Source organism: Haloferax sp. KTX1, assembly GCF_902410085.1.
Lineage (GTDB): Archaea > Halobacteriota > Halobacteria > Halobacteriales > Haloferacaceae > Haloferax > Haloferax massiliensis.
This window is the reverse complement of sequence record NZ_CABPRH010000001.1, coordinates 712,814-766,893: the sequence shown is the minus strand read 5'-3', so window position 1 is coordinate 766,893 and position 54,080 is coordinate 712,814. Positions and strand designations below refer to the sequence as shown.

Here is a 54,080-nt window from a genome sequence, read left to right as displayed (position 1 = left end):
CGAACCGCGCCCCGCCGTCTTCTCCGGTCGTCGCCGTCACCGCCCAGCCGTGCGCGTCGGCGACGCCGGCGACGATGGCGAGACCGAGGCCGGTCCCCCGCGCGTCGGTGCTGTAGCCCGACTCGAAAACGCGCTCCTGTTCTTCCGGCGGGATGCCGGGACCGTCGTCCTCGACGAAGAAGCCGTCTTCGAGCGGGCCGACGCGGACGTTGACGCCCGGCGTCCCCCCGTCGGCGTCGGCTATCGCCCGACGGCCTCCCGCGTCTGCCGCGCTCTTGTCGGCGGCGGTAGACGACCTCTCCGTCGGAACGCCGCGGCCCGCGGTATCGTCGGGGGACTCTCGGCTGCCCGTCGAGCCGCGCTCGACCGCGTCACCGGCCGGGGGCCGGTTGCCCGTGGACCCGTGTTCCACGGGGTCACCAGACGCGGTCTGGTTGCCTGTTGAACCGTGTTCGACTGCGTTCCGAAACAGGTTCTCGAAGACGGCGGTGAGTCGGCCCCTGTCGGCGAGCAGTTCCGCGTCGGCCTCGACGGTGAGTCCCGACGCCCCGAGGCTGGTGTTCGTCACCGCGTCGGCGGCCACGGTGGCGAGGCTGACGGGTTCGACGTCGCCGACCGACTCGCCGACGCGGGCGAGCTGGAGCACGTCCTGAATGAGCGCCTCCATTCGGTCGTGGGCGTCGGCGACCGTCGAGAGGTGGTCGGTCCCGTGACCCTCGCGGGCGAGTTCGAGCCGCATCTGGGCGACGTTCAGCGGGTTGCGGAGATCGTGGGTGACGACCGACGCGAACTGGTCGAGCCGCTCGTTGCGGCTGCGCAGGTCCGCCTCGCGGGCGTCGCGGTGGGTCGACCACCGGGCCGCGCCGACCGCGAGCGCGACCGACCCGACGAGGAGCGCCCCGTCCTCGAAGACGAGCGTGACCGCCTCGGGCTGGGCGACGACCTCGTCGACCGCGTCGGTGACGGCGTAGACGGCGAACAGCGCGGTCCCGACGTACAGCGGCCGCCAGACCGCCTGCACGTCGCGGACGCTCCCGATGACGAACGCGCCGACGAGGGGAATCGGGACCAAGAGGAGTTCGACGGCGAACCGGAGCCACCGGACCTCGGGGCTGTCGGGGAAGACGGCGACCTGGACGACCGCGACGCCGACGGCGATGCCGACGACTGCGAGACCCGGACGCAGGTCTGTGTCTTCGGTCGATTCACCTCCGAGGAGCCCCATCGCTGGCGGCTATGCACGGGGGGGACAAATAACCGCTGGCGGTTACCGCGGCGGATTCGCGCGAGCGCGCGTCGTTTCCGGCGAGTCGAACAGCCCGGAGCGGGCTCGAACGGCGCTCTCGGCGCGTTTCAGGGGCGTTTTCTCTCCTCTTAGGGGCGCTCGGCCGCGATTCGCTCGACGCTCCCGGCGAGCACGTCGACGGCGATGCGGATGGTTTCCTCGTCCACGTCGAACGTCCGGGTGTGGTGGCCGCCGGGGTGGTCGGTGCCGACGCCGACGTAGGCCGCGAGGCCGCCGCGGTCCTGCACGCGCTGCATGAGGTACGTCGCGTCCTCGCTCCCGCCGAGTTCGTCGCTGTCGAGGATGGAGGTGACGCCCTCGACGCCCTCGCTCACGCCGCCGACGACGGCCGCGAGCGCGTCGTCGCTCCGGGCGCTCGGGGCCTTGCCCTCGACGTTGATTTCGACCTCGCAGTCGTGCATGACGGCCGCGGACTCGATGACGGTGTGGGCGCGCCCCTCGACGTACTCCATGAGTTCCGTCGTCGCGCCGCGCACCTCCCCCTCGATGAACGCCTCCTCGGCGACGATGTTCGTGGCGGTGCCGCCGCCCATCAGGCCGACGTTGACGCGGGTCGCGCCGTCGGAGTGCCGGGAGATGCCGTAGAGGTTCTGGGTGGCCGTCGCGGCCGCGAGGTTCGCGTTCTTTCCTTCCTCGGGCTTCGCGCCCGCGTGGGCCGGCGCGCCGGTGAACTCGGCGCGGAAGTGCGAGACGGCGAGGAAGCCGTCGATGCCGCAGACGACCTCGCCGGTCGGGTGGTCGAGGCCGACGTGGAGCGCGAGCAGGTAGTCCACGTCGTCGAGGTGGCCGCCCTCGGCGACGGCCTTGCCGCCGGCGACCTGTTCCTCGCTCGGTTGGAAGAACACCTTGAACGTCCCCTCGAAGTCGGAGTCGATGACGGCGTCGAGGACGCCGAGCCCGATTGTCGCGTGGGCGTCGTGGCCGCAGGCGTGCATGAATCCCTCGTTCTCGGAGCGGAAGCCCTCGGCGGCCGGGCGGTGGTCGTCGGCCTCGGACTCGGGGATGGGGAGCGCGTCGATGTCGACGCGGAGGCCGACGGTCGGGCCCTCACCGCGTTCGACGACGGCGACCGCGCCGGTGTAGCCGCCGGCGAGGCGGTCGAGCACGTCCTCGCGCGCGCCGGCCTCGCGGGCCCGCTCGAACCACGCGTCGAGGTCGGCGTCGTCGGGGACGGCCATGCGCTCGTCGGCGTCGAGCGTCTCGGGGCCGACGTAGAGCGCGTCGAGGTCGCGCGTCTCCAGTTCGTCGACGAGGCGGGCGGTCGTGTAGAACTCGCACCACGCGGGCTCGGGGTGGCGGTGCAGGTCGCGGCGAAGCGAGACGAGGTCGTCCATCGTCGCTCGGTTGCTCATGTCTCGGTTCTTCTTCGCCGGCGGTGATAAACGCTCCCGACGGCCCGTGAGCGAGAAACGCAACTTTGCGGGCAATAGTTGGAGGAAATTCGTGCCTATTATATGTAACAGTCAATCTCTGACAAACGATGCCAGAAGAACCGGACATCGAGCTCAGTTTCCGCGGCGGGCGACTCGTGAGCGCCCTGCCCATCGCCCTGTTCATCGCGTGGGCGATTTTCCAGAGCGGTATCCTCGGTATCGGCGATACGACCGGCCTCGTCGCGGGGATGCTGACAGGACTCATCGTGGGACTGCTGTTCGTCCGGGGGGACTGGAAGGACTACGCGGACGTCATCTTCGCCGGCATGACCCGCCGGGTCGCCGCGACGGCGGTCGTCGCGTGGCTCTGGGCGGGCATGTTCGCCGAGACCATCCAGGTCGGCGGCTTCGTCGACGGCCTCGTCTGGGCGGCCACGGTCCTGAACGTCGGTCCGGGGCTGTTCCCGGCGGTGACGTTCCTGCTCGCGGCGCTTCTCGCGACCGGCATCGGCACCGGCTACGGCACCGCAATCGCCTTCACGAGCCTCGTCTTCCCGGCGGGGCTGCTCCTCGGCGCGAACCCAGTGCTGCTGTTCGGCGCGATTCTCTCCGGCGCGGTGTTCGGGGACAACCTCGCGCCCGTCAGCGACACCACCATCGTCTCCGCGGTCACGCAGGACGCCGACATCGGCGGCGTCGTCGCCTCCCGCGTGAAGTACGCCGTCGTCGCGGCGGCGCTCGCAATCGCGGCGTACCTCGTCGCCGGCTTCGGAATCCCCGGCGTCTGGGGCGGCATGCCGCACGTCGACGTGGCCGGCGAGGTCTCCGCGTCGGTGTCGCCGTGGGGGCTCGTCCACCTGCTCGATATCGCCGTGGTCATCGTCCTCGCCGTCCGCGGCCGGCACATCATCGAGGCCGTCTCGTGGGGCCTGCTCCTCGCGGCGGCGTTCAACGTCGCGCTCGGCGCGGCGAACCTCGTGGACGTCTCGGCCGGAAACATGCTCCTGTTCAGCGCGCCGCAGAACGGGCTCACCCAAGCGGTCGAGGCGCTCCCCCTCCTCGGGGCAGTCGTCGAGACGGTCCCCGCGGGACAGGTCGGCGTCGGCGGGAGCGTCTACTCCGGCGCGGCCGGCTTCTTCCCGCTTATCGTCCTGACGCTGCTTCTCGTCGCGGGCGCGGAAATCATGCGCGCCGGCGGCGGCTTCGACGCGATTCAGGAGCTCGTCATCGACCGCGTCGCCACGACGGTCCGCCGCGCGGAGACCACGATGGTCGTCGGCACGGCGCTCGTCAACGCGACGGTCACCATCAACACGGCGGCCGAAATCGCCATCGCGCCCTACATCGCCACCCTCGGCAAGCGCTTCAACATCAACGGCTACCGCCGGGCCAACATCCTCGACGCCAACACCTCGGCGCTCGGCTACATCTTCCCGTGGGGCGGCGGCCTGCTCGCCGGCTACGGGGCCATGCAGGGCCTCGTCGGCGGCGAGGCGACGCCGTGGTTCACGGCGGACATGCTCGTGAACCCCGCGTCCGTCTTCCCCTACGTGTTCCACGGCTGGTTCCTCGTGGCGGTGTTCCTGTTCGCCGCGTGGACCGGCTACGGCCGCGAGTACGTCTCCGACCGCACGAGCGAGGAGGTGAGCCGCGTATGAGCCGCCTCAACAAGCTCTTAGCCGGCTGGACGTTCCGCACCGCGACGCCGACGTTCGAACCCGGCGAGGTCATCACGGCCTACGTCAGCGAGCGCAACGGCGACGGCCTCACCGTCCGCGTCGGCGACTCGGTCATCCGGGTCGAAGACGGCGGGGACGCGGCCGTCGAGGACAAGGTTCGGCTGGAGGTCACGTCGTTCGACGCGACCAACCACGTCGGCACCGGCGACGTGGTCGAACTGCTCGGGCCCGACGCCTGAGCGGCCAAAAACGGATAAAAAGCGCAGACCCGCGTCTTCGTTCGCGCTCCGCGACCGCCGTCAGCGGCGGTGGCCGAGCGGTTTCTTCTGTTCGACTTCGATTTCGAGGTGGACGCTGTCGGGGAACTCCTTGAGACCGACCTCGCGGGCGATCTGGTCCGCGCCGTGGATTTCGAGCCGACGGGTGTAGACGGGGTAGGACCACGACGAGAACTGGTCGCCGGGCTGGAGCGTCCGGTACTGCGGGACGCTCACCTGCTTCGGCTGGTCGGAGTGGGGGCCGCGGCACTCCGCGCCCTTCCGCTCGACGAACTGCTTGAGGTCGTCGACCACTCGGTCGAGGACCGCCTTATCACCGCTTTGAAAGGTGAGTTTCGTGACGAAGGCCATAGCTGGGTACTACTGGTTGTTGCACGCTCCGACGGTAAAAGCGCATCTACACGAACCGGAGACTCCGGGCTTCCGCCACCCGAATCCCGAACGAACGACCGTGCGAACCCGCTACAGCCTCCGATACCCTCTTAAAGGGTGGCACGTTTATTTCAGGTAATGGCAGTCGAAGCGGTCAGCGCTGGAGCCATTCTCTTCCGCGACACCCGCGGCCGGAGGGAGTACTTACTCCTGAAGAGCCGACCCGGGGACTGGGAGTTCCCGAAAGGCGGGGTCGAAGGGGACGAGGAGCTTCAGCAAACGGCAATCAGGGAAGTCAAAGAGGAGGCGGGGATCCAGGATTTCCGTCTCATCGACGGCTTCCGCGAGGACTACAGCTACGTCTTCGAAGCGAACGGTACGACGATTCACAAGACGGTCCACCTCTTTATCGCGCGGTCGTTCGAGGCGTCCGCGGAGCTCTCGACGGAGCACCGCGACCTCCAGTGGCGCGACTACGAGCAGGCCATCAACACCATCACGCAGGACGGCCCCCGCGAGATATTCGAGCGCGCCCACGAGTTCCTCGACGACCTCGCCGCGAAAAACGAGGGCGAACACAAGTACCTGAAGTAGCGTCGGCCGGTTCGGCCGACGCCCGAGACGCGACGTCCGCGAGCGCCAGCGCCGCGGTTCGGCGCGAGCGGCGACGCCCGCGTCGTCGGCCCGGCACCCGAACCCGCCCGCTCGACTCCACCCGACCGAAACGTCTTCGGCTCCCCGCCGCAACACCCGGTCGTGAGCGACGCCGCCGACCGCGACCGCGACCCCGAGTTCGCCTTCGAGCTCCGGGTCTGCCGCTGGGCCGAGCGCGCGTGGCACCCCGACGGCCCGCGCCCCGCGTTCGTCGCCCGACAGCTCGGCACCCGAGAGCGCCGCTGGGACACCGTCGTCGTCGAGGTCGACCCCGAGGCGTTCGCCGCCCGGCGCGCGCTCTCGACCGACGGCTTCGACTCGGACCTGTTGCGCGTCGTCCGCCACGCGCCCGCCGGGTGGGCGTGGTACCGAGACGCCATCCCCGAACCCGACTTCCCGTGGCGACACGTCGTGCCGGCGGTCCACCGCGCCGCGGGGCTCGGGCTGGTCGAGAAGCGCCGCGGCTCGCGGAACCGCGTCGAGTACCGGCGGACCGCGCCGTACCCCGACTGGGTCGAGCGCGTCGTCGCCATCGAGAACAAGCCGGACCTCGACGCCAGCGCCGCCCGCGCGCTCGCCGACCAACTCGACCACGACGTGTCGCGGGCGCTCGCCGACGAGGTCTGGGTCGCCACCGAGGTGACGGGCCGTCGGGTCGAACCCGCCCTGCTGGAGGACCTCCCGGTCGAAGTCGGCATCCTCGGCGTCGACGGCGACTCGGCGGAGGTGCTGTGGCACCCGAGTTCGCTCTCGCCAGACCCGGCGGACGCCCGGCGACGACTCGTCCTCGCCGAGCGCGCCTACGACCGCGGCTGGCGGAACTACGTGGACACGATGCGACCCGACTGCCGGCAGTTCGAACTCGACCGGCGCGGCCGGGCGCTCGTCCCCCGGTGCGCCGCGAAAGACTGCTATCAGAGCCAACGCGAGTGCGCCCACTCGTGTCCGTCGTTCGAGCCGGAGCCGCCGGCGTGGCGGATGAAGGGGTGGCCCATCGAGGGCGGCCCCGGAAAGGGCGTGCGTCGGATTCTGGGGGCGCGGCGCGAGCGCGCCAGAGATCGCACCGAGCGCGGCAGTGAGAACGCCTAAATTCGAGCCCCACTGACCGACCGGTATGGAGCGATTCCAGAACACGAGGCTGCCGGACTGGGACTGGTGGGGCAAGCTCTGGCCGACGCCGGGCGAGACGCTCCGAGAACTCGGCCTATCGCCGGGCGACACCGTCGCCGAAATCGGCTGCGGAAACGGCTACTTCGCGCTCCCCGCGGCGCGAATCGTCGCGCCGGCCACCGTCTACGCGGTCGACCTCGACGACGGCCTCCTCGCGGAACTCGAACACCTCGCCGACCAGCAACGCATCGACAACGTGGCGACGGTCCGCGGCGACGCCCGCGAGCTATCGGCGCACGTCTCCGAGCCCGTCGACGTGGCGCTGTTCGCGAACGCGTTCCACGGGGTCGACGACCCCGACGAGTTCCTGACGGAAGTCGAGTCGGTGCTCGCCGACGGCGGCCGGTTCGTCGTCGTCAACTGGCGGCCGCTCCCCCGGGAGGAGACGACCGTCGCCGGCGAATCGCGCGGTCCGCCGACCGACCTGCGACTCGGTCCCGAGGAGACCGCGGCGATAGTCGAGGATGCGACCGGCCTCGCGGCGACGGCCGAAATCGACATCGCGCCGTACCACTACGCGCTGGTGTTCGAGCGGCGAGAATAGCGTCGCGGAGCCGGGCGATCAGACGACTTCCACGTCGACCTCGTCGCGCTCGACGGCGAGGCGGAACGTGGGGACGGTCCGGTAGACGACCTCGATGACGCCCTTGCGGCGGAGGCTCTGGAGCGCGCGGCGCACGTCGTCCACGTCGGGGTCGATGTCGAACTCCTCGCGGAGTTTGTTGAGGACGCTGACGACGCTCTCGGAGCGGTCGTCGGGGCCGGCGACGACCTCGAAGACGCGGGCTTCGAGCGAGGGGACGCGGATGACGCTCGGCACGGACTCCGCCTCGTCGTCGCCCTCCACGCCGGGTTCGACGCCGACGAGTTCGGCGGCCTCCGCGGTGGCGCGGATGAGGCTGTTGTCGTCGCGGTAGTAGTAGTCTTTCAGCTCGGATTCGAGGTAGCGGTGGACCTCGCTCCCGCTTTCGAGGTCCCAGCGGTTCTGTAACTCCTTGTTCTTCGTCGGCTGGAGCCGGACGATGTCGGCGAGGCGTTCTTCCGCCTCGTCGGAGAGCGTCATATCGGTGGATTCGACGGAGGGGCTATAACGTTGTTCTGGATTCTTCGGCGCGACCGGCGAACGTTAATTATTATCCCTGTGCCTCGCGTCGCCCCGCGTATGAGCTGGGACACCCTCCGACTCGACTGGGACGGCGACGTGGCGACCATCACCATCGACCGCCCCGAGCAGATGAACGCGCTCAACGCGGACGCGCTCGACGCGCTCGAAGCGGCGCTCGACGAGGCCGAAGACGGCGGCGCGCGGGTGGTCGTCCTCACCGGCGCGGGCGACAAGGCGTTCGTCGCGGGCGCGGACATCAGCTACATGAAGGACATCGGAACGCCCGCCGCGCAGAACTACGCCGAGCAGGGCCACCGCATCGCGACGCGCTTGGAGGAGTTCCCCGCGCCGACCGTCGCGGCCATCAACGGCTACGCCTTCGGCGGCGGGATGGAGCTCGCGTTGGCGTGCGACCTCCGGGTCGCCTCCGAGCGCGCGCTCCTCGGCCAGACCGAAATCGACCTCGGCATCACGCCCGGTTGGGGCGGGAACGTCCGCCTGCCGGCGCTCGTCGGCGACGAAGTCGCGCGGCGGCTCATCTTCTTCGGCGAGCGCATCGACGCCAGCGACGCCCACGAGTACGGCATCGTCGGCGAGGTCGTCGCCCACGACCAGCTCGAATCGCACGTCGAGGACCTCGCCGCGGACCTCGCGTCGAAGCCGCGGCACGCGCTCGCCGGCGCGAAAGCAGCCATCAACATGTCCCACGACGCGCCGCGCGACGCCGCGCTCGACTTCGAGACGCGGGTCTGGAGCGGCCTGTTCGGCACCCACGACCAGCGCGAGGGGATGGACGCCTTCCTCGACAAGCGCGACCCCGAGTTCGAATAACACGGAGGGAGACCGCGTTTCGACGGCGTTCCCGGCCGATTAGCTTCGTTTCCTCCTCGTGAGCGCCGTGCTAGCATGGCTCCTACAACTGCTAATACGACCTATGTATAATGAATAATCGTGCAAGAACCCATCACGCTCGGTCGCGTCGAATCCCGCCTCGAAGACCTGTCGTACCCGGTCTCGCGCCGGGACGCCGCGGCCGCCCTCGACGGTGTGACGGTGCTCATGGCCGACGGGAACGCCGACCTCGGGGAGTTGGTCGGGAACTGCCTCACGGCCGAGTTCGCCGACGCGAAAGACCTGTACTACGAACTGAACAACGCGATGCCCATCGAGGCGCTCGGCGAACCGGGTCAGTCCGACGGCGACGCCTGAGCATCCGCTTCCCCGGGTTTTTTCAGCGCGAACCCCGCGAGCGCATCGCAATCCTGACGCTTAAGTCCCTCAAGCGGTAGGACGTACTTCATGGAGTTTTGCGACGACTGCGGGTCCCTGATGACGCCGCAAGACGGCGTCTGGGTCTGTCCGAACGGCCACGAGAAAGCCCGCGACAGCGAAAAGGAGAAGTCGATGGTCACGACCGAGGGCCAGGAGTCCAGCGAGGTCGTCGACATGTCCGACGTGGACAACGCCGACATCGGTCCGACGACGAAGGCCATCTGCCCGAAGTGCGGCCACGACGTGGCGCGCTACGAGATGAAGCAGATTCGCTCGGCCGACGAGTCCGAGACGCGCTTTTTCACCTGCGTCGAGTGCGACCACAAGTGGCGCGAAGACGACCACTGAGCGACTCGCCTTTTTCAGCCCTCCGTCCGTAACGCGGGGCATGTCCGACGCGCTCGCCCCGCCGACGCTCCCGCCGCTCGAAGGGTGGGTCCGCGTCGACGACGCGACCGACCGCCCGTTCGAACTCGGTCCCGTCAGCGTCGTCGCCCGGACGGTCGTCTACGAGGACGCCGCCATCCGCGAGCGCGTGCCGGCGACCGCCGGCGGCCCGTGGCGCTTTCTGTTCGCCAGCCGCCTCGGAATCCGACCGCACGCGCCGCCGTCGACGGCGCTGACGAAACTCGTCGGCAAGCGCGCGAGCGCCGGCTTCCGGTCGCGCCTCGAAGCCCGCGGCTTCTCCGACGTCCGCCGCGCCGAGTCGCGGACGCTTCGGGTGCGAGTCGGCGGCGGCGGTGGCGACGGGACCGATTCCGCCGGCGACGACGCGACCGTCGCCGAGGCCGATGTGGTTCGCTACGTCGCGACCGTCGAACTCGCGGGCGTCGAACTCGCGGTCGACGCCTACCTCGCGGTGACGCCGGTCGACGGCGAGTTCCTCCTGACCGGCGGGGCGTACCCCCGCGAGGTCCGCGGCGGCGACGCGGAGACGGCGGCGGCGCTCCGCGAGGCAATCAACCCCGAACGCTTCAGAGAAGAGCTGTTTCGCGTGATTCGCGGCGTCGAGTGAGGCGACGCGGCCGGGCCGAAAGAGAGACTGACCCGTCCGGGTCGGACCCGCTCACTCGTTGCGGGCGAACACGAGATAGCCGGTGTGGCCGACGCCGGCGGTCGAGGGGCGCGACCCCCGGTCGTTGAAGTCCATCTGTCGCTGAATCGTCTCGAACGTCTCCACGTCCGACAGGCCCGCCTCTCTGGCGGCTTCGACGGCCGCGCGCGTGCCCTCCACGAACGGGGAGTAGACGGCGACGTAGCCGCCGGTCACGAGCAGGTCGGGCGCGTGGCGGACGACCTCGGGCGCGTTCTCGGTGTCGAGGGTGAGCGCGTCGAACGCCGCGTCCGCGAGGGCGTCGACCTCGTCCGTGATGTCGCCGGTGCGGACGTCGACGCGGTCTTCGACGCCCGCGAGCCGCATGTTCTCGCGCGCCACGTCGGCGAACTCGGCGTCGCGTTCGAACGTCGTCACGTCGACGCCGAGGCGACCGAGGTACGCCGAGAGGACGCCCGTGCCGGTGCCCGCGTCGAGGACGCGTTCGCCGGCCGCGATGCCCGTGTGGCCGACGATGAGGCCGATGTCTCGCGGCATCATCGGCGCGCCGGTGCGCTCGAAGTGGTTGAAGAGGTCCGGGCCGCGCGGCTCGCGGACGAGGAACTCCTCGCCGATGTGGGTTTCGAGCGTCTGGCCGGCCTCGACGTCCTCGGGGACGGTGAGCATCCCGAGGTCGGTGTGAAGCTCGTCGCCGGGCGCTCGGAGGTACTCCCGGTCGCCGTGGACGAGGAGTATCACTCCAGTCGCGCGATGGCCGCGGCGAGGTCGCCGTCTTCGGCCTCCAGCGCTTCGCGGGCCTCGTCCTCGGGGACGCCGGCGCGCTGGGCCACGATGGCCACGTCGTCGGCCGGGATGGCGTCGGCGGCCTCGTCGCTGTCGCCGCCGTCGTCGCCGTCGTCGCCGGCACCGAGTTCGCGCGTCTCGGGCTCGCCGACGATCTGGTAGGTCTCCTGGCCCTGCGCGTCCATGCGCGTGACTTGGGCGTCGCTGAAGACGAGTTCCTCGTCGGCCGTCTTGATGACGACCTCCTCGGCATCGAGCTCCGTCACGTCGATGCCCATCTGCTTCATCATCTGCTGCATTTTACGCGGATTCATCCCGCCGCCTCCAAACATACCCGAAGCGTCGGGGTGAGCGCTCAAAAGCGTGGCGAACGTCGGTCCCGACGCACGGTCTCACTCCGAGGCGTTCGACGCGGCCGCTCAGGGCGTCTCGATGTACGCGTAGCCCTGCGACTGCAGTTTCGTCAGTTCACCGACGCCGGCGGACACCGTCTCGACGCCCTCGATGAGGTCGGACTCGGTGACGTCGAGCGCGGACATGCTGTTTTCGCACGCCCGGAAGGACGCCCCCTCGTCGATGAGGGTCTTCACTTTGGACGCGACGGCACTCTCCTCGCTCGTCAGAAGACGGATTCCACGGCCGTTTGCGACGAGAACGACGTCTTCGAGGTTCAGGTCGGTTTCGAGGAGGTTCGCCACGTTGGCGACGGCGTGTTGCTGGCTCGATTCGTCGGGACTGGAGTAGTGAAAGACGGTGCTCATGGATTCGGGTTCGGACGGGGTCGTGTCCTCTTCGGTCGTCGGGTCGGGCTCTTCGGTTGGCGTCTGGGTCTCCTCGTCAGGCGGCTCTGTCGTGGTCTGGGTCGACTCGTCCCCAGCACCACCGAGACACCCCGTGAGGATGGTCCCAGCGCCGACGCCGGTGACTGCCAGAAAGCGGCGTCTGGTGTTCGACTTACGCATCGATTCGGTAGACGGCACCGTATCGGCGTTATTACACGGGTGATAAGCGCCCCGCCGCGGTCCGCTATACGGGTGATAATCCCCGGTCGCGCGACCCGCGCTCACTCGACCCGCGTACTGACCGCGAGGCCGCTTCCGACCGGGAGGACGATGGTCTCGTACCGCGGATCGGCCCGGACCGCGTCGAGGAACGCCGCGATGCCGCGGGTGTCGGCGTCGGCCCCGTCGAGGGCCTCTGCTTGCCCTTCGCTCCAGTCGGTGAGCGCGCCGAAGTCGACCGGGCCGCGCATGACGTTGTCGGCGACGACGACGCCGCCTTCGGCGACGCGGTCGGAGACGAGGTCGAACGCCTCGGCGTAGCGGTGTTTCTGGTGGTCCAAGAGCACGAGGTCGAACTCGCCGTCGACGCCCTCGAACAGGTCGAGCGCGTCGCCTTCGAGGAAGGTCGTCCGGTCGGCGAGGCCGGCGCGGTCGAGGAACTCCCGCGCCATGTCGAGTTCGTGGGCGTCGTGTTCCGTCAGGTAGAGTTCGGCGTCGTCGGCCATCCCCTCGGCGAACCACGTCGCGGAGTAGCCGAAGCCGGAGCCGAACTCGAACAGCCGCGTCGCGTCCGCGAGGTGCGCGAGGACGCGCAGCACGCCGCCCGCCTCGGGACCGATGATGGGAAAGCCGTGCTCGTCGGCGTAGGCTGCCATCTCGGCCTGCACCGCGTCGTGTTCGGGCGCGGTCGCCGCGAGGAACCGCCGCGTCTCGTCGCTCAGGATGTCCATGCGGAAGCAGGGCGCGCGAGGGACATAAAATCGGTCGCCGCGGCCGCCTTCGCGGGGACGCCGTCACTCTCTCGGTCGTCGCGGTCGCGGTCGGCGACGGCGACCGCGATTCGCCGACCCGCGTACGCTTAAGTAGAGACGAACCACATCTTCGACCATGTTTGATCCCGACGAGCTCGAAGAGATTCGGGAGGCGAAAGCCGAGTGGGAAGACGAGACGCTGGGGCCGACGCTCGACCGCTTCGGGGAGCGCAAAGAGGAGTTCACGACGGACACGGGCGGCAACGTCGTCGAGCGGCTCTACACCCCCGACGACGCCGACGTGGACTACGACGAGGACGTGGGTTTCCCGGGCGAGAAGCCCTACACGCGCGGGGTGTATCCGACGATGCACCGCGGGCGGCTCTGGACGATGCGGCAGTACGCCGGCTTCGGGACGGCCGCCGAGACCAACGAGCGGTTCCGCTACCTCATCGACAACGGCTCGTCGGGGCTGTCGCTCGCGTTCGACCTGCCGACGCAGATGGGCTACGACTCCGACGCGATGATGGCCGCCGGCGAGGTCGGGAAGTCCGGCGTCGCCATCGACAGCCTCCACGACATGGAGACGGTGTTCGACGGCATCGACCTCGGCGAGGTCTCCACGTCGATGACCATCAACGCCCCGGCGGCCGTGTTGCTGGCGATGTACGTCGCCCTCGGCGACAAGCAGGGCGTCCCCCGCGAGGAGCTCCGCGGCACCATCCAGAACGACATCATGAAGGAGTACATCGCGCGGAACCTCTACATCTTCCCGCCGGAGCCGTCGATGCGGCTCATCACGGACATCTTCGAGTTCTGCGCGGCGGAGACGCCGAAGTTCAACACCATCTCCATCTCCGGCTACCACATCCGCGAGGCCGGCTCGACCGCCGCTCAAGAGGTCGCGTTCACCCTCGGCAACGGCATCCAGTACGTGCAGGCCGCGGTCGACGCCGGCCTCGACGTGGACGAGTTCGCCCCCCAGTTATCCTTCTTCTTCAACGCCCACAACAACATCCTCGAAGAGGTGGCGAAGTTCCGCGCCGCCCGGCGGATGTGGGCGAAAATCATGGAAGAGCGCTTCGGCGCGGAGAACCCGAAGTCGATGCAGTTGAAGTTCCACACCCAGACCGGCGGCTCGACGCTCACCGCCCAGCAGGTCGAGAACAACGTCGTCCGGGTCGCCTATCAGGCGCTTGCGGCCGTCCTCGGCGGCACGCAGTCGCTCCACACCAACGGGAAGGACGAGGCGCTGTCGCTCCCGACCGAGAAGTCGGTCCGGACGGCGCTCCGCACCCAGCAGATTCTCGCCCACGAGTCGGGCGCGGCGGACACCATCGACCCGCTGGCGGGCAGTTACTACGTCGAGGCGCTGACCGACGACATCGAAGGCGAGGCGTTCGACCTGCTCGACGAGGTGGACGACCGCGGCGGGATGCTCGACGCCGTCAAGAACCAGTGGGTCCAGCGGGAGATACAGGACGTGGCCTACGAGCGCCAACGCGAGATAGAGGAGGGCGAGCGCGTCATCGTCGGCGTCAACGAGTACCAGGTGGACGAGGAGCCGACCGTCGAGGTCCAAGAGGTCTCCGAGGAAGAAGAACAAAAGCAGGTCGAGTCGCTCGACGCCCGGAAGGACGACCGCGACGAGGAGGCCGTCGAGGCCGCCCTGGCGGACATCCGCGCCGCCGCGAACGGCGACGAGAACCTCCTCCCGCTCATCGTCACGGCGGTCAAGGCCTACGCGACGGTGGGCGAGATATGCGGCGTCCTCCGCGAGGAGTTCGGCGAGTACGAACCCGGCATGGCCTGAGCCGCCCCCGCGACGCCCGAACGACCAGCGCCGGCGACCTCCCCGGCCCGTGTCAACGAGACACATAAATTATACTTTCGCCCGGCTGACCAGTTTTATTGTCACCCCCCGAGTGGCCACAATCGAGGCTTATGATGCCGCTTATCGCATTCTAAACCCGTCACACGCCCGGTCGCCGTCAGTCGGCGCGAGGTTCGCGCCACCAGCCGCTCGGTTTTTCGAGTAGCGGCGGCCGTCGCGTTGCGGGGCTCTCCGACCGGAGAGCCCCCGGTATCGCATCCGATCGTCCACCTCACCAGACGAATGTCACGACAACGCCCCCGAGACAGTCGTACCGGCTCCGACTACCACCCCTCCCATCACCGACCCGCGCCCTCGCTGGCGACGCAGGCCGTCCTGCTCGCGTCGATGGCCGCGGTCGTCGCGGTCGTCACCTTTCCCGTGGCGTCGCTCGCGGTCGCCGTCACCGTCGCCGCCGTCGTCGCCGTCGCCCGCGTCGTCGTCACCCGGGCCGACCGCTCGATGCTGACGGTCGACGTGCCCGGCGTCCCCGTCGAGGTCACGGTCGCCCGGACCGCCCGCGACTGAGGCCCGACCGAACGCTGTGAATCCCACACCACACCCATTCCCACACCCACTCACGGCTCCCGCGCGCCTCCCACGCCGAACGCCTCTCACGGTTATCACGCCCCTCGCGTCCCGCTCTTGACGCGCCCTTCCGCGCTCCGTTCCCGACTCGTTTCGCTCCGTCCCGTCACTCCCCGGATTCGACGAACCGACGCCGAAGCCCACGAGCGACCGCCACGACGGCCATCGCTTGGAGGTAGCCGAAGACGGCCAGCGTCGGGTAGAACATCGCCGTCTCGCGGACGCCGAACTCGTTGGCCGCGAGCGTGTCGAAGAAGAAGGCGGCCACCAGCGCGGGGTAGTCGAGGACCCAGATTTCTATCGGCACCACGCCAAAGAAGCCGACCGCCCACGCGGCCGCGAGGACGGCGAAGACGGCGAGCGTGGCCCGGTCCGTGGCGAGTCGAGCGAATTCGCGTGCGAACCGCCGCGGGTCGCGGGCGGCGCGCCGGGTCGTCATCGTCATCGTCGGCTCACGCCACGTCGGCGTTCGATTCGGACGCGGGTTCCGCGTCGCCGTCGGAGCCGCCGACGAGCGTGACCGCCGTCCCGTAGGCCAGAATCTCCGCCGCGCCCTGCGCCACCTCGGCGGTCACGTACCGGACGCCGACGACGGCGTCGGCTCTCATCGCCTCCGCCTCGGCTATCATCCGCTCCGTCGCCTCGTCGCGCGCCTCGGCCATCAGCCCGGTGTAGGACTTGAGCTCGCCGCCGACGATGTTTCGGAGGCCCTGCGTGATGTCGCGGCCGACGTTCCGGGCGCGTATCGTGTTCCCGCGGACTGCTCCCAGCGTCTCCTCGATGTCGCGGCCGACGACCGACTCCGTTGTCGTTACTATCATGACACGAATATCGAACCGTCTGGCTTTATCCGTTGCGCCCGACGAACTGGAGACATGCACTTCGACCACGTCGGAATCGCCACGTCCGACGCCGCCGGACTGGCCGCGCTGTTCGCGGAGCTGTTCGACGCGCCCGTGGCCCACGAGGAGACGTTCGACGGCATGTCGGTCGTCTTCCTCGAACTCGAAAACGGCTACTTCGAACTGCTCGAACCCCACGGGGAAGGCGCCATCTCGAAGTTCCTCGACAAGCGCGGCGGCGGCATCCACCACGTCGCCGTCGAGACCGACGACATCGAGGGCGCGCTCCGGGCCGCCGAGGCCGCCGGCGTCGACCGCATCGACGAGGAGCCGCGCCCCGGCGCGTGGGGCCACGAGGTCGCCTTCTTGCATCCCAAGTCCACCGGCGGCGTCCTCGTCGAGTTCGTCTCGCACTGAGCGATGACGGGCGACTCTCCCGACGACGCGGCCGACGCGGCCGACTCCGCTTCGACCGACGACGCCGCAGCCGGCGAGAGCGGCGGGTTCGCCGGGCCGATGCGCGACTGGCTCTCCCACCGGGTCGCCGCGACGCCCGACCGCCGGGCGCTCATCCACGCCGCGACCGGCGACTCGTGGACCTTCCGCGAACTCGACGCGCTCGTCGACGAGACCGCCGGCCAGCTCGCCGCCCTCGGCGTCGAGGCCGGCGACCACCTCGGCGTCGTCTTGGACCCCAGCGTCGACTACGTCCGACTCATCCACGCCGCGACGCGGCTCGGGGCGGTGCTCGTCCCCCTCGGCGACCGACTCACCGCCGACGAAATCGGTCGCAACGTCGAACTCGCGGACGTGACCACGCTGGTCTGCGGCGAGTCCACCGAGTCGACGGCGGTCGAGGCCACGACCGACGTGCCCGTCGTCTCCGTGGACGACCCGCGGTGGGAGGGCGTCATCAACCTCTCGTCCATCGCGCCGAAGCGGGTCGAACCGGCGGGCTGGTCCCTCTCGGAGACGATGCTCCTGCTTTTCACCTCGGGGACGACCGGGACGCCGAAGGCGGTGAAACTCACCATGGGCAACCTGCTCGCGAACGCCGTCGCCGGGGCGTTCCGACTCGGCGTCTCTCCCGACGACCGGTGGCTCGTCACGCTCTCGTTGCACCACATGGGCGGCATCGGCCCGATCCTCCGCGGCCCGCTGTACGGGTCGACCGTCGTCCTCCGCGAGGGGTTCGACGCCGGCGGCGCGGCCGACGACATCGGCAAGTACGACGTCACGGCCGTCTCGCTCGTGCCGACGATGCTCACGCGGATGCTCGACAGTCGGGGGACGCTCTCGGACTCGCTCCGCGTGGTGCTCCTCGGCGGCGCGCCCGCCCCCGACGAGCTCGTCGAGCGCTGTCGGAACTACTCGGTGCCGGTCCACCCGACCTACGGCATGACCGAGACGGCGTCGCAGGTCGCCACCGCGACCCCGCGGGAGGCGTTCGCCGACGTGGGGACCGTCGGGCGGCCGCTCTACTTCACCGACCTCCGGGTCGTCGACGAGGACGGGGCCCCCGTCGACCCCGGCACGCCGGGCGAACTCGTCGTCTCGGGGCCGACCGTCTCGCCCGGCTACTACCGGAACCCCGAGGCGACCGCCGAGGCCTTCACCGACGCCGGTCTCCGGACCGGCGACATCGGCTACCGCGACGACGACGGCCTCCTGTACGTCCTGAACCGGAAGGACGACCGCATCATCACCGGCGGCGAGAACGTCGACCCCGGCGAGGTCGCGGCGGTCCTGCGGGACCACCCCGAGGTGGACGCCGCCGCCGTGCTCGGTGTCCCCGACGCCGAGTGGGGCGAGCGCGTCGCCGCCCTCGTCGTTCCCGCGGACCCGGAGAACCCGCCGGACGACGACGACCTCGACGACTTCTGCCGCGAGCGACTCGCCGGGTTCAAATGCCCGCGACTGGTCGCGAGCGCGGACGAACTCCCGCGGACCGTCTCGGGGACGGTCGACCGCGAGGCGGTCCGCGAGCGACTGGTCGCGGCCGAGCCCGTCGCGGAGGCCGAACCGGAGCGCGCGGCGGCCGGGGAACGCGACGAGCCGAGCGCGCCCGAGGTCGGTTCGGAAGGCGACGGCGGCGAGGCGACGCCCGCGAGCGACACCGACGAGGACGCCGACGCCGACGCGACGGTCGCGGACGCCGAACGCGGCGTCGACGACGACGGTGAGGCGAGCGCCGGCGGGGACGAACACGACGACGCCGAGAGCGCAGAGAACGACACCGATGACGGCGACCGCGGGGACGACGGCGTCGACGGCGACGAGTTCGCCTTCGACCGCGACGAGTGAGTGAACGCGCCCGCGGGTGACGCCGAACCCACAGCCCGCGTCTCGGCGGGTCGTTTCCAAACAATCATTACGTTTTGACGCAAGGGCATGGTATGGTAGGTGCTACCAACCAGACGCTTCGGCCGTTCCTGTGGCGCGCGGGGAAGCTCTATCCGGACCGCGAAATCGTCTCTCGGACCGCCGAAGGGCTGGAACGCTACACGTACGCGGAGTACGAGGGACGCGTGGCGCGGCTCGCGGGGGCGCTTTCGGACGCCGGCATCGGGGACGGCGACCGGGTGGCGACGTTCTGCTGGAACCACAACCGACACTTCGAGACGTACTTCGGCGTGCCCTCGATGGGCGCGCAGTTGCACACCATCAACCCGCTTCTGCCCGACCACCACATCCAGTACATCGTCGAGAACGCCGAGGACCGCCTCGTCTTCGTGGACCCGTCGCTCGCGCCGAAACTCGCCGGCGCGGCCGACGACGACGCCTTCGCCTCGGTCGAGCAGTTCGTCGTGATGGCCTCCGAAGTGCCGGACGACGTGGGGCTGTCCCCGGTGACGGACTACGAGTCGTTCGTCGCCGGCTACCCCGACGAGTACGACTGGCCGGACCTCCCGGAGGACCAGCCGGCGGGGATGTGTTACACCTCGGGGACGACGGGTCAGCCGAAGGGCGTCGAGTACTCCCAGCAGATGCTGTGGGCGCACACGATGGCGACGCTCCCCGAGTCCGGCCTCGACATCGGCGCGAAGGACGTCATCATGCCGGTCGTCCCGATGTTCCACGTCAACGCGTGGGGCCTGCCGTTTTCGACGACCGCGGCGGGCGCGAAACACGTCTATCCCGGCCCGTCGCCGACGCCCGAAGACCTCGCGAAACTCATCGAGGAGGAGGGCGTGACGATGACCGCGGGCGTGCCGACGGTGTGGCTCGGCCTGCTCGACTACCTCGACGAGCACGACGCGGACGTCTCGTCGCTCGAACGCATCGTCATCGGCGGGTCGGCCGCGCCCAAGTCGGTCATCCGCCGGTTCGACGAGGAACACGACGTGGACGTGCTCCACGCGTGGGGCATGACGGAGATGTCGCCGGTCGGGACCGTCGCTCACCTCAAGCCGGGGATGGAGGACCTCCCCGCCGAGGAGCGGTACGGAAAGCGCGCCAAGCAGGGCCTGCTCGCGCCGGGGCTTGAGATGCGCGTCGTCGACGACGACGGGAACGAGGTCCCGTGGGACGGCGAGGAGTTCGGCGAACTGTGGGTCCGCGGCCCGTGGGTGACGACCGAGTACTTCGAGCGACCCGACGCGAACGAGGAAGATTACGAGGGTAACTGGCTGAAGACCGGCGACGTGGTCACCGTGGACGAAGACGGCTACGTCCAAATCGTCGACCGGGCCAAGGACGTCATCAAGTCCGGCGGGGAGTGGATCTCGTCGCTCGAACTGGAAAACAGCATCATGGCCCACGACGACGTGGCCGAGGCGACCGTCATCGGCGTCCCCCACGAGCGCTGGCAGGAGCGTCCCGTCGCCTTCATCGTCCCGAAGGGCGGCGTCGACGAGGACGCGCTGAAGGCCGACCTCGTCGCGCTCGTCGAAGACGAGTTCCCGAAGTGGTGGGCCCCCGACGAGGTCGTCTTCATCGACGAAGTACCCAAGACCGCGACCGGCAAGTTCGACAAGAAGGTGCTCCGCGAGCGGTACGACGACTCGTCGCTCATCGAGGGCAAGACGCCCGATTCGGAGGCCCCGTCGGACGAGTGACGGCGGCTCGGCCGACTTATCTAACAAGAAACTAGTTTGAAGTTTATACTAGTTTCATACACTATTTTTACTGTACAATCCGATGGCGCGGTATGGACCTTCTCGACGACTCCATCGTGCCCGAACACGCCCGCGACCTCAAGCAGGAGGCCCGCGAGTTCGCAGAGGCGCACATCGAACCGGTCGCGGCGGACTACTACGAGTCCGGCGAGTACCCCCACGAGGTCCTCCAAGCGGGGATGGACGCGGGGCTGGTCGCGCAGGACATCTCCGAGGAGTACGGCGGGAAGGGCTTCGACCTCCAGCAGATGCTCGCCATCTCCGAGGAGTTCTACCGCGCCGACGCCGGCATCGCGCTGACGCTCCAGCTCGCCTCGTTCGGCTGTGAGATTATGGAGGACTACGGCAGCGAGGAACAGAAGGAGACGTGGCTCCGCCCGGTCGCGGAAAACGAGCAGCTTTCGGGGCTCGCGGTCTCCGAACCGCAGACCGGCTCCGACATGGCCGGCATGGAGACGACCGCCGACAAGACCGACGGCGGCTACGTCCTCAACGGCGAGAAGTACTGGGTCGGGAACGCCGTCGAGGCCGACTGGCTGACGGTGTACGCCAAGACGGCCGACACCGACGACCGCTACTCGAACTACTCGATGTTCGTCGTGCCGACGGACACGCCCGGCTACGAGGCAGAACACATCCCCGAGAAGATGGGCATGCGCGCGTCCAAGCAGGGGCACATCGTCTTCGACGACTGCGAGGTGCCCGAGGAGAACCTCATCGGCACCGAGGGCGGCGGCTTCTACATGCTCGCGGACTTCTTCAACCACGGCCGCATCGTCGTCGGCGGCCACAGCCTCGGCCTCGCGGCCGCCGCCATCGAGGAGGCGTGGGAGTTCGTCCACGACCGGCAGGCCTTCGGCCGCAACGTCTCGGAGTTCCAGGCGGTCCAGCACATCCTCGCCGACATGCGAATGGAGTTCGAGGCGGCCCGCGCGCTCAACTGGCGCGCCGCCGAGAAGGTCGCAAACGGCGAGGACGCCGGCTTCTGGGCGGCCGCGGCCAAGACGAAATCGACGGAGACGGCCGTCGACGTGGCCGAACGCGGGATGCAACTCCACGGCGGCCGGTCGGTCCTCAACGAGTACAAGATTTCGCGGGTCTACCGCGACGCGCGCATCCCGGTCATCTACGAGGGCGCGAACGAAATCCAGCGCAACCTCATCTACCGGCAGGGCGCGCTGTGAGGGGTCCCCGGAACTGACAACTCGTTTTTAGGTTTGGCATCGCTTGACCGGAACGCAGTTACTATCTGAGCCTCGTACCTTGAGTCAACATCAATGGTACGCACGAGTGTTATCGGCTGCGGAAACATGGGGAGCGCCCTTCTCACCGGTCTCTGGAAGGCCGGCGGCCACTCGGTCGTCGCCTGCGACCTCGACCCCGACGCCCTCGCCGCGGTCGCCGATTACTGCGAAGCGACGACGGACGACGTGTCGCGCGCCGCCGAGGCGGACGTGGTGTTCGTCGCGGTCAAGCCCGACATCGTCGAGGCCGTCCTCTCGGAACTCGACCTGTCTCCCGACCAGACGCTCGTCACGATAGCCGCGGGCGTCCCGACCGCGTTCGTCGAGGCGCACACCGACGCCCGCGTCGTCCGCATCATGCCGAACCTCGCCGCCGAGACCCGCGACATGGCCGCGGCGGCGACCGGCGACCTGACCGACGAGGTCCGCGAACTCCTCTCGGACGTGGGCGAGTTCGTCGAGGTCGAGGAGTCGCAGATGGACATCGCGACCGCGGTCAACGGCAGCGGGCCGGCCTTCGTCTTCTATCTCATCGAGGCCGTCACGCAGGCCGGTATCGCGGGCGGACTCTCCGAGGAGGACGCCGAGATTCTCGCCGCCCAGACGTTCAAGGGCGCGGCCGAGACCGTCGTGCAGGACGACCGCACCGCCGACGAACTCATCGACGCGGTCTGCTCGCCCAACGGGACGACCATCGAGGGGATGGAGGTCCTCTGGGACAGCGCCGCCGACGACGCCGTCACCGAGGCGGTGGTCGCGGCCGAGCGCCGGTCGAAGGAGCTCGCGGAGGAGTTCGCCGATGAGTGAACTGAGCGAGACGACGGAGGCGTCGGAGTCGACCGCGGCCGTCGACCCCGACGCGGTCGCCGCCGCCCGCGAGGCCGCCGCCGAGGCGGACCGCGTCATCGTCAAGGCCGGCACCAACTCGCTGACCGACGAGGACTCCAACCTCGACGACGACAAGCTCGACAAGCTCGTCGACGACATCGAGTCGCTGCTCTCGCGCGGTAAGGAGGTGCTTCTCGTCTCCTCGGGCGCGGTCGGTGCCGGCATCGGCCGCCTCGACCACCCCACGGCGGACCGCGACACCCTCGAAGCGTCGCAGGCGCTGTCGACGGTCGGCCAGAGTCTCCTGATGCACCGCTACACCGAGAGCTTCGAGCGCTACGACCGGAAGGTCGCCCAGATTCTCATCACCCAGCACGACCTGGAGAACCCCGAGCGCTTCACCAACTTCCGGAACACGGTCGAGACGCTTCTGGAGTGGGGCGTCGTGCCCATCATCAACGAGAACGACGCGGTCGCCACCGAGGAGCTCCAAATCGGCGACAACGACATGATTTCGTCGAACATCGCGGTCGGCACCGGCGTCGACCTGCTCGTGACGCTCACCGACGTGGGCGGCGTCTACACCGGCAATCCGAAGGAGGACCCCGACGCCGAGCGCATCGAGGTCGTCGGCGACAACTACGGCGACGTCGAGGACGTCGTCACCGCGAGTTCGACCGGCGGCTTCGGCGGCATCCAGACGAAGGTCCGGGGCGCGCGCGACGCCGCCGAGTACGGCATCCCCGCCGTCATCGCGCAGTCGACCGAACCCGACGTGTTGGCGAAGATCGCCGAGCGCGAATCGGTGGGAACAATGTTCCTGCCCATCGACGGTGAGACCGATGACTGAGCGAGACACGACCGCGCAGGTCGAACGGGCACAGTCGGCGGCGCTCCGCCTCGCCAACGTCGACGCGGCCGACCGCGACGCCGCGCTCGGGGCCATCGCGGACGCCATCCGCGACAACGGCGAGGCGATTCTCGCGGCCAACCGCGAGGACGTCGCAGAGGCCGAGGCGATGCTCGCGGACGGCGAGTACACCCAGGCGCTCGTCGACCGCCTCAAACTCGACGAGGCGAAACTCGACGACATCGCCGGGATGGTCGAGTCCGTCGCCGAACAGGACGACCCCCTCGGCGAGACGCTGGAAGCGAGAGAGCTGGACGACGACCTCGAACTGTACAAGCTGTCTGTCCCCATCGGCGTCGTCGCGACCATCTTCGAGTCGCGGCCCGACGCGCTCGTCCAAATCGCCGCGCTGGCGCTGAAGTCCGGCAACGCCGTCATCCTCAAGGGCGGCAGCGAGGCGAGCGAGTCGAACCGCGTGCTGTACGAGACGATTCTGTCCGCGACCGAGGAGCTCCCCGACGGCTGGGCGACGCTCATCGAGGCCCACGAGGAGGTCGACCGCCTGCTCGAACTCGACGACATGGTCGACCTCGTGATGCCCCGCGGCTCCTCGGAGTTCGTCAGCTACATCCAGGACAACACCCAGATTCCCGTGCTCGGCCACACCGAGGGCATCTGTCACGTCTACGTCGACGAGGCGGCCGACCTCGACATGGCCGCGGACATCGCCCTCGACGCGAAGGTGCAGTACCCCGCGGTCTGCAACGCCGTCGAGACGCTCTTGGTCGACGAGGCGGTCGCCGCCGACTTCCTGCCCGCGGTCGTCGCACGCTACCGCGACGAGGGCGTCGTCCTCCGCGGCGACGAGGCGACCCGCGAACACGTCGATATCGACCCCGCGACCGACGACGACTGGGACACCGAGTACGGCGACCTCGAACTCTCCGTCAAGGTCGTCTCGGACCTGTACGACGCGGTCGACCACATCAACGCCCACGGCTCGAAACACACCGAGTCCATCGTCACCGACGACGCCGAGCGCGCGGAGACGTTCATGACCGGCGTCGACGCCGCCAGCGTCTTCCACAACGCCTCGACCCGATTCGCCGACGGCTACCGCTACGGCCTCGGGGCCGAGGTGGGCATCTCGACGGGCAAGATTCACGCCCGCGGCCCGGTCGGTCTCGAAGGGCTGACGACCTACAAGTACTACCTCGAAGGCGACGGCCAGTTGGTCGCCACCTACGCCGGCGAGGACGCCGTCCCCTTCACCCACGAGGCGCTCGACGCCGACTGGAACCCCGGCCACCGAAGCCGACGGGACTGAGCGCGCCGGCGGTTCGGGTCCGGTTTTTTCGCGGCAAACAGAACTATATCCCTGACAGTCGCCTCTCCGGTAGAGTCGTCTCCGCTGCGACTCGGTGACTCCAATGGATTTAGACGAATTCGTCAGCACGCACGCACCGTCCGAAGGCGGCGACTCCTTCGAACTCGAAAACTCGAAACTCCTCGACGTGGCCCTCGACGGGGAGGTCATGGCGAAAGCCGGGTCGATGGTCGGCTACACCGGCGACATCTCCTTCGAGCGCAAGTCCGCCGGCGGTCTGACGGGGATGCTCAAGAAGAAGGCCACCGGCGAGGGCGACGTCATGATGCAGGCGACCGGCACCGGCCACCTCTACCTCGCGGACCAGGGCAAGGAGGTCCAGATTCTCGAACTCGACGCGGGCGAGGAACTGAGCGTCAACGGCAACGACGTGCTCGCGTTCGAGTCGAGCGTGAACTGGGACATCAAGATGCTGACGAGCATCGCCGGCACCTCCTCTGGCGGCCTGTTCAACGTCTTCCTCGAAGGCCCCGGCCACGTCGCCATCACGACCCACGGCGAGCCGGTCGTCCTCCAGACGCCGGCGAAGACCGACCCCAACGCGACCGTCGCCTGGAGCGGCAACGTCTCGCCGTCGTCGAACCGCGACATCAACATCAAGGGCCTGCTCGGTCGCTCGTCGGGCGAGTCCTACCAGCTCGAATTCGCGGGCGACGACGGCTTCGTCATCGTCCAGCCGTTCGAGGAAGTCGGCCCCGGCGAGTAGTCGTTTTCTCCGCCCCGACCGACTCCCGTTTTGCGCTCGACGGAGATGTATTGGCTGCCTGAACGGTTATGGTCGCTCCGTCCGAACCCCGGGGTATGGGTGACATCAGCGTCCGCCTGGTCGACCGGGGTCGCGTTCTCACGGATATGGGTTACGTCCTCGACGGGTACACCATGGGAAGCGCGTCGAACCGGAGCCCCGACCACGAAACGGCCGAGTTCGTCGTCTGGAACGCCGTCGTCGACGGCCCCGACCGGACGGTGCTGTGGGATACCGGAGCGAACCCGGAGGCGGGGGACGGCTACTGGCCCGCCCCGCTGTACGAGGCGTTCGAGTACGTCGACGCCGCGGAGCACACGCTCGAAGGCGACCTCGATTCGGTCGGCTACGACCTCGCCGACGTCGACGCCGTGGTGATGAGCCACCTACACCTCGACCACGCGGGGGGTCTCGCCGAATTCGCCGGGACGGACGTCCCGATATACGTCCACGAGGAGGAACTGAAGTTCGCGTACTACTCGGCGAAGACGACCGAGGGCTCCATCGCCTATCTCGCCTCGGACTTCGACCGCGACCTGAACTGGAACGTCGTCCACGGCGACGAACACACGCTGTTCGACGGCTTCCGACTCGTTCACCTGCCGGGACACACCCCCGGCGTGCTGGGCGCGCACATCGAGACGCCCGACGGCGACGTGCTCGTCGCGGGCGACGAGTGCTACGTCGAGGGCAACTACGCCGACGAGGTGCCGCTCGGCCCCGGCCTGCTCTGGAGCGAGCGCGATTGGTTCGACAGCCTCCAGAAAGTGAAGGAACTCGAACGCCGGACCGGCGGCGACGTGCTGTTCGGTCACGACCTCGCCCGGTTCGAGTCGTTCGGCGACGGCTGGAACGTCTGAAACGGGCGGACGGCGCGCTCGTCGGGCTCGAATCTTTCTGGACTCACGCGCCGAGCGGGCGACAGCGACCGCTCTCGTCGCGTCCGAAGAAGGTGAAAAGGGGGACCCGCAGGGATGGTGGGGTGGGGTGGTATGGTGGTGCGGGTGGAGTGAGGTGGTTGGGGTGGGAGGGTTGGATGGCTGGTGGAGACGACGGCCGGCCTAAATCATGAGCTGCACGTCGGCGTCGGCCATGTGCTGGAGGGCCGTCGCCGCGCCGACGCCGGTGGTGACGCCGTCGTAGAACTCGGCTTCGTCGTAGCCCATCAGCTCGATGGTCATCTGGCAGGCCTGGAGGTCGACGCCCATGTCGAGGGAGGTCTCGATGAGTTCCTCGATGGTCGCCGTTCCGTTCTCCTTGATCTTCTTTTCCATCATGCTCGTGGCGACGTTGTCCATGAAGGGCAGCGCGGCGACGGCGTTCGGCATCGGCATGCTCGGGTTGCCGACCGCGCTGAGCTTCAGGTTCTTCGACTTCTCCTCGTGGAGGATGTCGAGCCCCCAGAACGTGTGGAAGACCACGACGTCCCAGCCGAAGGCGGCCGCCGTGCTGGCGAGGATGAGCGGCGGGTACGCCATGTCGAGGGTCCCTTTGGTCGCGATGATGGTCATCGACTTCTGGCCGTCGTCGTCGGTCGCCTCCCGGAGGTCCGAGACCTCCGCTTGCAGGGCTTGGACCTGCGCGCGGAGGTCTTCGACGGAGTCGGCTCCCGCGTCGACGGGCGCGTCGGCGTCCGAGCTCATTCCTTCTGGATGAAGTGGCGGAAGACCGCGTCGCCGTCTTCCTCGGCCTCTTCCTGTTCGAGCATGGAGACGCCGTCGGTGGCGTCGGCCCAGCCCTTCAGGTCGCTCATGCTGCCGGAGTCGGTCGCCACGACCTGCAGAATCTCGCCGGATTCGAGGTCGTCGACCGCGCCGCGGGTCTTGACGACGGGCATCGGGCAGGACAGTCCTTTCACGTCGAGGGTCTCGGTGGGTTCGTATGTACTCATTTTCGAGGTCACCTGTGTTGGGTGTGTTCCACAATATAGGGGTGCTTCGTAAAAGTGTGTCGGTTCTTGGGTAGACTACACAATACCTCATCAGATGCGACCGCTCGGGCTATAACAGGCGTTTGGCGGGCCTAAGATTCATTGTGCGCTCACGTGAGTGCGAAATCGCACTAGATTCGACCGATGGATCTGGAACGAATATTGCAAGAAATACAAACTACCATCCGAAAGCTTAAGTCTGACCACCCGATAGTGGGTGATGAATACATGACCGTTCCAGACCTGCCGGAACTCGACGTCGACGTGCCACTCATCGAACCCGAGGCGCTGAAAGCCCGCATCGACGAGGGCGAGGCGCTCACCATCCTCGACAACCGCGTGCCGTCGGAGCACGAGGACTGGCGCATCGACGGCGAGAACGTCTCGCACGTCAACATCCCCTACTTCGAGTTCCTCGACGAGGAGCTCGACGAGTCGCTGTTCGAAGAGTTGCCCGAAGACGAGGAGTTCGTCGTCCTCTGTGCGAAGGGCCACTCCTCGGAGTACGTCGCCGGGCTCCTGATTCAGGAGGGCTACGACGCCGTGGCGCTCGAACGCGGCATGAACGGCTGGGCCAGCATCTACGAGTACACCGAACTGGAGACCGACGGCGACGCGCTCGTCGCGCAGTACCAGCGGCCCTCCAGCGGCTGTCTGGCGTACCTCGTCGTCGACGGTGACGAGGCCGCCGTCGTCGACCCGCTTCGCTACTTCGCCGACGAGTACGTCGCCGACGCGAAGGCGCTCGGCGCGGAACTGAAGTACGCCGTCGACACGCACATCCACGCGGACCACATCAGCGGCGTCCGCACGCTGGTCGACGAGTACGGCGTCACGGGCGTCATCCCCGAGGCCGCCGAAGACCGCGGCGTCGACTACGACACACCCTACGAGACCGTCGCGGACGGCGCGACGCTCACCGTCGGCGACACCGACATCGAGGCCATCCACACGCCCGGACACACGACCGGCATGACGACCTACAAGGTCGACAACGTGCTCTTTACGGGCGACGGCCTGTTCATCGAGTCGGTCGCCCGCCCCGACCTCGAAGACGGGGACGAGGGCGCACCAGACGCGGCCGGGATGCTCTACGACTCCCTGCAGGAGCGCGTCCTCTCGCACGACGACGACGCCATCGTCGCCTCCGCGCACTTCAGCGACGCGGCAATCCCCGCCGACGACGGCAGTTACACCGCCACGCTCGGGGAACTGAAGGACACGATGGACGCACTGTCGATGCCCAAAGAGGAGTTCGTTGAGTTCATCCTCTCCGATATGCCGCCGCGGCCGGCCAACTACGTCGACATCATCGAGACGAACCTCGGCGTGCAGGAGTCGGACGACGACCGCGCCTTCGAGCTCGAACTCGGGCCGAACAACTGCGCGGCCAGCAACGAAGCCCTGACGAACTAAATGTCGGGTCTGACGCCGCTCCTCGTCGACGGGCTCTTCCCGAACGGCATCGCGCACTACGCGCTCGGCGGCCTCCTCATCGGCCTCGGGACCGCCGTCATCTACCTCGGGACGGGCGTCATCGCCGGCGCGAGCACCTTCCTCGAATCGACGCTGTCGTACGTCTCCGACCTCCCGCGGTTCAACAAGGCGAAGTACGTCGCCTCGCGGGACTGGCGGGTCGTGTTCACCCTGAGCATCGTCGCCGGGGCCGCGCTCTACACCGTCCTGTTCGGCGACGGCTGGTGGGTCTCCGACGTCCAGCCGTGGCGCTTCGCCGTCGGCGGCGTGCTCGTCGGCGTCGGCACCCGCATCGGGAAGGGCTGTACGTCCGGCCACGGGGTCTGTGGCGTCGGCTCGCGCTCGCGGACCTCATTCGTCAACGTCGCCACCTTCATGCTCGTCGCCATCGGGGTCGCACAGCTCCTGAGCGCGCTGGGGGTGTCGCCGTGAGCGACGACGAACGCGGACTCGGATTCATGCTGGTCGTCGTCGCGGGCGGCCTGATATTCGGGTTCGGCCTCGCCGTCAGCAACATGGCCCGACCGGAGGTCGTCCTCGACTTCCTCCAGTTCGACGACTTCGGTCTCGTCTTCGTGATGGGCGGGGCCGCCGTCGTTACCGGCACCGTCTTCGCCCTCGCCGAAGCGTTCGGCGACCGCGCGCCCATCACCGGGCGCGACTACGGCCGCCGCCTGAAGTCGTTCGATAAGAACGTCGTCGTCGGCGGGGTCGTCTTCGGTGCCGGCTGGGGCATCTCGGGTATCTGCCCCGGCGCGGCCTACGCCAGCCTCGGCGTCGGCAACTACCCCATCCTCGTCGCCATCGGCGGGATGTTCGTCGGCGCGTACCTACAGGGGCTCTGGCGCGCCCGCCGCGCCGACAGCGCCGCGACCGGCACCTCCGCCGACTGAGCCCCCTCGCTGGCGTAATCGACTTCGTTCTTTTCGCGTCTCTCGGCCGCAGAGCAACGGCGACGAAGCGCCCGACTCCTCCCTTTCGTGAACCACCGAGCACGAGCGGGGGGGTCGCGAGCGCCGCCGAGCGCCTCTCTGTCGGGATTCTGTGATTTCACCTCAGTCGGAGATAGTATTGCACAAGAAGCAAACAACTATTTTGTCATAGGTAGCGGTGATTTATGTTCGTAACGTCGTGTAATACAAATCAGTCCCAATCTGAGTGGTATTTCTATGCCAGTTCTATAACTTATGGGTATGCAATGGAGATATGGTCTTGCACAGTATTCCCAAAAGCGTTATATCCTCACTCCGGTTAGCCAGCGTTGTACAAGAAAGTATGATTCGTACAATACATGCCGGGCGCTCCGAGGGGTGCTGGTAAGATGTTCGGAATCGAGACGTTGAGCGGGAACGCGCAGGCGGCCACGCTCGTCGGCATCGTTCTCGTCGAGGCGATGGTGCTGTACGTCGGCTACGGCGCGCTAACCGCCGCGGTGGGGCCGTCCGTGCGGAAGGCCATCGGTGGTGAGTGAGCGTGTTCGAGCTACTCGGAATGTCGGCCGGGATGCTGGCGCTTTTCGTCGCGTTCGGCGTCCTCATCGGCGTCCTGTTCGGCTTCTTCGGCATGGGCGGGTCGTTCCTCGTGACGCCCGCGCTGCTCGTCATGGGCTACCCCTCGCGCGTGGCCGTCGGCTCCGGGCTCGCGTTCGTCTTCGGGACCTCCGTCATCGCGACGCTGAAACACCGCGACCTCGGACAGGTCGACTACAAACTCGGCGTCTCGATGATTATCGGGACCACGGTCGGCCTCGAAGTCGGGAAGGAAATCGTCCTCTACCTCGAAGAACTCGGACTCGCCGGTAACATCATCAGCGTCACGTACGTGCTGCTTCTCGGCGGAATCGGGCTGTTCGTCACCTACGAGGCGCTGAAGGGCGGCGACGGCGGCGTCAGCCACGACGTGGACGGCGACGCCGACATCGACGCCGACGACATCCCCGAGCTGGCGAAGAAGATTCAGGGCTACTCGCTGCCGCCGATGATAACCCTCCGCGGCGGCGTCAAGGTCTCGCTGTGGATGGTGCTTCTCGTCGCGTTCGCCACGGGACTCCTCTCGGGGTTCCTCGGCGTCGGCGGCGGCTTCATCCGCATGCCCGCGCTGTTCTACCTCATCGGCGTTCCGGTGCCCATCGCGGTCGGGACCGACCTGTTCGAAATCATGTTCTCGGGCGGCATCGGTTCGTTCCTCTACGCGCAGTCCGGCGGCGTCGACCTCTCTATCGTCGCGCCGCTGCTCGCCGGGTCGGCGCTCGGCGCGCGCGTCGGCTCCGCCGCGACCTCCATCGTCGACGAGGACGAGATCAAGATTTACTTCGGCCTGATGCTGCTCCTCGGCGCGCTCGCGGTCGCCGTGCGGCAGGCCGGGAACTACCTCGGCATGGGCGTCCTCGACTACGTCAGCCTCGCGCTCATCCTCGGGTCGGCGCTCATGGTCTCCGGCGCGGTGCTCTACAGCGCCGTCAAGTCCATGCGCGCGCCCTCGGCCGCCGGGAGTTCGACCGCCGATTGAGGGCGACGGCTCGCACGCGAACCGCACTCGCATCGAACGCGAATCCGCGACACCGAGCGGTCGTTTCTCACTCGGTGTTGTGCAAAGTATACAAACCCTTTTGAGGGCTGACCACGTAGCCCGAACCGATAATGGCTAGCTCGATGGTCGAATACCTGCAATCGGACATGGAGTGCGAGGGGCTCCTTGAGTGTCTCCACGGACTGAAGCAACTCGACCGACGGTGTTTCGAGGTGCTCGTCGAGACCGACGAACACCTGACCGTCGACGAGGTCGCCGAAGCGGTCGAACGGGAGCGCTCGACCGCCTACCGCTCCATCCAGCGCCTGCTGCAGGCGGGGCTCATCCAGAAGGAACAGGTGAACTACGAACACGGCGGCTACTACCACGTCTACCACCCGACCGACCCCAACGAGGTCGCAGACGACATGCAGCGCATGCTCAACGACTGGTACGCCCAGATGGGCACGCTCATCCAAGAGTTCCGCGACAAGTACGACGAGAAGATCGTCCCCGCGGAGTGAGTCACCTCGGCCGACGAGCGGCCGCCGCCTCTCGATTCGTCCGCGTCCCAAATCAATTAGGTTCCGTATTCAACGGCACTGAGTTCCTAGCTACTGCTACGTCCACTCCATGTCGAAGAGTAAAAGCAGTCCCCGAAACAACGAGTTCGTCGAAGAGTGCCCGTCGTGTGAGTCGCGGACGCCTCACGACGTCTCCATCGAAATCAAGACCGAGAGCCGGAAACGCGAGAACCGCGAGTTCTCCCGCGAGCCGTACCGCGTCACGCGCTGTACGCGCTGCGGGAACACGCAGTCCCAGCGCATGAACGACGCGTGAACGACGCTCCCGACCGGCGACCGACCTCCAACCGCATCCGAGTTCGAACGACCACGCCCGCGACGCCGACGTAGCCACGGTCCGAGACATGACACAATCTCACACACCCGACGCGCCGACCGTCCTCCTCGTCGACGACGAGGCCGCCCTCGCCGACAGCCTCGCGCTGTGGCTCGAACGCCGCTACCGCGTCCGGGTCGCCTACTCCGGACACGAGGCCCTCCAGGCGTTCGACGACGACGTCGACCTCGTCTTCCTCGACCGCAACCTCCCCGGTCTCTCCGGCGAGTCCGTCCTCGAAGAACTCCGCCGCCGAGTCGACCCGTCGTCGTTCGATGTCGTCATGCTCAGCGCCTCGCCCGGCGACGAACTGGCCGCCCTCCCCGTGGACGACGTGCTCACGAAGCCGGTCACCAAACGCGACGTCTTCGACGCCGCCGCTCGACTCGTCGGCGACGCGCCCGGAGCAAAACTCGAATAAACGCCTCTCTTGCCCGTAGCTCCCGGCCGCTAATCGTTCGCCGGTGCCGGATTCAGCTCGTCGAAATACGTCTCGATGAGCTTCCGCTCCGCCGTCCGGAGGTGCTCGTGGAGCGTCGGCGGCGAGATGCCGAGCGAGTCGGCGACCTCCTCGGCCGTGCTCCCGCGGGGCCACTCGAAGTAGCCGGAGACGAGCGACGTTTCGAGGACCGTCCGCTGTCGGTCGGTCAGCTTCGAGTCGAGCGCCTGCCGGAAGGAGTCCGGCGACTGGACGGACCGCTCGACCTCGCGCTTTGCGACGACGGAGACGCCCGGTGCGGCCGTCGTCACCGCCTCTACGAGCGCGCCGTGGTCGGCGTCGGCCGCGACGTGGAGCGCGAGACTCCCGCTGCCCTCCGAGAGCGTCAACCGCTCCACGCTCGCGCCGTGGTCGATGGCGGTCGAAAGTACCGTCTCGGCGTCGGTGCGGAGTTCGACGACGGACTCCTCGTCGCCGTCGGAGACGACGCGGGCCTGCGAGACGTCGTCGGACTCGATTGCGGCCGCGACCACGTCGCTCCCCGACGCGCCCGCGACGCTGACGAAACAGGTGAGGCCGTCGTCGAGACCGGTCACGCCGTCGAGCGAAAACCGGCAGTCGAGCGCCGCCGAGAGCCGGGCGAGCAGGCCGCCGCCGCCGCCGAGTTGGAACTCCAGTTCGACGACGCTGTCGCCGTTGAGAAGCTGTTTGCTCTGGGTCGCGTTGATGCCGTTGCCGACGGTCGCTCCGAGGTCTGAAAACAGCGCGGCGGACTCGTCGTCGAAGCCGTCGGTCTCGTCGTAGACGACGAGCGCGCCGTACATCGTCTCGCGGTAGCCGATGGCGACACAGAGCGCCGACACCGCGCCGAGGTCGGCGGCGTCCTCACCGAAGACGGCCGCGCGGTGCGCCTCCGAGACGTCCTCGAAGACGAAGCCGTCTTCGACCGTCCCGTCGATGCCGAACGCCTCGTCGACGAACGCGAGGTCGACGCCCGAGGGGTCGAGGCCGTGGCCCGCCGCCGCGGTACACCGGAGCGACCCCGCGGCGGTGCGCCTGAGGACGAACGCGGCCTCGTGGGCGCTCGCGACCGCGTCGCAGACGGTCTGTTCGATTTCGTCGCGGGTGCGCGCGTCGATGAGCGCCCGGTCGACGTCGCGGAGGAGCTCGTTGGTCCGGTTCAGGCGGTCGAGCTGCGCCTCGCGGTTTCGAATCGCCGCCTCGTGTTCGGCCCGCACCGCCTCCAAGCGGCTGCGCAGGTCGGACAGCGCCTCCGGCTCGCGGAGCTCCTCCACGTCGCGGCTGTCCAGCGCCGCCTCGGTGGATTCGAGCGCGAAGTACTCGCGGACCTCGGAGTCGAACCCCGCCCGAACGAGCAGTTCCTCGACCGTCTCTTTGACGTCCGACTCCGAGACGGGCTTGACGAGGTAGGCGTCGAACGGCATGTCGACGATGTCGGTGTCGGGTTCGACCGCGGTCATCATCGCCACGCGGCAGTCGAGGCCGCGCTCGCGAATCTCTTCGAGCACGTCGTCTCCCGTGACGTTCGGCATCCGGCGGTCGAGGAGGACGACGTCGACGGTGTCGTCGAGTCGGCAGAGGGCTTCCTGTCCGCCGTAGGCGGTTTCGACGGCGAACCGCTCGCCGTCGAGCCAGTACCGGCAGGTGTCCGCGAGGTCCTCGTCGTCGTCGACCACGAGGACGACCTGCTCGGCGGCCCGCTGGTCGGGGCTCTCGCGCGCCGAGCGTTCGGTGACCATCGTATCGAGCACACAGTAACGGCGAACAGTAATATATCTGCCCATCGCAGAAGGTGGAATTTAGGCGGTACGGCGACCCGAATCGCCGGTCTCCGACGGTCGGTTTCCGCCGCCGAAGGCGGGGTGAACGCGGACCGAACTCACGCTCGCGGGAGGGTGACGACGAACGTGGCCCCGCCGCGGTCGTTGTCCTCGATTCCGACCGCCCCGCCGTAGCTCTCGACGATTTCTCGGACCAGAAACAGGCCGAAGCCGTTGCCCGGGTTCGACAGGTCCTCGATGCGCTGGTCGACGATGCGGTGTTTCTCCTCGTCGGGGACGCCCGGCCCGTTGTCGGAGACGCGGAGTTCGACCGCGTCGTCGCCGGCGGCGACCTCGACTTCGACCGCGGGGTTCGGCTTGTCGTTGTGCTGGACGGCGTTCTTCAGCAGGTGCTCGACGACCTCGTCCAGCAGGTCGTCGGCGACGACCGAAATCTCCGGCAGTCGCCCGACCGCGACGCTCGCGGCGTCGGACTCCCGCCGGAGCGACTCCGCGGCGTGGCCGACCGCCTCGTCGATTCGGCGCGGGCGGAACTCGTGGGACTCGCGTTCGACGATGACCTTCATGAACGTCCGCATCGTCCCCACCAACTCGGTCATCTCGCGGACGCGACCCTGTATCGTTTCGAGGTGCGTCACCCCCGGGCCGTCCACGAAATCCTCGACGATGTCCGCCCGCGCGCCGACCACGTTCAGCCCGTTCAGGAGGTTGTGGCGGATGATGCGGTTCACGAACTCCAGTCGCTCCTGTTCGCGGCGGAGCGCCCGCTCCCGCTCCTTTCGGGCGGTGATGTCGTGGCCTTCGAGGACCAGAAACGACACCTCGCCCTCGTCGTCGTGGACCGGCGTGACGGAGAAGTCGATGACGACCGGCCGGCCGGTGTCATCGCGGTCGATTTCGACCTCGTGGCGGACGAACTCCCCGTCGGCCGCGCGGTCGAGGTCCGCCCGGAGGTCGGCGACGCGCTCGTCGTGGCCGCGCCACCACGGCGTCTCCCACGCTCGACGCCCGACGATGTCGTCGCGGTCGGCGTCGACGAATTCGAGCGCGGCGTCGTTCACCCGGAGGACCGTCCCGTCGGGGTCGACCAGCCCGATGTGCTGGAAGGTGCTGTTGAACACCGCGTCCAGTTGCCGCTCGCGGCGCTTCCGGTCGGTCATGTCGCGGGTCACCTTGGCGAAGCCGATGACCTCGCCGGCGTCGTCGGTCAGGGCGGTGATGGTGACAGACGCCCAAAAGCGGGTGCCGTCGGCACGGACCCGCCATCCCTCGTTTTCGACCCGGCCCTCGGTCCGCGCCCGGTCGAGGAGGCGCTCCGGCAGGCCGGCTTCGGCGTCCTCGTCGGTGTAGAACGTCTCGATGTGCTTCCCGAGTATCTCCTCCGTGTCGTAGCCCTTGATGGCCGCCGCGCCGCGGTTCCAGCTCTCGACGCGCCCCGAGGCGTCGAGCCGGAACAGCGCGTACTCCTCGATGTTCTCGACGATGCGCGAAAACGCCTGCTCGCGGCGTTCGAGTTCGCGCTCGCGCTCCCGCCGGACGCGGGTGTCGATGCCGTGGGCGACGGCGTGGCCGAGGTTCGAAATCGGCTCGGCGAGCTCCGCGGTGAACGCCCGCTCGTGTTCGGCGTACATCGTGAGCACGCCGTAGCGCGCGTCGTCGTAGACGAGCGGGACCGACGCCGCCGAGCGGTAGCCGCGTTCGAGCGCCGGTTCCCGGAACGCCCCGAACGCCGGGTCGTCGGCGACGCTCTGGGTCGCCTGCACCGCGTTCGACCGGACCGCCCGGCCGACGGGGCCGTTCCCCTCGGGGCGCTCCGCCGACACAGACACGTCTATCTCGTCGAGGTAGCCGTCCTCGACGCCGGCCCACGCGGTCGGCTCCACGTCGCCCGTCGTCTCGTCGACGACGCCGACCCACGCGAACCGGAGTTCGCCGGTCCGGACGAGTCGCTCGCAGACCTGCCGTTCGATGTCCTCGCGCCCGGCGGCGTCGACGATTATCTCGTTTACGTCCGCGACGACCTCGTTGAACGTCGCGAGGATGTCGAGCCGCTGGCGCAGTTCGCGCTCGGTGACCGACGGCTCGCCGCCCGACCGCGGAGACCCGTCTGTCATCCCGTTCGACCCCCCCGAGAACGGGCGTCCCGTCGTGCGTGCATACCCCGACTCTAACCCCCACCGACTTGTGCGTTTCTCGGTCGCCCCGAGTCGGACCTAACCACGTAGGGCCGTGAATTAGTACCGACCACTCCGTTCGACTATACGGCCACAGTGACCTGCCCGGGTCACTCGTCGTGCCCGCACGGCCCCACGGTGGAATCGACAACCCACCCCCTCTCTCTCCGCCCTGGGGACGTGTCCCTGCCCAAACCCCAACTCCCTTTCCGCGAAATCGCCCGACGAGCGACGGGTGTTTCGTTCGTGTTCCCGGTTCGTACATTCATTTCTCCCCGATGCAGATACAAGACCAAAGACACGCTTCACCGCGCCATTTACCCCCGATGAGCACATACGTGCAACTCATGAAGAAAAACGAGCTCATCCACGTCCACTCGCTGCTCGTGGAGATCGCCACAGACTACCGCGACCGCGGGGTGCTCACGAGCGCCGACCTCGAACCGTACAACCGACTGGGAATCGGCCCGATGGCCCTCCGAGACTGCCGCGCCGACCACGAGCGCGCCGTCCGGACGCTCACGACCGCGCTCGCGGTCTGTGCGGCCCGCGACCTCGACCGCGACGCGGAGGGGGTACCCGGCCGACGCCTGCTCCGGTCCGACGAGACGGCTGGCACGGACACCGACCAACGCGCACCCTCGTACTGAATTTTCTTCGCGGGCCACCCTCGAACAGCGGCGGCACCGTCCGACGGATGGACCTAAGAGCGCCCGGTGAGACGCCCCCGGTATGCGACTCGAAGACTACTGGGGCGTCGGCCCGAAGACCTCGGACCGACTCGAATCGGCGCTCGGCAGGGAGGGGGCGGTCGCAGCCATCGAGTCGGCCGACGTGCGGGCGCTCGTCGACGCCGGCGTCACCCGCGGGCGGGCGGTTCGCATCCTCCGCCGGGCCGACGGGCAGGGCGGCATCGACGCGCTGGCGACCCGGGACGCCCGCGACGTGTACGACGACCTGCTGTCGCTCGCCAGCGACCGCGCGCTGACCGAACACGCCGCCGACCGCATCCGCGTGTTGACGCCGCTTCCGACCGTCGGGGCCCGACGCGACCGCCTCGACCGCATCCTCGCGGCGCGGGAGGTGTGGGCCGACCTCGACGGCGACGCCCGCGACGCCGTCGAGGAGGCGTTCCGCGACTACGACGAGGCCGGCGAGACCGAGCGCGCCGCCGTCCGCGCCGCGCTCGAACTCCGGGAGGCCGGGCTCCGCGGCGAACCGTTCGACGCGCTGGCGGAGGCCGACCCCGACGCCCTCCGCGACGCGCTCGGGGCGCTCGGCTACGTCGATACGGACGGCTCGGTCGCCGCGGGTGCCGACGACCGCCTCGACGGCCTGCGGAGCCGGCTCGACACCGCGAACGAACTCCAGTCCGGCTCGTTCGACGTGCTCGAAACCATCCAGTCGCGGGGCGTCCGCTCGCTGGACGACTTCCGCGCCGCGTTCGTCCAGTACGTCGCACAGGAGACCGACCTCTCGCGCGGCGAGGTCGAGTCGGTCGCCGCCGAGGACGCCCGCGACGCGACCGACTTCGTGAGCGCGTCGCTCCGGGCGCTCGTCGAGGACCTCGAAGCCGACGTCGCCGCCCGCGAGGAGACCGTCGCCGAGGAGCTTCGGGACCGCATCTGGGCCGCCCGCGACGACGTCGACCTCGCGGTCGAGGCCGTCGACGAGGTGGCGCTGTCGCTGTCGCTCGCGCGGTTCGCGGACGAGTACGACCTGACGCCGCCGGACATCGCCGAGACCGGGTTGGCGGTCTGCGGCGCGCGGAACCTCTTTCTCGACGACCCACAGCCCGTCTCCTACGCCGTCGGCGACCACGAACTCGCGTGTCCCGCCGGGCCGACGCCGCCGGTCGGCGACCGCGTGTCGGTGCTCACGGGGGCCAACAGCGGCGGGAAGACGACGCTTCTGGAGACGCTCTCGCAGGTCGCCATCCTCGCGTCGATGGGGCTTCCCGTCCCCGCCGAGTCGGCGGTCGTCGGTCGGTTCGACTCGGTCGTGTTCCACCGCCGGCACGCGAGCTTCAACGCGGGCGTGCTCGAATCGACGCTCAAGTCCATCGTTCCGCCGCTTTCGGGCGGCGGGCGGACGCTGATGCTCGTCGACGAGTTCGAGGCCATCACCGAACCGGGTCGCGCGGCCGACCTGCTCAACGGCCTCGTGAACCTCACCGTCGAGCGCGACGCCTTCGGCGTCTACGTCACGCACCTCGCGGACGAGCTGAGCCCGCTCCCGCCGGAGGCCCGCATCGACGGCATCTTCGCCGAGGGGCTGACCGACGAGCTGGAACTGCGCGTGGACTACCAGCCGCGGTTCGGGACGGTCGGCAAGTCCACCCCGGAGTTCATCGTCTCGCGGCTGGTGGCGAACGCCCGCGACCGCGCCGAGCGGCAGGGATTCGAGGCGCTGGCGGCGGCGGTGGGCGAAGAAGCGGTACAGAAAACGCTGTCCGACGCCGAGTTCGTCGGCTGAACGCGGCGTCAGAGGGGGCTAGCGGCGGCGGAAACTCTCGTCGGCGGCGCACCGACCGCGTCGTCGACCGTGCCGGCGTCGACTCAGCACATCTCGTCGAGCGAGACGAACGCGTCGGCGTCGGCGGTCAACCACGCCTCCATCTGGTCGCGGCAACTGTCGCGCCGGGGGTAGACGGTCACTTGGTCCGGGCTCCCTCGATAGGTGACGACGACGCTATGGAGGAGGCAATCCCCGGTGGTATCCGCGCCGGCGCGGTCAGCGGTCCCTGCAACCGAGTTCTGAGATGCGGGCAGTTCGGACATTCGCCGTCACGTAGACAAACGCGACCGTGATTACATAACCTTCACTAAGTGTGGTAGTCATTGACAATATCCGTGGGTTACAAAACGTTGCACCAAGTGGGAGTACGGAGTGATACATAGCCGCGAACACCGACGCGGAGGTGTGGATTCCTCAGTTTCGCGGCGTCGGTCGGGCTGTCGGGCGACTTCTGCCGGCGGAGACGGGTTGAAGTGCCCGGGACTGCCATCTGGCTGTCGATGGTCGATCCCACGTCCGATTTGGAAGCAAACGTAGACCCGGAAGACGCCCCGACCTGCGCGACGTGCGGGGAGCCGATTGCCAACAACCCGACGCACCGCGTCGTCACGTGGGTCGAAGACGACACCGTGCAGGCGCGGCACTTCTGCGACGACGACTGCCGGGACGCGTGGGACGACGAGCGATAGCCGCTTTCTGACGGTCGACTCGCAGGACTCGGCCCGACCCCGCGACTACTCGACCGACGACCAGAACCGGTCGAGACCGAAGCCGAGCATGTCCGGACTGACGGGTCTGAACTCCTCGCGCTCCTGTTCCGGCAGGTAGTCGCGGACGCCGTTCCACGAGTCGCGGGCGTACCGGGCGTCGACGAAGACGCGGACGCCGACCTCGTCGGTCCCGCGGATGACGCGCCCGATGGCCTGTCGGGCCTTTCTGACCGCGGGGACGGTCAGGGCCGTCTCGAAGCCGTTCCCGAACTCGCGGTCGTAGGCGGTCTTCACCGCGCGGGTCCGCGGCGACGACGTGTTGATGAGCGGGACGCCGCAGACGACGGCCGCAGAGAGCTTGTCGCCGCTGTAGTCGACGCCCTCGGTGAGCGTGCCGCGGAGGCTCGTCACGAGCACCTTCCCCTCGCCGCCGAAGAAATCGCGCTTGAGCCGCTCCGTGGCACCGTCGTCGGACGACTCGTCGAGGAGGACGGGCTTGTCGACGCGGGCTTCGAGCGCGCCCGCCATCCACTCCGCCTCGGCGTAGTTCGGCATCCCGACGAGGACGTTCCCCGGCGACCGCTCGCACACCTCGACGGCGGCGTCGGTGTACGCGAGCCGCGTCTCGTTTTCCTCGCCCGGCGGCCCGCGGTTTCCGTGGGTGAACTTCGGCACGTCGACGGCGAAGCTCGCGCGGTTCGACTCGGGGAAGCCGAGGCCGAACGTCCGCTCGGCCACCGGGCGGCCGTCGTCGGCGAGGGCGTCGAGGCCGGTCACGCGCCGGAACACGTCGATGGGTTCGAGCGTCGCGCTCATGAGGACGCCGCCGCCGAAGTCGCCGAGGCGCTCGGCGATGGCCTCGCCGGGGACGCAGTTGTGGACCGACAGCCGGGCGTTGTAGGCCCGCCGCCACGACTCGGGCGGCTCCATCTCGTCCCACGTCCGTTCGAGCTCGATTTCGCGGAAGTGCTTCTCGTGGTCCGCGTACGCCCACGTCGAAAGCGCCCGCCCCGCCGCGGGCGCGGCCCGGCGCTTGTCGTCGTCCTCCACCGAGTCGAGGATGCGGGCGACCGCCGAGCCGGTCGCCTCGGCGCGGACCCACGTCCCCTCGTCGTGGCCGCTCTCCTCGGCCCACTCGGTGAGTTCGTCGACGCCGGGCTCCTCGGGGTCGCGCAGCGGGAGCTCCTCGTCGTCGAGTTCGGTGAGGTCGGCGCGCCAGCCGACGTACTCGCGGTCGAGATGGGCGGTCACGCGCCGGTCGAGTTCCTCCCGGAGGTCGCGGATGAAGTCCCGGGTCTCCTCCAGTTCGCGGAGCGTCACGTCGGCCTCCTGTAGCTCCCCGCGGACGAGGTCGGCGTCGACGGTGGACTTGCCGGCGTCGTCGAACTTCACGGGCTGGATGACGCGCGTGAACTCGCTTTCGGCGTCGCGGAGCGTCCGGTCGCCGACGCCGACGGAGACGAGGTCGCGGACGCGGGGTTCGAGCATGTGCGCCTCGTCGCAGATGACGAACGTCGAGTCGTCGACGAGCGCGCCGGTGAACGTGCCGACGGTCGTCGGGTCGAACGCGTGGTAGTAGTTGCCGATGACGACCTCGACGTGGGGCAACAGCGCGCCCATCACGGAATGGGGACACGACCCCGCGCCCGCGGCCAGCGAGACGAGGTCCTCGGTCCCGATGAGCCCCTTCTCGTCGAACTCGAAGGGGACGGCCTCTATCGGGTCGCCGTCCTCGGGGAGGTCCGCGAGGAAGTTCGCGTAAAAGGGGCAGTACTCCACGTCCTCGTACTCGGGCATCGACTTCGGGTACGGCGTCGGGTCGCCGGCGGTTTCGAGGTACGAGGGCCCCGCGGTCGTCGAGCCGGTGTCGAGGAGGCCGGTCTGTTGCTCGCGGGCGTCTTTGGCGAGCGCCTCGGCGCTGGTCCGCCCGCCGTCGCCGACGAGTCCGCGGGTCCGGTCACGGAGGGCCTCACAGCGGTCGTAGACGGTCGCGTCGTCGATGCCGCCGCAGCCCTCGCGGCTGTAGGGACACACGTCGGACTTGCCGACGAGCGTGAGCCCCGAGACGGGCTTCCAGTCGCTCGGGAGGTTCTCGTTGATGGTTCGGAGGTCGGCCTCGAACTGCCGGAGCTGTTGCTTGACGCTCGTGAGGACGAAGACGCGCTCGTAGTCGGAGTCGGGGTCGCGGACGAGGTCGATGCCGGCGGTGAGCGCGAGCATCGTCTTGCCGGTCCCGCACGCGCCCTCCACGACGGCGAAGCCGTCGTCGCGGGTGGTCTGTATCGCGGTCTCGATTCCGTCGGCCTGCTCCGGGTACGCCTCCGGGTGGCCGAACACCTCCTGCCAGGTCACGCTCTGTGGTCCAGTTGCGACGGCCATAGGGGTGTCGGTGAGTGGCCGCGGACTCGCACTTGAACGTTCGCGAGAGAGCCTGCCGGCACGCGGACCGCGCCGACGCTATTCGAGGAAGGAGGCGATCGCCTCGGCGAAGGCCTCTCGGTCCCCGCCGTCGCCGCCGACGCAGACGACGAACGGCGCGGCGGCGGCGTACACCTTCATCTCGCGGCCCTTCTCGGAGTAGCGGGTGTCGGCGACGCGGACGAGGTCGGCCTCGATGAGGTTTCCGAGGTGGTGGCGGGCGTTCTGGACGGAGGTCTCGACCCGCTTCGAGAGTTCGGTCGCCGTCGCCGGCGAGTCCTGCAGACACGACAGCAGGTCGCGGGCGGTGTCACAGGAGAGGCAGCCGAGGAGTTGCGCCGTCTCGTCGTCGTCGAGCCAGTGAACCCGAGGGTCCGCCTCACCGCTCGAATCGACGGTCCCGTCGGACGGGAGCAACCCTGACATACACTCGACATTTCGGTGCGGGAAGTAAACCGTTTCGGGAGGTCAGGCGCTCGACGGCTCGGTGCGGTCGACGCCGGGGAGTCGGTTCACCGCGTAGAGGACGGCGAGCGCGGCGACGAACACCGCGAGGCCGCCGGCGAGCGTCCGGAAGACGGCCTCGAAGGCGTAGTTCGCCTCGGTCAGGAAGCCGACCGCGCCGCTCCCGTTGGCCTCCAAGAGGAGCGCCGCGCCGCTGAAGACGGCGTAGGCGCTCCCGCGGGCGTCGCTCGGCAGCGACGAGAGCATGAACGTGTCGAGCGCGGGAAACAGGCTGTGGACGACGTAGCCGAGCACCGCGACGACGACGGCGACGGCGACGAAGCCCTGCGCGTACGTCAGGGCGACGAGCGCGCCGATGAAGGCGACGAGCAGGCCGAAGATGTACGGGACGTGCGGGAGGTTGTCGGCGAGGCGGCCCGAAAGCGAGAACGCGGGGACGCCGGCCGCGAAGACGATGGTGAGCATCGTGCTCGCCGCGGCGGGGTCGAACGCCTTCGCCTGCGTCATGTACGACACGAGGAAGTTGAACAGGCCCTGCCAGACGAACCCCGCGGGCGCGATGAGGAGGATGCCCGTGAGGATGAGCTTCCAGTGACCGAGCGCGGCGGAGAAGTCGCGGTCCGCGCCCGTGCCGGCCCCGGCGCTTCCGTCTCGGGAGACGGCGTAGAGGAGGAGCGTCACGAGCGCGCCGGCGGCCGCCAGCACCCAGAACGTCTCGCGCCAGGAGTACGACGCGAGGATGAAGACGACGACGGGCGCGGCGACGACGGCGGCGACCTGACTGGCCGCGCCGTGGATGCCGACCATGCGGCCGACGCGCTCGGGGAACAGTTCGCCGACGAGCGGGGTCGCGGAGACGAAGTACGCGCCCGAGGCGAGCCCGAGGCCGAACGCGCCGATTTGGAGCGTCAGCACCGACGTCGCGCTCGCGGTGAACGCCGCGGCGACGACGAGCAGCGTGCCCGACCCGAGGACGACCTTCGACCGCGAGACGCGCGTGAGGAGGTAGCCGACGGGGATGCGCGGGATGGCGGTGCCGAGCCAGACGAGACTCGTCACGACGCCGATGGTCGCCGGGCCGACCGAGAACTGCGTCTGGAGCGTCTCGACGAGCGGCGGGAACGCGACGCGGCCGAAGTTGACGAGGAAGACGAGTCCGCAGAGAGTTCCGAAGAGGCGGCGAGTCACTACCTCGGATTCAATCGCCCCCGTGTCAAACGTTGCGAATCCGACCCGCGACCACATGTGTTAACGCGCCGCCGGGCGAACGGTGGCGTATGATTACGAGTCGACGCATGGCCGCGGTCGACCTGAACGCCGAGGCGCTCGGCGTGCCGCGGAAACAGCTCATGGAGTCGAGCGGGAACGCCGTCGCGCGGGCCTGCCGCGACCTCGCGGACCCCGGCGCGTCGGTCGCGGTCGTCGCCGGCCGCGGCAACAACGGCGGCGACGCCCTCGTCGCCGCCCGGTTCCTGAAGGCGTCCGACGTGACCGTCCACCTGCTCGGCCGCCCCGAGACGATTTCGACCGACATCGCCCGCGAGAACTGGGACGCCCTCGTCGCGGCCGAGGCCGACGTGCGAACCGTCACCGACTCGGCCGCCTTCGACCTCGGCGACCCGGACCTCGTCGTGGACGCGATGCTCGGCACCGGCGTCACCGGCGCGCTCCGCGAACCCGAGGCGACGGCCGCCCGCGCCGTCAACGAGTCCTCGGCGACCGTCCTCGCGGTTGACGTGCCCTCCGGAATCGACGCCGACACGGGCGAGTCGGCGGGCCTCGCGGTCGACGCCGACCGCGTCGTCACCTTCCACGACGACAAGCCCGGTCTCGGCGACCTCGACTCCGAGGTCGTCGTCGCCGACATCGGCATCCCCGAGGCGGCCGAGTTGTTCACCGGCCCCGGCGACCTCCTCGCGCTCGACCGCGACGCGCAGAGCCACAAGGGCGACCACGGCGACGTGCTCGTCGTCGGCGGCGGCCCGTACACCGGCGCGCCCGCGCTCGCCGCGCAGTCGGCTCTCAGAGCCGGTGCTGACCTCGCCCGCGTCGCCTGCCCCGATGCCGTCGCCCGCGAGGTGCAGGGCTACTCCGAGAACCTCATCGTCCGCGGCTTCTCGGGGGACCGACTCACTCCCGAACACGTCCCCGACCTGCTCGACTTCGCCGCCGACCGCGACGCGGTGGTCTTCGGCCCCGGCCTCGGCGACGCCGACGAGTCGCTCGACGCGGTTCGGGAGTTCCTCGCCGCCTACGACGGGACCGCCGTCGTCGACGCCGACGCCCTGCAGGTCGTCCCCGAAGTCGACACCGAGGCGACCCTGATTTGCACGCCCCATCAGGGCGAGTTACGGAAGATGGGCGGCGAGACCGACGCCGACTGGGAGACCCGGCGCGACCTCGTCCGCAAGTTCGCCGCCGACCTCGGGCACACGCTCCTCGTGAAGGGCGCGTACGACGTCGTCTCCGACGGCGACGCGGTCCGCGTCAACCGAACCGGGAACCCCGGCATGACCGTCGGCGGCACCGGCGACGTGCTCGCGGGCGCGACCGGCGCGCTCGCGGCCGTCCTGCCCCCGCTCGACGCGGCCGCCGTCGCGGCCTACGCGAACGGCCGCGCGGGCGACCTCGCCGCCGACGAGTTCGGCGGCGGCCTCGTCGCCACGGACCTCTTGGAACGACTGCCCGCGGGCCTCCGAGGTGACGACGAATGATCGACGACCGCGCCGGTGCGGGGTCGAACGAATCGGCCGACGGCGACGACAGCGACCTGACCCACGTCGACGAGGAGGGCAACGTCCAGATGGTCGACGTGGGCGGAAAGCCCGACAGCCGCCGCCGGGCGGTCGCCCGCGGGACAATCCACCTCAGCGCCTTGACGGTGCGGGCCATCCGCGACGACGAAATCGGGAAGGGCGACGTGCTGGCGACCGCCCGAATCGGCGCGATTCAGGCCGTCAAGCACACGTGGGAGACGATTCCGATGTGCCACCAGATTCCCATCACGAACGTCGACACCGAGTTCGAGGTGGCCGACGAGTCGGTCACGCTGTCCGTGACGGTCGGGACGACCGGCAAGACGGGCTGTGAGATGGAGGCGTTAGAGGGCGTGACGACCGGGCTCAACGTCGTCTGGGACATGGTGAAAGCCGCGGAGAAGGACGACGACGGCCAGTATCCGGGGACGCGCATCTCGGACGTGGAGGTCGTCACGAAGGAGAAAACGACGCTCGACTGAGTCGCGGCGGCGGGTCGGTGTCCGCCGGTCGAACGGCGGAGAACGGCACCTCAGGCCGAGTCGGCCGGCACGGAGAGGTCGGCGGCCTTCGCCCGCGCCTTCTCGACGATTGCGGGGCGCGCCTCGAACTCGACGTGGACCTGTTCGCCCTCGTACTCCTCGGCCTCGACGTGGGCGTGGTCGTAGAGCCACGAGACGAGACTCATCGTGTCGTCGGCCATCGGCAACAGGAGTCGCTCGCGCTCCCACGCGGGGAGTTCGTCCTCGACGCGGGCGGCCAGTTCCTCGACGTTCTCGCCGGTCAGCCCCGAGACGGCGACGGGGTTGGGCGCGAGCGCCGACAGCGCCGCGCGCTTTTCGTCGAGTTCCGTCGGTTCGACCTTGTCCACCTTGTTGAACACGGTCACGATGGGCGCTTCGTTGCGCTCGTAGAGCGTGTCGTGGCTCGTGACGAGCTTCTCGCGCATCTCCTCGACGGGCTCGGAGGCGTCCACGACGAGCAACACGAGGTCGGCCCGGTAGACCGAATCGAGCGTGGACTTGAACGACTCAACGAGCCAGTGGGGGAGGTCCGAGACGAAGCCGACGGTGTCGGTGAGAAGCACGTCTCGCTTGCCCGTCTCGGCGCGGCGCGTGGTCGTCCCGAGGGTCGTAAACAGCTTGTCCTGGGTCTCCGCGGTCGGGTCGAGGTCCGGGTGGAGGTCGTCGTTCTGGCCGACTTCGAGGTCGGCGGCGAGCCGCTGCATCAGCGTCGACTTCCCGGCGTTCGTGTAGCCCGCGAGCGCCACGAGATCGAAGCCGGACTCGCGGCGCTGTTCGCGCCGGGTCTCCTCTTTGTCCGCGATGGCGTCCAGTTCGTTCTTGATGCGCGAAATCTGGGCCTTGATGTCCTGCTCGCGGCTCTCGTCGTACTCGCCGAGGCCCATGAAGCCGGGGCGCTCGTCGCGCTTCGCCAGCGACGCCTTCGCCTCGGCGCGCGGGAGTTCGTAGCGGAGTTCGGCGAGTTCGACCTGCAACTGCGCCTTGCGGGTGTTCGCCCGCTGACCGAAGATGTCGAGGATGAGCGTGAAGCGGTCGATGACCTCCGCGTCGTCGGGGAGCTTCTGGGCGATGTTGTACGTCTGGTAGGGGCCCAGCCGGTTGTCGAAGACGACGGCGGCGGCGTCCTCGCGGGCGACGAGCGACGCTAACTCGCCGACCTTCCCCTCGCCGAAGTGGAACGCGGCGTCCTCCTCGCGGGTCTGGGTGAGTTGGCCGACCACCTCGTAGCCCGCCGCGCGAGCGAGGTCGGAAATCTCCGTGAGGTCGGCGTCTCCGCGGTCGACGCGCTTCGCGACGACGACGCGACTCATCGCCGCACCTCGATTGTGGGGTACGTTGCCTGCACTGTGTCAGTGGGTACTAGCCGCCGGAGGCACTTAAGCCCCGCTCGGCTGGGGTCACGCGTCGAGATGGCGTCCCGTCACCTCCCGTTCCATGGCCGCGTTTGGACGCCGGGACTCTTGTAGGTTGCCCGGCCGCGACCTGACAGTTCGGCGGCGACGACAGTCTCCCCACAAATCACTTATACCGATAGGCGGGATGTTCGCCGTATGGACCCTTTACAACTGAGCGTCGACCCCCAACAGCTCGGCATCGAGTTCGGGAGCGGGGCCGTCATCGGCGGCATCATCGGCTTCGCGGCGAAGAAAATCGCGAAGCTCATCGCCGTCATCGTGGGCCTCGAACTCGCCGTGTTCAAGTTCCTCGAATCGCGGGACATCATCACCGTCGACTGGGAGCGCCTCACCGGCGGCCTCGTGAGCGCCACGCAGGACGCCGCGAGCGGCGCGCCGCCGGACTGGATTTCGACGATTCTCTCGACGCTGTCTGTCTCCGCCGGCTTCTCCGGCGGCTTCCTCGTCGGCTTCAAGAAGGGATAGTTCGCGCTCGCGTTCGCGTCTCGGCCGTGCCGACCCGTCTCAGAGCTCGTCTTCGTCCTTGACGATGCGCGTCTCGGCCGTGCCGCTCGTGATGTTGTTCACCTTGTCGTAGAAGTCGTTTTGCATCCCCGCGGGGAACGTGATGACGCCGACCCACGAGCCGTCGTTCTGCCACTCCTCGCGTTCGAGGTCGCCGTAGCTCCGAATCTGCGCCTGTCCGCTGCCGGCGTACTCGGCAGGGAGTTGGACGGCGACGGTGACCTCGGCGAACTTGATGGGCAACACGGGTCGGAGTGCGTCGAGCGCGTCGTCGACCTGCGACTCGACCGGTTCCATCGGGTCGATTTTGAAGCCGGCCTCTTCGAGCGCGCGCTCGATTCGCTCCGGCGGGTGCGGCGAGTCGTTCATCTGCGGGTTCACCGCGTTTCGCGCGATGCGGTTGATGAGCGACTTGCGCTTCTGTTCTTGCATCTCGCGGCGCTGTTCGGCCGTGATCTGAATCTCCCCTTTCTTGACGACCTGGGGGATTATCTCCAGCGGGTCGGTCGTCCCGAAGACCTCTTCGAGGTCGTTCTCGGCGGGGCGGTCGCCGCGGGAGGCGTCCTCGAACACGTCTTCGGCGGCGATGACCTCTTCGAGGTCGCCGTCGAACTCGCCGCGCTTTATCGAGAGCGCCGCGTCGGGGTCGATGAGCACCTCGAACCGCGCGCCGTGAGATTCCAGGCGGGCCGTGACTGCCTCGTCGAGTGAAATCATAGGTTCCGATACTCTCTCCGTGGTAAAAAGCCCTCGCCGACCGACTCCCCCGACAGCGTCTCGCGAAATTCGCCGCGACCTCGTTCGGAGCAATCGTTATGCTCGCCCGCACCCCACGTCTCGGTATGAGTTCGCAGACGTCGGAGAAGTCCCTCGAAGAACGGCTCGACCTGTTCATGCGGCGGAACTTCCCCCAAATCGAGATGCACGGCGGCGACGCGGGTATCGAGGCCATCGACGACGAGACCGGCGAGGTGTGGATTTCCCTCACCGGCGCGTGTTCCGGCTGCGGCATCTCGCCGATGACGATTCAGGCGCTGAAGTCGCGCATGGTCGCCGAGTTCGAGGAGATAGACGCGGTCCACGCCTCGACCGGCGGCTTCTACGACGACGACTCGGGCGCGGGGTTCGAACCCGACGTGTCCGACGCGCCCTTCTGAACCGGCTTCCGACTCCGATTTTCGACCGAACCGTCCCCGCGAGCGACGCCGCCCGAAGCGCGCGCCGCGCCGTCGCTCGCCGTGATAGATAAACAGAGAATCGAACCAAGCGAAGCGGACGCCGGCTTACGCGGCGGCGTCGATGATGTCGACGAGGTCGTCTTTGCTCTGGACGCCGATGACCTCTTTGACCTGCTCGCCGCCGGCGTAGAACTGCAGGGTCGGGACGCTTCGAATCCCCTGCTCGCGGGCCAGCTCTTGGAGTTCGTCGATGTCGACCTTGGCGACGACGGCGTCGGTCTCCTCGGCGATTTCCTTCACGGTGGGTTCGAGCATCTTACACGGGCCGCACCAGTCGGCGTGGTAGTCCACGAGGACGACCCCGCTGTCGGCGATGAGTTCGTCGAGTTCGTCCGAACTCTCGATGTGGACGGGCGCATCGGTTGTCTTCGGAGTGCTCATATCTCCACGTATCGGCGCGACACTCTTACCCATTGCGCCTGTTTGCGTGACGGCGCACGACCGCGAAACTCCGCGTTCGCGGCGAAATCGGCCGGATTCGAGGAACGAGGCTCAGCAGTCGTACGTCAGGAGCACCCCGTCGTCGACGCGCTCTACGTCGCGGAGCGACGGTCGGGGGAAGTCGGCGACGAAGCCCTCCCCGTCGGCGAGCGTCGGCGCGTCGCGGCCGCCGATGACCATCGAGCCGACGTAGAGCGTGAGTTCGTCGACGAGGTCGGCCTCGAACAGCGAGAAGATGAGTTCGCCGCCGCCCTCGACCATGAGTCGGTCGACGCCGCGCGATTCGAGCGCGCCGAGGGCGTCGGGGAGCGCCACCCGCGTTTCGCCCGCGACGACGAGTTCCGCGCCGGCCGAGTCGAGCGCCTCGCGGCGGTCGGCGGGGGCGGCCTCTGAGACGAGCACGTAGGTCGTCGCCGCGTCGTCCAGAACCCGGGCGTCGGTCGGGGTTCGGGCGCGCGAGTCGGCGACGACCCGCGCGGGGTGCGGCGGGTCGCCCCGGTCCTCGCGGGCGGTGACGAGGTCGGGGTCGTCGAGCGTGAGGTGCGGGTCGTCGGCGAGGACGGTCCCGACGCCGACGGCGACGGCGTCGGCGGCCGCGCGAATCTCGTCCACGCGGGCGAAGTCGTCGTCGCCGCTTATCCGCACCTGCTCGCGGCGACGCGAGGAGAGCTTGCCGTCGAGACTCGCGGCGGCGTTGACGTGGACGTGCATACTCGCGGGTCGTCGCCGCGGCGAAAACGCCTTTCGGTGGGTCGTCGCCGGAGTATTGCCGGACAGGAATTAAATAGGCATCTGTGGTACATTGTGTCATCTATGACTGCCAAGGTCCTGATGCTGGGGTGGGGGTTTCCGCCGAACGTCAGCGGCGGGCTCGACACGCACGTCGGCGAGATGTTCGAGCGGCTCGAAGACCGGGAGGACGTGGACATCGAACTCGTGCTCCCGGCCGAGTACGCGCCGGACCGCGAGGGAATCGTGGGCGTCCCGACGGGCGAGGGCGACATCATCACGCGCATCGGGCGACTGGGGTCGACGTTCGCGGAGCGCGCGGCCGACGCCGACATCGTCCACACGCACGACTGGTTCGGCTACGGCCCGGGGTCGCGCGCGAAGTCGAACAACGAGGACGTGGAGTGGGTGACCACGTTCCACTCGCTTTCGTCCGACCGCAACATCGACCCGCCCCAGCGGGAGGTCGAGACCGAGCGCCGCATCGCCGAGCGCTGCGACCACCTGCTCGCGGTGAGCGAACTCCTCGCGGACAAGGTCAAACGGGAGTACGGCGGCGACTGCCACGTCATCTACAACGGCTTTTCCGAGTGCGAGACGACTGGCCGGGACCTCAAGGCGGAGCTCGGCATCGACGGGAAGATGCTGTTTTTCGTCGGCCGCCACACCGACCAGAAGGGCATCTCGCACCTCGTCTACGCGATGGAGAAACTCGCCCGCGACGACGTGACGCTCGTCGTGGGCGGGTCGGGCCACCTCACCGCCCAGCTCAAGCGCTTCGCCGAACTGCTCGGCGTCGAAGACCGCATCAAGTGGGCCGGCTACGTCCCCGAGGAGGCGCTCGGTGACTACTACGCCTCGGCGGACCTGTTCGTCTCGCCGTCGCTGTCAGAGCCGTTCGGCATCACCATCGTCGAGGCGCTCTCGACCGGCACGCGCGTCGTCGCCACGGAGAGCGGCGCGGCGGAGGTCCTCCCCGAGGACTGCGTCATCGAGGTCGAACCCGACTCGCGCTCTATCGCCGACGGTATCGAGTACGGCCTCTCGCTGGAGGGGAAACCGGAGTACGAACCGTACACGTGGGACCGCGTCGTCGACGAGACGGTCGACTACTACCACAGCATCCTCGACGACGGCGCCGACCCCTCGGCCGGCGCGGAGAACGAAGTGACCGCGGACGCCGACGCGGACGCCGCCGAGTCGGACGCGAACTGAACGGTCGGACTCGGGACTCAGTACTCCGCGGTCAGCAACCGACCGTCAGACCCGAACTCAGCGGAGGAGCCGCACGTCGGTCGCGGGTTCGGGGTGGCGAATCCGGTAGCCGCCGCGGGTCGGGACCATCCCCTCTCGCGGCATCGTGCCGCGGGCGGACTGGTACGGCGAGTCGTCGGTCTGCACAGACTGGTACGGCGAGTCGTACGCCGACTGGTAGGGGCTGTCCGACGACTGGTACGCGCTGTCGGTCGCCGCCTCGTCGTCGAACCCCTCCGGCGGGAGGTAGATTCGCTCGCCGGACGCCGAGCGGACGACGACCGCGGTGTCTTTGTCGCCTTCCATCACGATGGTCGTCCACCCGTCTTCGATGGTCACCGAGAAAGAGACGTCCTCGTCGGCGTCGGCGGCCTCCGGGGACTCGTCGTTCGACATACGAGTCTAACTGGCACGCGAACACTTAGTGATTCGCCCGCGGCCGGTCGCCCGGCCGCCCGGCAACACTTTTTATCCGACGGGGGCGAATCCCGACTCGATGGAACTCGACCAGCATGCCGAGGAGCTCGCCTCCGCCCTCGGTGTCGACAAAGAGGAGGTCAAATCCGACCTGCAGAACCTGCTGCAGTACAGCGTCCCGCTCGACGAGGCGAAACAGAGCGTCCGCCGCAAACACGGCGGCGGAAGCTCCGGCGGGAGCGACGGCGCGCCCTCGACGAAGCGAATCGCCGACATCGACCCCGACGGCGGCAACGTCTCGGTGACGGTTCGCGTGCTCACCGTGGGCACCCGCTCTATCGTCTATCAGGGCGACGAACAGACCATCCGCGAGGGAGAACTCGCCGACGAGTCCGGCGTCATCTCCTACACCGCGTGGCAGGACTTCGGCTTCGAGCCGGGCGACTCCGTCGTCATCGGCAACGCCGGCGTCCGCGAGTGGGACGGCAAACCCGAACTGAACATCGGCGCGTCCTCGACGGTCGGCGTGGAGTCCGAGACGGTCGAGACGCCCTACGACGACCGCATCGGCGGCGAGGCCGACCTCATCGACCTGCAGGCCGGCGACCGCGGCCGAACCGTCGAGGTCCGCGTCCTCGAAGTCGACTCGCGCACCATCGACGGCCGCAACGGCGAGACGACAATCCTCTCGGGCGTCGTCGCCGACGAGACCGGGCGGCTTCCCTTCACCGACTGGGCACCCCGCCCCGACGTGAAAGAGGGCGCGAGCCTCCGCCTGTCGGACGTGTACGTCCGCGAGTTCCGCGGCGTGCCGCAGGTGAACCTCTCGGAGTTCACGTCGCTCGAAGTGCTCGACGACCCCGTCGCGGTGACGGACTCCGCGCCGCGCCTGAAAGTCGGCGAGGCCGTCGACGCCGGCGGGATGTTCGACGTGGAAGTGCTCGGGAATGTCCTCGAAGTGCGCGACGGCTCCGGGCTCATCGAGCGCTGTCCCGACTGTAGCCGCGTCGTTCAGAACGGCCAGTGCCGACAGCACGGCGAGGTCGACGGCGAGGACGACATGCGCGTGAAGGCGATTCTCGACGACGGCACCGGCACGGTGACCGCCATCCTCGACCGCGACCTCACCGAGGAAATCTACGGCGGGACGATGGCCGACGCGATGGAGGCCGCCCGCGAGGCGATGGACAAGGAAGTCGTCGCCGAGGACATCGCCGACACGCTCGTCGGCCGCGAGTACCGCGTCCGCGGGAACCTCTCGGTTGACGAGTACGGCGCGAACCTCGAAGCCGACGAGTTCGAGGAGACCGACGACGACCCGGCCGAGCGCGCGGCCGCCCTCCTCACGGAGGTGCGCGCATGAGCGCCTCGCCGGTCGTCGGCACGCGGGAGATCGCCTACCGCGTCTTCGCCGCCGAGTTCGATGACGCGTCGCTTTCGTACTCCGAGAGCGACGAGGAGCGCGCGCCGAACTACGTGGTCACGCCAACCGGCGCGCGGCTCAACCGGACGTTCGTCGCGGGCGTACTCACCGAGGTCGAACACGTCAACGACGAGGTGCTCCGCGGGCGCATCGCGGACCCGACGGGCGCGTTCGTGACCTACGCCGGGCAGTACCAGCCGGAGCCGATGGCCTACCTCGACGCGGCGACGCCCCCGGCGTTCGTCTCGCTCGCGGGCAAGGCCCGGACGTACGAACCGGACGACGCCGACGTGGTTTACTCCTCGGTCCGCCCCGAGAGCGTCAACACCGTCGACGCCGACGTGCGCGACCGCTGGATCGTCTCGGCCGCCGAGGCGACCCTCCGCCGCATCGCGGTGTTCGACGAGGCGCTGTCGATGCCCTACCGCGGCGACGACCTGACCCGCGCGCTCGAAGCCCGCGGCGTCGACTCGACGCTCGCGGCGGGCGTCCCCCGCGCAATCGACCACTACGGGACGACCCGAACCTATCTCGAAGCCCTGCGCGAAGTCGCCGTGCAGGCGCTCGAACTCGTCGCGGGCGACCGCGACCAGGTGGACTCCCTCGACGTCGCCCCCGGCGACGGCGGCGACGCGGTCCTCGGCGCGCTCCCCGAACTCGACCTCGAACCGGCCGACAGCGTCGATATCGAGGTCGGCGACGCGGACGCGGACGACGGCGACGAACTCGGCGACTCGGAGGCCGACGCTGTCGAGGCGGAAGCCGA

61 protein-coding genes (2 of these 61 running past the window's edge) are annotated in these 54,080 nt (G+C 68.7%); 38 read left to right on the top strand and 23 right to left on the bottom strand.

What is annotated here, in order from left to right; translation table 11 throughout:
* Together FY251_RS03995 and FY251_RS03990 are read right to left on the bottom strand one after the other, a co-directional pair.
* Positions 1-1,225 carry the 5' portion of a HAMP domain-containing sensor histidine kinase gene (locus tag FY251_RS03995; RefSeq protein ID WP_148413542.1) on the bottom strand. The gene continues 62 nt to the left of window position 1, outside the view, so only the first 1,225 of its 1,287 coding nucleotides appear in the window; its start codon is at positions 1,223-1,225; the stop codon falls past the left edge of the window.
* Positions 1,226-1,374: 149 nt separating this feature from the next.
* Complete coding sequence (locus tag FY251_RS03990) at positions 1,375-2,658, bottom strand: amidohydrolase (protein ID WP_148413541.1); 1,284 nt, start codon at positions 2,656-2,658, stop codon at positions 1,375-1,377.
* Between the two features lie 128 nt (positions 2,659-2,786).
* On the opposite strand from FY251_RS03990, the gene FY251_RS03985 reads away from it, so the two are divergent.
* Positions 2,787-4,337 (top strand): Na+/H+ antiporter NhaC family protein, encoded by a 1,551-nt coding sequence (locus FY251_RS03985; protein WP_148413540.1) that lies wholly within the window; start codon positions 2,787-2,789, stop codon positions 4,335-4,337.
* A complete protein-coding gene (locus tag FY251_RS03980; RefSeq protein WP_089778040.1) occupies positions 4,334-4,597 on the top strand; it encodes a hypothetical protein in 264 nt (87 codons plus the stop codon). The genes FY251_RS03985 and FY251_RS03980 overlap by 4 nt, the downstream gene beginning before the upstream one ends.
* Before the next feature lie 60 nt (positions 4,598-4,657).
* On the opposite strand, the gene FY251_RS03975 is transcribed toward FY251_RS03980, so the two are convergent.
* Positions 4,658-4,987 (bottom strand): uS10/mL48 family ribosomal protein, encoded by a 330-nt coding sequence (locus FY251_RS03975; protein ID WP_004977130.1) that lies wholly within the window; start codon positions 4,985-4,987, stop codon positions 4,658-4,660.
* A 159-nt stretch (positions 4,988-5,146) separates the two neighbouring features.
* Here FY251_RS03975 and FY251_RS03970 point away from each other — a divergent pair, with 159 nt between their 5' ends.
* The 3 genes from FY251_RS03970 (at position 5,147) to FY251_RS03960 (ending at position 7,376) form a co-directional block, all read left to right on the top strand.
* The gene (locus FY251_RS03970) at positions 5,147-5,602 is read left to right on the top strand and encodes a bis(5'-nucleosyl)-tetraphosphatase (protein ID WP_004043548.1); all 456 of its coding nucleotides are present in this window, start codon (positions 5,147-5,149) and stop codon (positions 5,600-5,602) included.
* A 162-nt stretch (positions 5,603-5,764) separates the two neighbouring features.
* Positions 5,765-6,751, top strand: coding sequence for a DUF5787 family protein (locus tag FY251_RS03965; RefSeq protein WP_148413539.1), 987 nt, complete (start codon positions 5,765-5,767; stop codon positions 6,749-6,751).
* Positions 6,752-6,776: 25 nt separating this feature from the next.
* Positions 6,777-7,376: a class I SAM-dependent methyltransferase gene (locus FY251_RS03960; protein WP_148413538.1), complete on the top strand. Its 600-nt coding sequence runs from the start codon at positions 6,777-6,779 to the stop codon at positions 7,374-7,376.
* 18 nt (positions 7,377-7,394) lie between these two features.
* Here the strand turns inward: FY251_RS03960 and FY251_RS03955 are convergent, their stop codons facing one another.
* Positions 7,395-7,895: a DUF5797 family protein gene (locus FY251_RS03955; RefSeq protein ID WP_007273810.1), complete on the bottom strand. Its 501-nt coding sequence runs from the start codon at positions 7,893-7,895 to the stop codon at positions 7,395-7,397.
* A gap of 99 nt (positions 7,896-7,994) precedes the next feature.
* Here FY251_RS03955 and FY251_RS03950 point away from each other — a divergent pair, with 99 nt between their 5' ends.
* The 4 genes from FY251_RS03950 to FY251_RS03935 all read left to right on the top strand — a co-directional run bounded on the left by FY251_RS03950 (position 7,995) and on the right by FY251_RS03935 (position 10,224).
* Positions 7,995-8,768: an enoyl-CoA hydratase/isomerase family protein gene (locus FY251_RS03950; RefSeq protein ID WP_148413537.1), complete on the top strand. Its 774-nt coding sequence runs from the start codon at positions 7,995-7,997 to the stop codon at positions 8,766-8,768.
* 120 nt (positions 8,769-8,888) lie between these two features.
* Positions 8,889-9,146 carry a hypothetical protein gene (locus tag FY251_RS03945; protein ID WP_148413536.1) on the top strand — a complete coding sequence of 86 codons (258 nt, stop codon included), beginning with the start codon at positions 8,889-8,891 and terminating at the stop codon, positions 9,144-9,146.
* 90 nt (positions 9,147-9,236) lie between these two features.
* Positions 9,237-9,557, top strand: a complete 321-nt coding sequence (locus FY251_RS03940) for a transcription factor S (RefSeq protein ID WP_008574128.1) — start codon at positions 9,237-9,239, stop codon at positions 9,555-9,557.
* A 40-nt stretch (positions 9,558-9,597) separates the two neighbouring features.
* Entirely contained in the window at positions 9,598-10,224 is a 627-nt protein-coding gene (locus FY251_RS03935; RefSeq protein ID WP_148413535.1) for a DUF6517 family protein, read from the top strand.
* Between the two features lie 51 nt (positions 10,225-10,275).
* Here the strand turns inward: FY251_RS03935 and FY251_RS03930 are convergent, their stop codons facing one another.
* The 4 genes from FY251_RS03930 to FY251_RS03915 form a co-directional block, all read right to left on the bottom strand.
* Positions 10,276-11,001 carry a methyltransferase domain-containing protein gene (locus FY251_RS03930; RefSeq protein WP_148413534.1) on the bottom strand — a complete coding sequence of 242 codons (726 nt, stop codon included), beginning with the start codon at positions 10,999-11,001 and terminating at the stop codon, positions 10,276-10,278.
* The gene (locus tag FY251_RS03925) at positions 10,998-11,378 is read right to left on the bottom strand and encodes a nascent polypeptide-associated complex protein (protein WP_148413533.1); all 381 of its coding nucleotides are present in this window, start codon (positions 11,376-11,378) and stop codon (positions 10,998-11,000) included. Before FY251_RS03925 ends, FY251_RS03930 begins: the two co-directional genes overlap by 4 nt.
* 87 nt (positions 11,379-11,465) lie before the next feature.
* Entirely contained in the window at positions 11,466-12,008 is a 543-nt protein-coding gene (locus tag FY251_RS03920) for a DsrE family protein (RefSeq protein ID WP_148413532.1), read from the bottom strand.
* 101 nt (positions 12,009-12,109) lie between these two features.
* Complete coding sequence (locus tag FY251_RS03915; protein ID WP_148413531.1) at positions 12,110-12,778, bottom strand: O-methyltransferase; 669 nt, start codon at positions 12,776-12,778, stop codon at positions 12,110-12,112.
* 157 nt (positions 12,779-12,935) lie between these two features.
* Between FY251_RS03915 and FY251_RS03910 the strand changes: the two genes are divergently transcribed.
* Both FY251_RS03910 and FY251_RS23035 read left to right on the top strand, forming a co-directional pair.
* Positions 12,936-14,612, top strand: a complete 1,677-nt coding sequence (locus FY251_RS03910; RefSeq protein ID WP_148413530.1) for a methylmalonyl-CoA mutase — start codon at positions 12,936-12,938, stop codon at positions 14,610-14,612.
* Positions 14,613-14,915: 303 nt separating this feature from the next.
* Complete coding sequence (locus FY251_RS23035) at positions 14,916-15,200, top strand: hypothetical protein (protein ID WP_226908723.1); 285 nt, start codon at positions 14,916-14,918, stop codon at positions 15,198-15,200.
* A 166-nt stretch (positions 15,201-15,366) separates the two neighbouring features.
* Here the strand turns inward: FY251_RS23035 and FY251_RS03900 are convergent, their stop codons facing one another.
* The gene (locus tag FY251_RS03900; protein WP_148413529.1) at positions 15,367-15,705 is read right to left on the bottom strand and encodes a hypothetical protein; all 339 of its coding nucleotides are present in this window, start codon (positions 15,703-15,705) and stop codon (positions 15,367-15,369) included.
* A 7-nt stretch (positions 15,706-15,712) separates the two neighbouring features.
* Positions 15,713-16,081 carry a YbjQ family protein gene (locus FY251_RS03895; RefSeq protein WP_148413528.1) on the bottom strand — a complete coding sequence of 123 codons (369 nt, stop codon included), beginning with the start codon at positions 16,079-16,081 and terminating at the stop codon, positions 15,713-15,715.
* A gap of 54 nt (positions 16,082-16,135) precedes the next feature.
* Here FY251_RS03895 and mce point away from each other — a divergent pair, with 54 nt between their 5' ends.
* The 9 genes from mce to FY251_RS03850 all read left to right on the top strand — a co-directional run bounded on the left by mce (position 16,136) and on the right by FY251_RS03850 (position 26,134).
* Positions 16,136-16,519, top strand: coding sequence for a methylmalonyl-CoA epimerase (gene mce / locus FY251_RS03890; RefSeq protein WP_148413527.1), 384 nt, complete (start codon positions 16,136-16,138; stop codon positions 16,517-16,519).
* 3 nt (positions 16,520-16,522) lie between these two features.
* Positions 16,523-18,406 carry an o-succinylbenzoate--CoA ligase gene (menE, locus tag FY251_RS03885; protein ID WP_148413526.1) on the top strand — a complete coding sequence of 628 codons (1,884 nt, stop codon included), beginning with the start codon at positions 16,523-16,525 and terminating at the stop codon, positions 18,404-18,406.
* A 92-nt stretch (positions 18,407-18,498) separates the two neighbouring features.
* A complete protein-coding gene (locus FY251_RS03880; RefSeq protein ID WP_148413525.1) occupies positions 18,499-20,160 on the top strand; it encodes a long-chain fatty acid--CoA ligase in 1,662 nt (553 codons plus the stop codon).
* Between the two features lie 92 nt (positions 20,161-20,252).
* Positions 20,253-21,404 carry an acyl-CoA dehydrogenase family protein gene (locus tag FY251_RS03875; protein ID WP_148413524.1) on the top strand — a complete coding sequence of 384 codons (1,152 nt, stop codon included), beginning with the start codon at positions 20,253-20,255 and terminating at the stop codon, positions 21,402-21,404.
* Between the two features lie 93 nt (positions 21,405-21,497).
* Positions 21,498-22,271: a pyrroline-5-carboxylate reductase gene (gene proC, locus FY251_RS03870; protein ID WP_148413523.1), complete on the top strand. Its 774-nt coding sequence runs from the start codon at positions 21,498-21,500 to the stop codon at positions 22,269-22,271.
* On the top strand, positions 22,264-23,142 hold the full coding sequence (gene proB / locus FY251_RS03865) for a glutamate 5-kinase (RefSeq protein ID WP_148413522.1): 879 nt from the start codon (positions 22,264-22,266) through the stop codon (positions 23,140-23,142). Before proC ends, proB begins: the two co-directional genes overlap by 8 nt.
* Positions 23,135-24,469 (top strand): glutamate-5-semialdehyde dehydrogenase, encoded by a 1,335-nt coding sequence (locus FY251_RS03860; protein ID WP_148413521.1) that lies wholly within the window; start codon positions 23,135-23,137, stop codon positions 24,467-24,469. Before proB ends, FY251_RS03860 begins: the two co-directional genes overlap by 8 nt.
* A 103-nt stretch (positions 24,470-24,572) precedes the next feature.
* Complete coding sequence (locus FY251_RS03855) at positions 24,573-25,235, top strand: AIM24 family protein (RefSeq protein ID WP_148413520.1); 663 nt, start codon at positions 24,573-24,575, stop codon at positions 25,233-25,235.
* Positions 25,236-25,330: 95 nt separating this feature from the next.
* Positions 25,331-26,134, top strand: coding sequence for an N-acyl homoserine lactonase family protein (locus FY251_RS03850; RefSeq protein ID WP_148413519.1), 804 nt, complete (start codon positions 25,331-25,333; stop codon positions 26,132-26,134).
* A 201-nt stretch (positions 26,135-26,335) separates the two neighbouring features.
* Here FY251_RS03850 and FY251_RS03845 read toward each other — a convergent pair whose 3' ends face one another.
* Together FY251_RS03845 and FY251_RS03840 are read right to left on the bottom strand one after the other, a co-directional pair.
* The gene (locus FY251_RS03845; RefSeq protein WP_148413518.1) at positions 26,336-26,917 is read right to left on the bottom strand and encodes a DsrE/DsrF/DrsH-like family protein; all 582 of its coding nucleotides are present in this window, start codon (positions 26,915-26,917) and stop codon (positions 26,336-26,338) included.
* Positions 26,914-27,165, bottom strand: coding sequence for a sulfurtransferase TusA family protein (locus tag FY251_RS03840; protein ID WP_148413517.1), 252 nt, complete (start codon positions 27,163-27,165; stop codon positions 26,914-26,916). The genes FY251_RS03845 and FY251_RS03840 overlap by 4 nt, the downstream gene beginning before the upstream one ends.
* 267 nt (positions 27,166-27,432) lie before the next feature.
* Between FY251_RS03840 and FY251_RS03835 the strand changes: the two genes are divergently transcribed.
* The 8 genes from FY251_RS03835 to FY251_RS03805 all read left to right on the top strand — a co-directional run bounded on the left by FY251_RS03835 (position 27,433) and on the right by FY251_RS03805 (position 32,509).
* Complete coding sequence (locus FY251_RS03835; protein WP_148413516.1) at positions 27,433-28,620, top strand: MBL fold metallo-hydrolase; 1,188 nt, start codon at positions 27,433-27,435, stop codon at positions 28,618-28,620.
* Positions 28,621-29,112 (top strand): YeeE/YedE family protein, encoded by a 492-nt coding sequence (locus tag FY251_RS03830; protein ID WP_148413515.1) that lies wholly within the window; start codon positions 28,621-28,623, stop codon positions 29,110-29,112.
* A complete protein-coding gene (locus tag FY251_RS03825) occupies positions 29,109-29,573 on the top strand; it encodes a DUF6691 family protein (RefSeq protein ID WP_148413514.1) in 465 nt (154 codons plus the stop codon). The genes FY251_RS03830 and FY251_RS03825 overlap by 4 nt, the downstream gene beginning before the upstream one ends.
* 428 nt (positions 29,574-30,001) lie before the next feature.
* The gene (locus tag FY251_RS22435) at positions 30,002-30,151 is read left to right on the top strand and encodes a hypothetical protein (protein WP_187367329.1); all 150 of its coding nucleotides are present in this window, start codon (positions 30,002-30,004) and stop codon (positions 30,149-30,151) included.
* Positions 30,148-31,188 carry a sulfite exporter TauE/SafE family protein gene (locus FY251_RS03820; protein ID WP_222847821.1) on the top strand — a complete coding sequence of 347 codons (1,041 nt, stop codon included), beginning with the start codon at positions 30,148-30,150 and terminating at the stop codon, positions 31,186-31,188. The genes FY251_RS22435 and FY251_RS03820 overlap by 4 nt, the downstream gene beginning before the upstream one ends.
* Positions 31,189-31,331: 143 nt before the next feature.
* On the top strand, positions 31,332-31,712 hold the full coding sequence (locus tag FY251_RS03815; RefSeq protein ID WP_004977164.1) for a helix-turn-helix domain-containing protein: 381 nt from the start codon (positions 31,332-31,334) through the stop codon (positions 31,710-31,712).
* A gap of 109 nt (positions 31,713-31,821) precedes the next feature.
* Complete coding sequence (locus FY251_RS03810; RefSeq protein WP_089778085.1) at positions 31,822-32,028, top strand: hypothetical protein; 207 nt, start codon at positions 31,822-31,824, stop codon at positions 32,026-32,028.
* Between the two features lie 88 nt (positions 32,029-32,116).
* The gene (locus tag FY251_RS03805) at positions 32,117-32,509 is read left to right on the top strand and encodes a response regulator transcription factor (RefSeq protein WP_089778087.1); all 393 of its coding nucleotides are present in this window, start codon (positions 32,117-32,119) and stop codon (positions 32,507-32,509) included.
* A gap of 29 nt (positions 32,510-32,538) precedes the next feature.
* Here the strand turns inward: FY251_RS03805 and FY251_RS03800 are convergent, their stop codons facing one another.
* Positions 32,539-34,287 (bottom strand): bacterio-opsin activator domain-containing protein, encoded by a 1,749-nt coding sequence (locus tag FY251_RS03800; protein ID WP_148413513.1) that lies wholly within the window; start codon positions 34,285-34,287, stop codon positions 32,539-32,541.
* A gap of 140 nt (positions 34,288-34,427) precedes the next feature.
* On the bottom strand, positions 34,428-36,443 hold the full coding sequence (locus FY251_RS03795) for a PAS domain S-box protein (RefSeq protein WP_148413512.1): 2,016 nt from the start codon (positions 36,441-36,443) through the stop codon (positions 34,428-34,430).
* A gap of 407 nt (positions 36,444-36,850) precedes the next feature.
* Between FY251_RS03795 and FY251_RS03790 the strand changes: the two genes are divergently transcribed.
* Together FY251_RS03790 and FY251_RS03785 are read left to right on the top strand one after the other, a co-directional pair.
* Positions 36,851-37,153 (top strand): UPF0058 family protein, encoded by a 303-nt coding sequence (locus tag FY251_RS03790; protein WP_148413601.1) that lies wholly within the window; start codon positions 36,851-36,853, stop codon positions 37,151-37,153.
* 82 nt (positions 37,154-37,235) lie between these two features.
* Positions 37,236-38,978: a DNA mismatch repair protein gene (locus FY251_RS03785; RefSeq protein WP_148413511.1), complete on the top strand. Its 1,743-nt coding sequence runs from the start codon at positions 37,236-37,238 to the stop codon at positions 38,976-38,978.
* 83 nt (positions 38,979-39,061) lie between these two features.
* On the opposite strand, the gene FY251_RS03780 is transcribed toward FY251_RS03785, so the two are convergent.
* Entirely contained in the window at positions 39,062-39,283 is a 222-nt protein-coding gene (locus tag FY251_RS03780; protein ID WP_089778097.1) for a hypothetical protein, read from the bottom strand.
* A 237-nt stretch (positions 39,284-39,520) separates the two neighbouring features.
* On the opposite strand from FY251_RS03780, the gene FY251_RS03775 reads away from it, so the two are divergent.
* On the top strand, positions 39,521-39,709 hold the full coding sequence (locus FY251_RS03775) for a hypothetical protein (protein ID WP_089779878.1): 189 nt from the start codon (positions 39,521-39,523) through the stop codon (positions 39,707-39,709).
* A gap of 45 nt (positions 39,710-39,754) precedes the next feature.
* On the opposite strand, the gene FY251_RS03770 is transcribed toward FY251_RS03775, so the two are convergent.
* The 3 genes from FY251_RS03770 to FY251_RS03760 form a co-directional block, all read right to left on the bottom strand.
* Positions 39,755-42,109, bottom strand: coding sequence for an ATP-dependent DNA helicase (locus FY251_RS03770; protein ID WP_148413510.1), 2,355 nt, complete (start codon positions 42,107-42,109; stop codon positions 39,755-39,757).
* Between the two features lie 78 nt (positions 42,110-42,187).
* The gene (locus FY251_RS03765) at positions 42,188-42,574 is read right to left on the bottom strand and encodes a winged helix-turn-helix domain-containing protein (RefSeq protein WP_089778102.1); all 387 of its coding nucleotides are present in this window, start codon (positions 42,572-42,574) and stop codon (positions 42,188-42,190) included.
* A gap of 42 nt (positions 42,575-42,616) precedes the next feature.
* Positions 42,617-43,801: an MFS transporter gene (locus tag FY251_RS03760; protein WP_148413509.1), complete on the bottom strand. Its 1,185-nt coding sequence runs from the start codon at positions 43,799-43,801 to the stop codon at positions 42,617-42,619.
* An 89-nt stretch (positions 43,802-43,890) separates the two neighbouring features.
* On the opposite strand from FY251_RS03760, the gene FY251_RS03755 reads away from it, so the two are divergent.
* Together FY251_RS03755 and moaC are read left to right on the top strand one after the other, a co-directional pair.
* Positions 43,891-45,327 (top strand): NAD(P)H-hydrate dehydratase, encoded by a 1,437-nt coding sequence (locus tag FY251_RS03755; protein ID WP_305037571.1) that lies wholly within the window; start codon positions 43,891-43,893, stop codon positions 45,325-45,327.
* Positions 45,324-45,851, top strand: coding sequence for a cyclic pyranopterin monophosphate synthase MoaC (moaC, locus tag FY251_RS03750; RefSeq protein ID WP_148413508.1), 528 nt, complete (start codon positions 45,324-45,326; stop codon positions 45,849-45,851). The genes FY251_RS03755 and moaC overlap by 4 nt, the downstream gene beginning before the upstream one ends.
* A 50-nt stretch (positions 45,852-45,901) precedes the next feature.
* On the opposite strand, the gene hflX is transcribed toward moaC, so the two are convergent.
* Positions 45,902-47,203 carry a GTPase HflX gene (gene hflX, locus FY251_RS03745; RefSeq protein ID WP_148413507.1) on the bottom strand — a complete coding sequence of 434 codons (1,302 nt, stop codon included), beginning with the start codon at positions 47,201-47,203 and terminating at the stop codon, positions 45,902-45,904.
* Between the two features lie 240 nt (positions 47,204-47,443).
* Here hflX and FY251_RS03740 point away from each other — a divergent pair, with 240 nt between their 5' ends.
* The gene (locus tag FY251_RS03740; RefSeq protein ID WP_148413506.1) at positions 47,444-47,773 is read left to right on the top strand and encodes an FUN14 domain-containing protein; all 330 of its coding nucleotides are present in this window, start codon (positions 47,444-47,446) and stop codon (positions 47,771-47,773) included.
* A 39-nt stretch (positions 47,774-47,812) separates the two neighbouring features.
* Here the strand turns inward: FY251_RS03740 and FY251_RS03735 are convergent, their stop codons facing one another.
* Positions 47,813-48,529: a ribosome assembly factor SBDS gene (locus FY251_RS03735; RefSeq protein ID WP_004968119.1), complete on the bottom strand. Its 717-nt coding sequence runs from the start codon at positions 48,527-48,529 to the stop codon at positions 47,813-47,815.
* Positions 48,530-48,654: 125 nt separating this feature from the next.
* Between FY251_RS03735 and FY251_RS03730 the strand changes: the two genes are divergently transcribed.
* Positions 48,655-48,969, top strand: coding sequence for a NifU family protein (locus FY251_RS03730; protein WP_148413505.1), 315 nt, complete (start codon positions 48,655-48,657; stop codon positions 48,967-48,969).
* Positions 48,970-49,095: 126 nt separating this feature from the next.
* On the opposite strand, the gene trxA is transcribed toward FY251_RS03730, so the two are convergent.
* Positions 49,096-49,431, bottom strand: coding sequence for a thioredoxin (trxA, locus tag FY251_RS03725; RefSeq protein ID WP_148413504.1), 336 nt, complete (start codon positions 49,429-49,431; stop codon positions 49,096-49,098).
* A gap of 111 nt (positions 49,432-49,542) precedes the next feature.
* Positions 49,543-50,202 carry a 2,5-diamino-6-(ribosylamino)-4(3H)-pyrimidinone 5'-phosphate reductase gene (locus tag FY251_RS03720; protein ID WP_148413503.1) on the bottom strand — a complete coding sequence of 220 codons (660 nt, stop codon included), beginning with the start codon at positions 50,200-50,202 and terminating at the stop codon, positions 49,543-49,545.
* 120 nt (positions 50,203-50,322) lie between these two features.
* On the opposite strand from FY251_RS03720, the gene FY251_RS03715 reads away from it, so the two are divergent.
* Positions 50,323-51,435, top strand: a complete 1,113-nt coding sequence (locus FY251_RS03715) for a glycosyltransferase family 4 protein (RefSeq protein WP_148413599.1) — start codon at positions 50,323-50,325, stop codon at positions 51,433-51,435.
* A 57-nt stretch (positions 51,436-51,492) separates the two neighbouring features.
* Here FY251_RS03715 and FY251_RS03710 read toward each other — a convergent pair whose 3' ends face one another.
* On the bottom strand, positions 51,493-51,870 hold the full coding sequence (locus FY251_RS03710; RefSeq protein ID WP_148413502.1) for a hypothetical protein: 378 nt from the start codon (positions 51,868-51,870) through the stop codon (positions 51,493-51,495).
* Between the two features lie 100 nt (positions 51,871-51,970).
* Between FY251_RS03710 and FY251_RS03705 the strand changes: the two genes are divergently transcribed.
* The gene (locus tag FY251_RS03705; RefSeq protein ID WP_148413501.1) at positions 51,971-53,254 is read left to right on the top strand and encodes a Single-stranded DNA binding protein; all 1,284 of its coding nucleotides are present in this window, start codon (positions 51,971-51,973) and stop codon (positions 53,252-53,254) included.
* Positions 53,251-54,080 carry the beginning of a rpa-associated protein gene (locus tag FY251_RS03700; protein WP_148413500.1) on the top strand. The gene runs 1,003 nt beyond the window's last position, so 830 of the gene's 1,833 nt are visible here — the first part of the coding sequence; the start codon lies at positions 53,251-53,253; its stop codon lies beyond the right edge, outside the window. Before FY251_RS03705 ends, FY251_RS03700 begins: the two co-directional genes overlap by 4 nt.

Excerpts from the sequence above, each read along its gene's own strand:
- FY251_RS03990 (WP_148413541.1), bottom strand. The coding sequence starts at position 2,658 with ATGAGCAACCGAGCGACGATGGACGACCTCGTCTCGCTTCGCCGCGAC.
- FY251_RS03985 (WP_148413540.1), top strand. The coding sequence starts at position 2,787 with ATGCCAGAAGAACCGGACATCGAGCTCAGTTTCCGCGGCGGGCGACTC.
- FY251_RS03980 (WP_089778040.1), top strand. The coding sequence starts at position 4,334 with ATGAGCCGCCTCAACAAGCTCTTAGCCGGCTGGACGTTCCGCACCGCG.
- FY251_RS03975 (WP_004977130.1), bottom strand. The coding sequence starts at position 4,987 with ATGGCCTTCGTCACGAAACTCACCTTTCAAAGCGGTGATAAGGCGGTC.
- FY251_RS03970 (WP_004043548.1), top strand. The coding sequence starts at position 5,147 with ATGGCAGTCGAAGCGGTCAGCGCTGGAGCCATTCTCTTCCGCGACACC.
- FY251_RS03960 (WP_148413538.1), top strand. The coding sequence starts at position 6,777 with ATGGAGCGATTCCAGAACACGAGGCTGCCGGACTGGGACTGGTGGGGC.
- FY251_RS03955 (WP_007273810.1), bottom strand. The coding sequence starts at position 7,895 with ATGACGCTCTCCGACGAGGCGGAAGAACGCCTCGCCGACATCGTCCGG.
- FY251_RS03950 (WP_148413537.1), top strand. The coding sequence starts at position 7,995 with ATGAGCTGGGACACCCTCCGACTCGACTGGGACGGCGACGTGGCGACC.
- FY251_RS03940 (WP_008574128.1), top strand. The coding sequence starts at position 9,237 with ATGGAGTTTTGCGACGACTGCGGGTCCCTGATGACGCCGCAAGACGGC.
- FY251_RS03935 (WP_148413535.1), top strand. The coding sequence starts at position 9,598 with ATGTCCGACGCGCTCGCCCCGCCGACGCTCCCGCCGCTCGAAGGGTGG.
- FY251_RS03925 (WP_148413533.1), bottom strand. The coding sequence starts at position 11,378 with ATGTTTGGAGGCGGCGGGATGAATCCGCGTAAAATGCAGCAGATGATG.
- FY251_RS03920 (WP_148413532.1), bottom strand. The coding sequence starts at position 12,008 with ATGCGTAAGTCGAACACCAGACGCCGCTTTCTGGCAGTCACCGGCGTC.
- FY251_RS03915 (WP_148413531.1), bottom strand. The coding sequence starts at position 12,778 with ATGGACATCCTGAGCGACGAGACGCGGCGGTTCCTCGCGGCGACCGCG.
- FY251_RS03910 (WP_148413530.1), top strand. The coding sequence starts at position 12,936 with ATGTTTGATCCCGACGAGCTCGAAGAGATTCGGGAGGCGAAAGCCGAG.
- FY251_RS23035 (WP_226908723.1), top strand. The coding sequence starts at position 14,916 with ATGTCACGACAACGCCCCCGAGACAGTCGTACCGGCTCCGACTACCAC.
- FY251_RS03900 (WP_148413529.1), bottom strand. The coding sequence starts at position 15,705 with ATGACGATGACGACCCGGCGCGCCGCCCGCGACCCGCGGCGGTTCGCA.
- FY251_RS03895 (WP_148413528.1), bottom strand. The coding sequence starts at position 16,081 with ATGATAGTAACGACAACGGAGTCGGTCGTCGGCCGCGACATCGAGGAG.
- mce (WP_148413527.1), top strand. The coding sequence starts at position 16,136 with ATGCACTTCGACCACGTCGGAATCGCCACGTCCGACGCCGCCGGACTG.
- menE (WP_148413526.1), top strand. The coding sequence starts at position 16,523 with ATGACGGGCGACTCTCCCGACGACGCGGCCGACGCGGCCGACTCCGCT.
- FY251_RS03880 (WP_148413525.1), top strand. The coding sequence starts at position 18,499 with ATGGTAGGTGCTACCAACCAGACGCTTCGGCCGTTCCTGTGGCGCGCG.
- FY251_RS03875 (WP_148413524.1), top strand. The coding sequence starts at position 20,253 with ATGGACCTTCTCGACGACTCCATCGTGCCCGAACACGCCCGCGACCTC.
- proC (WP_148413523.1), top strand. The coding sequence starts at position 21,498 with ATGGTACGCACGAGTGTTATCGGCTGCGGAAACATGGGGAGCGCCCTT.
- proB (WP_148413522.1), top strand. The coding sequence starts at position 22,264 with ATGAGTGAACTGAGCGAGACGACGGAGGCGTCGGAGTCGACCGCGGCC.
- FY251_RS03860 (WP_148413521.1), top strand. The coding sequence starts at position 23,135 with ATGACTGAGCGAGACACGACCGCGCAGGTCGAACGGGCACAGTCGGCG.
- FY251_RS03855 (WP_148413520.1), top strand. The coding sequence starts at position 24,573 with ATGGATTTAGACGAATTCGTCAGCACGCACGCACCGTCCGAAGGCGGC.
- FY251_RS03850 (WP_148413519.1), top strand. The coding sequence starts at position 25,331 with ATGGGTGACATCAGCGTCCGCCTGGTCGACCGGGGTCGCGTTCTCACG.
- FY251_RS03845 (WP_148413518.1), bottom strand. The coding sequence starts at position 26,917 with ATGAGCTCGGACGCCGACGCGCCCGTCGACGCGGGAGCCGACTCCGTC.
- FY251_RS03840 (WP_148413517.1), bottom strand. The coding sequence starts at position 27,165 with ATGAGTACATACGAACCCACCGAGACCCTCGACGTGAAAGGACTGTCC.
- FY251_RS03835 (WP_148413516.1), top strand. The coding sequence starts at position 27,433 with ATGACCGTTCCAGACCTGCCGGAACTCGACGTCGACGTGCCACTCATC.
- FY251_RS03830 (WP_148413515.1), top strand. The coding sequence starts at position 28,621 with ATGTCGGGTCTGACGCCGCTCCTCGTCGACGGGCTCTTCCCGAACGGC.
- FY251_RS22435 (WP_187367329.1), top strand. The coding sequence starts at position 30,002 with ATGTTCGGAATCGAGACGTTGAGCGGGAACGCGCAGGCGGCCACGCTC.
- FY251_RS03815 (WP_004977164.1), top strand. The coding sequence starts at position 31,332 with ATGGTCGAATACCTGCAATCGGACATGGAGTGCGAGGGGCTCCTTGAG.
- FY251_RS03810 (WP_089778085.1), top strand. The coding sequence starts at position 31,822 with ATGTCGAAGAGTAAAAGCAGTCCCCGAAACAACGAGTTCGTCGAAGAG.
- FY251_RS03805 (WP_089778087.1), top strand. The coding sequence starts at position 32,117 with ATGACACAATCTCACACACCCGACGCGCCGACCGTCCTCCTCGTCGAC.
- FY251_RS03800 (WP_148413513.1), bottom strand. The coding sequence starts at position 34,287 with ATGGTCACCGAACGCTCGGCGCGCGAGAGCCCCGACCAGCGGGCCGCC.
- FY251_RS03795 (WP_148413512.1), bottom strand. The coding sequence starts at position 36,443 with ATGACAGACGGGTCTCCGCGGTCGGGCGGCGAGCCGTCGGTCACCGAG.
- FY251_RS03790 (WP_148413601.1), top strand. The coding sequence starts at position 36,851 with ATGAAGAAAAACGAGCTCATCCACGTCCACTCGCTGCTCGTGGAGATC.
- FY251_RS03785 (WP_148413511.1), top strand. The coding sequence starts at position 37,236 with ATGCGACTCGAAGACTACTGGGGCGTCGGCCCGAAGACCTCGGACCGA.
- FY251_RS03780 (WP_089778097.1), bottom strand. The coding sequence starts at position 39,283 with ATGTCCGAACTGCCCGCATCTCAGAACTCGGTTGCAGGGACCGCTGAC.
- FY251_RS03775 (WP_089779878.1), top strand. The coding sequence starts at position 39,521 with ATGGTCGATCCCACGTCCGATTTGGAAGCAAACGTAGACCCGGAAGAC.
- FY251_RS03770 (WP_148413510.1), bottom strand. The coding sequence starts at position 42,109 with ATGGCCGTCGCAACTGGACCACAGAGCGTGACCTGGCAGGAGGTGTTC.
- FY251_RS03765 (WP_089778102.1), bottom strand. The coding sequence starts at position 42,574 with ATGTCAGGGTTGCTCCCGTCCGACGGGACCGTCGATTCGAGCGGTGAG.
- FY251_RS03755 (WP_305037571.1), top strand. The coding sequence starts at position 43,891 with ATGATTACGAGTCGACGCATGGCCGCGGTCGACCTGAACGCCGAGGCG.
- moaC (WP_148413508.1), top strand. The coding sequence starts at position 45,324 with ATGATCGACGACCGCGCCGGTGCGGGGTCGAACGAATCGGCCGACGGC.
- hflX (WP_148413507.1), bottom strand. The coding sequence starts at position 47,203 with ATGAGTCGCGTCGTCGTCGCGAAGCGCGTCGACCGCGGAGACGCCGAC.
- FY251_RS03740 (WP_148413506.1), top strand. The coding sequence starts at position 47,444 with ATGGACCCTTTACAACTGAGCGTCGACCCCCAACAGCTCGGCATCGAG.
- FY251_RS03735 (WP_004968119.1), bottom strand. The coding sequence starts at position 48,529 with ATGATTTCACTCGACGAGGCAGTCACGGCCCGCCTGGAATCTCACGGC.
- FY251_RS03730 (WP_148413505.1), top strand. The coding sequence starts at position 48,655 with ATGAGTTCGCAGACGTCGGAGAAGTCCCTCGAAGAACGGCTCGACCTG.
- trxA (WP_148413504.1), bottom strand. The coding sequence starts at position 49,431 with ATGAGCACTCCGAAGACAACCGATGCGCCCGTCCACATCGAGAGTTCG.
- FY251_RS03720 (WP_148413503.1), bottom strand. The coding sequence starts at position 50,202 with ATGCACGTCCACGTCAACGCCGCCGCGAGTCTCGACGGCAAGCTCTCC.
- FY251_RS03715 (WP_148413599.1), top strand. The coding sequence starts at position 50,323 with ATGCTGGGGTGGGGGTTTCCGCCGAACGTCAGCGGCGGGCTCGACACG.
- FY251_RS03710 (WP_148413502.1), bottom strand. The coding sequence starts at position 51,870 with ATGTCGAACGACGAGTCCCCGGAGGCCGCCGACGCCGACGAGGACGTC.
- FY251_RS03705 (WP_148413501.1), top strand. The coding sequence starts at position 51,971 with ATGGAACTCGACCAGCATGCCGAGGAGCTCGCCTCCGCCCTCGGTGTC.